Origin of the sequence: Pseudobutyrivibrio sp. LB2011 (assembly GCF_000701765.1) — a bacterium.
Classification (GTDB): domain Bacteria; phylum Bacillota; class Clostridia; order Lachnospirales; family Lachnospiraceae; genus Pseudobutyrivibrio; species Pseudobutyrivibrio ruminis.
In genome coordinates, this window is the sequence record NZ_JNJS01000001.1 from 692,057 (window position 1) to 749,727 (window position 57,671).

The window sequence follows — 57,671 nt, forward strand, 5'->3', positions numbered from 1 at the left end:
CAAGCAGGATGAAAACAGTTCAAATTTCTCTTAACTCAATCGACAAGGTTAAGTCATTCGTTAATACTATTTCACAGTTTGACTATGATTTTGATCTTGTTAGCGGACGTTATGTAATCGACGCCAAGTCTATCATGGGTATTTTCTCCCTTGATTTATCTAAGCCAATCGATCTTACTGTACACGCTGAGGGTGATGCAGAAGACGTAATGTCTACATTAAAGGATTACATCGTTTAATTCTTTAAATCAATGTGTTAAATATTATGAGCTTTGCTATATTAGCAAAGCTCATATTTTTTATCTAACTTTAATAACCTCAACTGTATCTATAGCCTGCTTCATAAGCTCATCTATCTTCTCATCGAGATTGTGCTCATGTTTTTCAATAGCCTCAAGCTTTGGCTTTGTAACAGGATGCTTTGCAACGAAAATTGTACAGCAATCCTCGTAAGGCAATATTGAAGTCTCATATGTATCGATTTTCTCTGAAATATCTACAATATCCTGCTTATCAAATGCAATAAGTGGTCTGTAAACTGGAAGTGTACATACAGCATTTGTGCAGTTTAATGACTGCATAGTCTGGCTGGCAACCTGTCCGATAGACTCGCCTGTAACAAGACCAAGGCAATCATTTTCCTTAGCAAAATGTTCAGCTATTCTCATCATGTAACGACGCATAATGATTGTAAGTTCTTCATGAGCACACTGCTGATAAATGTAAAGCTGGATATCTGTAAAGTTTACAATATGTAAATCAATTGGGCCTGAATACTTAGCAACAAGCTTTGCTAAATCTACTACCTTTTGCTTTGCCTGCTCTGAAGTGTAAGGTGGCGCATGGAAATATGTGGCTGAAAGTGTAACACCACGCTTTGCAATCATATATCCGGCAACTGGTGAATCAATACCGCCTGATAAGAGAAGCATTGCTTTACCTGCTGTACCAACTGGCATACCGCAAGGTCCAGGAATCTCTGTAGAATAGATAGCAATATTCTCTCTTACCTCTACGTAAATGATTCTGTCTGGATGATGAACATCAACATGCATCTCAGGAAAAGCATCAAGAAGTCTTGCCCCAATTTCAGCAGCAACTTCCATAGAAGTCATAGGATACTGCTTGTTTGCTCTTCTACCCATTACCTTGAATGAGAAATTCTTATCTGCAAATTCCTCATCAACATACTTTATAACAGCTTCCGCCATTTTATCGAAGCCTTCATCAGGTACTACAACTGTAGGACAAATAGCACTGATACCAAATACATGCTGTAAAGCAGCAACTGCATCATCATAATCGTATTCACCTTCTACAGAAACTAAAATACGACCGCTCTGCTTCTTAACCACAAAGTGCCCATCAACACCATAAAGTGCTCTTTTAATCTGATGAACTAAGGCATCCTCGAATACATAACGATTCTTGCCTTTGACACCAATCTCTGAATATTTAATCAAAAATGCTTGATATGTCATTAATAATCTCCTTTAGATTATATTTATAAAACCATCATAGGAACCAATTCAGTCATAGCCTTAATTGCTTCCTCAATTTCTTCCATTGTGTTTTCAGGACAGAAACTAAAACGAATAGTACGCTCCAGTAAATCCTTTTCCAAGCCAATAGATTTTAATGTCTCACTGATTGCAGGCTTATTAGATGAACATGCTGAACCAGCAGAAACATAAATGCCATAAGTATCCTGAAGAGCATTAAGCATAACCTGCGCTCTTGTACGATTTCCCTTTATAGAGACGCTAACAATCTGAGGCGCACTGTTTTCATCGTGATGTCCATTAACTGTAACACCGTCTATTGCAGTAAGACCTTCTATCAGTCTGAACTTCATTTCATACATGTGCTTTCTAGAAGCTTCGAGATTGTCATATGCTTCCTTCGTAGCAACACCAAGTGCAGCAATAGCTGGAACATTTTCTGTACCAGATCGCATGCCGTTTTCATGTCCTCCCCCAAGAATCTGAGGAACAACTCGTACTTTATCTTTGATATATATAAATCCAGAACCCTTTGGTCCATGAATCTTATGACCGCTAACTGTAAGAATATCCATTCCCATCTTCTTTGGAATAATATTCATTTTGCCGAATGCCTGAATAGCATCCACGTGAAAAATAATTTCTGGATTGGCAGCCTTGATAATTTTAGCAGCTTCTTCTATTGGCTGAAGACTACCAATTTCATTATTCACCATCATGATAGATACAAAAATTGTATCTGGTCTGATTGCAGCCTTGAGCTCCTCTAAATCGATAACACCATATTCGTCAGTACCAAGATAAGTAACATCAAAGCCTTGCTTTTCAAGGGCTTTAACAGGATTCAAAACACTTGCGTGCTCAATCTTTGTAGTAATGATATGATTACCAAGACGCTTTCTTGCCTCTACGCCACCTTTAATAGCAAGATTATTTCCTTCTGTACCACCTGAGGTAAAATAGATTTCCTTAGGCTGGCACTTTAAAATACCGGCAATAATCTCTCTGGATGTTTTGAGGTAATCCTTTCCTTTGTAACCCATGTTGTGCAAAGATGAAGGATTTCCAAAGTTTACCTGCAATGCTTCCTGCATTATTTTAAGCGCACCATCAGAACATCTAGTGGTGGCTGAATTATCAAAGTATATCATTGTAGTTCTAATTCCTCGCTTTTTAGCATTAACATACTGAGTGAACAAATCGCTGCAGTTTCAGTTCTAAGTATTCTTCTACCTAAAGATATAAGCTTGCATTTGTCTTTTACAAGCTCAATTTCGGATTCATCAAATCCACCTTCAGGCCCAATAAATATACCAACACTCTGCCCCTTTTGCAATCCATTTATAACGTCATAAGTATCTTTCATGCCATTTTTGCTTTCGTAAGGAAGCAAAAGCAAATCAAGATTTGCTGCGTATTCCATAGCTTCCTTGAAAGAAAGGACATCATGAATAGCAGGCACAATTGAACGTTTTGATTGTTTGGCTGCTGTAAGGGCAACAGTCTGATATCGTGAAAGCTTATTCTTTTTCTTTTTATCATCAAGCTTTACTATACAGTTTTTCATCTGAACAGGAATGATTTCGTATACTCCAAGCTCTACTGTCTTTTCAATGATAGTTTCCATTTTATCCCCTTTAGGAATGGCCTGGAAAAGATAAATCTTGTTTGAAAGTTCAGTAGAGTTGACCTGCTCATTGACATCGACTAAAAGCTCTTTATCCAAAATGTCGCTAACTGCACAAAGGTAATTATTGCCAGCTGCAGTAGAAACTCGGATGATTTCGCCCTTTTTAATGCGTACAACACGCACCAGATGATGCATATCAGCACCTGTGACAGTAAATCTTCCTTCTATTGGCTCTTCATTAACAAATATTTGCTGCATATTTTTATTTACGAGCGGTAATATTTACCCACTCACCCTGATAATTAATCTCTACTATAGTAAGTCCAACTGCCTCAAGAGCCTCTTTTACTTCATTTTCCTTGAAATTGATAATTCCAGAAGAAATAAAGTAAGCTCCCTTCTTTAATGTTGGATAAATGGCTGGAGCCATACCAATAATGATGTCTGCCAAAATATTAGCAACAACTACATCATATTTTTCATAGCCCACTTTATCCTGTAAATCCTTGTCCTCAGTAAGATTTCCAACAAAGAAATCTCCTGCGTCCTTGGAAATATGATTTACTTCGAAATTCTCATAGGTAGACTCGATACAATCCTCATCGATATCTGTACCAACGATATGGCACTTACCATCTAAAAGCTTATTAGCAATGATAGAAAGAATACCGCTACCGCATCCTATATCAAGAATCTCGTCACCCTCCTTAAGGTATTTCTTAAGCTGTCTGATGCAAAGCTGAGTAGTCTCGTGCTTTCCTGTTCCAAAAGAAACGCCAGGATCAATTTCAACAACCAGATTGTCCTTTGCATCTGCTGGAATTTCCTCCCATGTAGGCTTAATAAGAATATCTTCGATATAGAAGGCCTTGAAGAATTCCTTCCAATTGTTAACCCAATCTTCCTGCTTTGTAATAGATGTATCGATTGTTCCTTCACCGATATCCATCATATCCTTAAGCTCTGCTAAGCCAGCCTTTACCTCGGAAAGCTTTGACTCATGATCCTCATCCTCTCCTAAATAAAAGCATACTCGAGATGTACCATCATCATCTGGTAAATCAGGCTGAAGCTCTTTGAATTCTCCGCCCTGCTTTTCTCCAGAAACTGGTACATTATTTTCTATTTCAATAGAGACAATATCTAGTTCCATCAGCATTGCGCTAACAAAATCCTCTGCCTCTGTTGTTGTATTTATAGAATATTTAATCCAATTCATAATTACCTCAAAAAAACACATATCAGAATAATCTGATATGTGTCAATTCTACTTTGCTCCTTGTTTTGCAACAATATCTTCCTTAAGCTCTAAGCACTTATCCTTAAGCTTTCTGGAAGTACTAGGTGACTGAATAAGTCTTGCGATAAGCTTCATAGCTGCATCGTATTTTTTATAGTGAACTGACATATTAGCAAGCATATATTCAACTGCCTCTGATGCCATTCCGCAATATGGAGGAGTTTCTGATGAAACAGCCTTCATAAAGCCTTCATATGCCTGTGAGTAGAAACCTTCGTATTCTTTTTGAATCATATCTACAATCTTTGGATCAGCATCCTTGTTTCCCTCAAGCTCTTTAAGCTGTGCTCTACGAAGCCATGCTATCTTAAGGCAAACGTAAGCTTTTTCAGACATCTTTGCACGCTTTTTCATTGTACAAATCAATGCAAGCTTAAACTTTTCGATTGAATATTCATATGAATATGTCTCAGGAAGTGCTGTCTCCTTCTGTGGCTTAAAGCTTGGGCAGAATTCAGCTCTGATAAGCTTAACACGGGCTGTGTCAATCTTAGCAAATGTAGTATCAAGAGCAGAATAACCACAGTTTGGACATGACATAAAGTCGTATTTGCATTTGTCAACATGCTCGTAATTAGGTCTTAAATCGAAATCAGGCTCTAATCTCTTAAGCTTTGTAGCAAGTACAGCCTTGATAGGAAAATCCTTATCGCAAACTGGACATCTAACCTTTTTATCAATGATAAAATCCTTCTCAGTTTTAACGACAGGCGCTGCTGCTGTCTTTTGCGCAGCATCCTTCTTTGGCTTGTCATCCGCCAAAATATCAAGCTCTCCGTCCATAGAGAAGCCAAATTTTTCCATTCCAGATAATAAATTCATTTTGCAATCCTTTTCTAAATAGATTACTAAATCTATAACTTAGTTATTTGTAGGCAATTTAAATGAGCTCTTTAAAGAAACAATTCTATTAAACACTAATGCATCTGGCTTTGAGTCCTTAGAATCAACGCAGAAGAAGCCTTGTCTAACAAATTGGAAACTATCATAAGCCTTGGCATCCTTAAGGGATGGCTCAACAAGACAATCTTTAAGAACTGTAAGTGAGTTTGGATTAAGATTTAAACTACCATCCTCATTATACACTCCTTTTTCTTCATCTACAATGTTTTCATAGAGACGAACCTCTGCCTTAAGTGCTGTCTTAGCAGCTACCCAGTGAATTGTTCCCTTAACCTTACGTCCATCAGGTGCATCTCCACCCTTTGTAGCTGGGTCGTATGTACAGTGAATGCAAGTAACCTTGCCGTTTTCATCTGTTTCATAGCTTGTGCATGTAACAAAGTATGCATTCATTAAACGTACTTCGTTGCCTGGGTAAAGTCTAAAATACTTCTTAGGAGGCTCAATCATGAAGTCCTCTCTATCGATGTATAATTCCTTACCAAATGGAACCTGTCTGCTTCCAAGCTCAGGATTCTCTAAGTTATTTGGAGCATCAAGCCATTCAACATCATCGCTCTCGTAATTATCAATAACAAGCTTAACTGGATCAAGAACAGCCATAACACGGCCACGGCTAGTCTTTAAGTCTTCTCTGATGCAGTACTCAAGCATTGCATAATCAGATGAAGAATTAGCCTTTGAAACACCAGAAAGCTCAACAAATTTTCTGATTGATGAAGGTGTAAAACCACGACGTCTAAGAGCTGCAATTGATACAAGACGTGGATCATCCCAACCGTCTACAATTCCATCCTCAACAAGCTTTTTGATATATCTCTTTCCTGTAACAACGTTTGTAAGATACATCTTTGCAAACTCAATCTGACGTGGTGGATTTGGGAAGCCTGCTGATTTAACAACCCAATCATAAAGAGGTCTGTGGTCCTCAAACTCTAATGTACAGATTGAATGTGTGATACCTTCAAATGCATCCTCAAGTGGATGAGCAAAATCGTACATTGGGTAGATGCACCACTTATCACCTGTGTTGTGATGTGTCATGTGAGCAACTCTGTAGAGAATTGGATCTCTCATATTGATGTTAGGTGAAGCCATATCGATTTTAGCTCTAAGTGTATGGCTACCATCCTCATACTTGCCAGCCTTCATGTCTTCGAACATAGCAAGGTTTTCCTCGATAGAACGGTTTCTATTTGGATCTTCCTTACCTGGATGCTCGAAGTCACCACGGTACTCTCTCATCTCATCAGCTGTAAGATCAGAAACATAAGCAAGACCTTTTTTGATAAGGTCAACTGCTACTTCATACATTCTATCAAAGTAGTTTGAAGCGAAATAGAGATGCTCTCCCCAATCAGCTCCTAACCACTGAATATCCGCCTTAATTGAATCAACGAACTCAACCTTTTCCTTTGTAGGGTTTGTGTCGTCGAATCTCATGTGGAACTCACCGTTGTACTTCTCAGCGAGACCATAGTTTAAAATGATTGACTTTGCATGGCCAATGTGTAAGTAACCATTTGGCTCAGGTGGGAAACGTGTACAAACATGGTCGTAAACGCCCTCCTTTAAATCCTTGTCAATTTCAAGCTCGATAAAATTTTTGCTAACTACTTCTTCACTCATTATCTATTTATTGTCCCTTCAATAATTATATTTTAGATTTATCTAATGTGATTGTGTGTAAACAAATGATCACTGCAATATTCATAATTACCATTACATTTACTGCAGAATCTGAACTCCAAACCTGGGTTTGTAAGCTCTGTGCGCCCGCACACAGCACATTTATGTCTCGCGATAGGTGTGCCATCACGGTACTGAGTACGTGGTGGTGTCGCCTGTCGTTTAAACTCGTTTCGTCTATGAATATCCTTTGGATTGAATCTAGCCATATTTCTAGTCATCAGGAAGAAGATGAAGAAATTAAGGAGTGATGCAATCACTGGTACGGCAGCAAAAAATGCACCGGCCATACAGTATCTAAATACTTCATATCCAATAATAACAAGGTAGAATATGGACATCCATTTCATCTTGATTGGAATGATAAAATACAAAAGTACCTGCATATCTGGGAAACATGTAGAAAATGCAAGGAAAATTGAAAGATTAATGTAGTAAGTGCTGGTAATCTGTCCAATATATCCTACAGGTAATGCTCCGCCATAAATAAAGTATGTAATGAACGCTCCAAGAAGGGTGAAAATCATACCGCCAAAAATATATACATTAAAACGAAAAGCACCCCAAGTGCGCTCAAGTGTCTGTCCCAATTGATAATAAAGCATAAACATGATAATTGCCCATATAATGCTAGTATCAGGTGGAATAATAACCCATGAAATAATTCTCCAGATTTGTCCATGGAGAATGTAATATGGCTCCAAGGTAAGATAATTCAGATAAGGTACCCCGGTAAATCTCTGGCCAAAGGATAATAAGTATCCGATGGCATATCCGCCAAGCAAATATACTATTAAATTATTAATGGCATATCGGCCAAATTTCTTCTCTAATTTGTCTAACAAAGTAAAACCTCCAAGTAAAAAACGACATAAATATAGACTTTAAAGATTATACCTCTTTAAAGCCTATGTTATCAACTAGATTTTTCGAATTAATAGTAATATCACTGGGAATCAGTATACTCCGAAACATTAGTATTATCTATACGTTCATATGAAACATAATAATATTTTCCATCCACCATTTGAATATCTTCCGGAGGTCTTCCATCCATTGCAATCCCTACAGCTAATTCAGCTATAATTCTTCCTTTTTCCTGGGCGTTATTCAAAGCGGTACCTTCAATTTTGCCCTCAGCAATGTCTGCGAGAACCTCTTCCTGACCATTAACCCCAACAATCAAAGGATCATTTTGCACTCCAAATTCAGTCAATGCATCTAAAGCTCCAAGAGCCATATTGTCATCATTTGCAAGGACCAGCTCAATTTGCCGAGGATATCCCGCAAGCAAAGATGTCATTTTTGTCTGTGCCTGTTTCCTATCCCAGTTTGCTATTTCGTCTCCCAGCATTTCCATCTCGTATCCCGCATCTTTTATCGTTTCCACAGAAACGCGGCTTCTAAGAATAGCATCCTGATGTCCAGCCTCTCCCTCTAATAATACATACTGAATAATGCCATCATCATTAACATCAATCTCATCGAAGCGCTCATCCAATGCATCAATAACAATCTGCCCCTGGATCTGGCCACTGTCCTCTGGTCTGGCGCCAACATAATAAAGCTTGTTAAATCGTTTCAAATCGTCTTCTACAAGCTCACGGTTAAAGAAAATAATTGGAACATCGGCTGATTTAGCAGCCTCAATAATTACAGAAGGGTCTGTTCTATCAACCAGGTTCACACATATGACGTCATAGTTTTTGTCAATAAAATCAATAACCTGGTCATTCTGCACCAATTGATTCTTGCCGGAATATACAACGGTACTTTCAACTTCAATATCATTTTCCGTACCATATAGTGCTAGATAATCCTCGATATTATGCCTGATTTCTTCTGTAAAAGGATCATACTGATTGTACATAGTAATCCCAACCCTGATCACCCGAGGTTCAGTACTTTCCTTGGATTGAACCATATGGTAGCCGCCAAATAAACATGCGGCCACAGCAATTGCTATTCCAAATACAAACAACCTTCTCTTATTCATTACATCCTCTTATTTAACAAATGGAAATAGAATTTTTTCATACTCCTCTGAATAAATCTGCTCTTTATTAATTATGTAATAAAGAGGAACGCCTTCATCTGAAACCTTATCTCCATTATCAAGTACAGCCTTCACTGCCAAATATCCCATTGTATAATCGTCCTTACAAGCAAGTGCCTGAATAGAACCGCTATCAAGGTAATAAACTGCAGCCTGTCTGTCATCAACTCCATAAATTGCAAAGCCAGATTTTTGATCAATCCCCAATGACATTGCACAATCAAGCACATTGGCGTCCAGCAAAATCATTCCGCTATACAATCCAGATCTGTAAATGTTGTAAATATGGTTTATCAGAGAACTGTCATCCATAGTAACAAGTTCCCTTTTCAAATAGACATCTGAGCCCTCTAATGATTCCTCCAGTCCTTTGATAAAATTAATGTTATTTACAGAATCAGAGCTATACATAACATACAAGGAACCTGAAAAACCATCGTCGATTATATATTTACCGTAATCTTTTCCCATAGAATAGTCATCAGCAATGATTGAATATTTATCTTCACCACAGCTACCATTCTTTACAAATCTGACTTTGCTTTTCAGACCTTGTTCTTTTATATAGTCGCAGAGCTCATCATAGTAGCCAGATGCCACATAAACATATTCAGCCCCCTCGTATATCTGTCTATTGATTAGCTCAATTTCGCCTTCCACTCCAGCAGATACGGGGCTATTCAAAAAAGTAACCTGACACTTGTTGTCCAGTGCAGCAGTTTCAGCACCAGATTTTAATGTTTCCCAGTCGTCCAGATTGTCTCCTGTAACAACAAATGAAATACGCTCATCCTCCCCCTCAAATACGCTAGAGTTGGCGTAAACATAAAACTCAACAATAATCAATAGGATAAGCACAAGGAACATGCCAATAAAGAATCTATTTCTTCTCATTTCCTTCACCTCCCATATATTCCTGGTAAGAAATCTTTGGCAAATGAATTATGGCAGTGGTTCCTACATCCAATTCGCTTTCAATTTTCAGTCCATAGTCCTCCTTAAAATACAGGTTGATGCGCTGATTGATATTCCACAATCCGATACCAGAGCCTTTGCCTTGAGATTTGCCCTTTTCCTTAAGCAAATCCTTCAGTTTCTCCGGAGGAATTCCCATTCCATTATCCTTAACCTCGATATAAATATCTCCGTCTTTTTCATAGCCCTTTATATCGATTACGCCTTCATCATACAAATCCCCCACAGCATGATAAATGGCATTTTCGATAAGAGGCTGAATAATAAGCTTGATAGTAATGCAATCCTCTATCCCAGGATCAACGTCGATATTGGCTTCAAATTTATTTTTATAGCGCACCTTCTGGATGGCTAAATAATTCTTTGCATGGGTAATCTCATCTCTGATTGTAATGATGTTGTTGCCCTTGCTAAGACTGATTCTAAACAGTGATGCCAGGCTTGTAATCATAGAAATAGCCTCTGGATATTTCTCCGATTCAATCATCCAAACAACGGAATCCAAGGTATTATAAAGGAAATGTGGATTTATCTGAGCCTGCAGGGCATTCAATTCGGATTTACGTTTTTCTTTTTGCTCCGCAACGCTTTCTTCCATCATTGTCCTCATCTGTACTACCAAAGATTTTATGGTGCGGCCCAAATGCCTGATTTCGTGAGTACCACCAATAAAAATCACATCTTCATCAAGCATACCTGCATCAATAACGCCAATAGAATCCTCAAGCTTCTTTATTGGATCAGTAACCACTCTTGCAATAAAAAGGTTTCCAAAAAGAATCATAAAAATAGTTATTGTAAGAATAATAAGCATGAATACACGCAGCTGGAAGCTTTCACCTATCAGCTCCTTAACAGGTGTTACTGATACTATTTTCCAACCTGTATAGCCTACCGTTTTTACGATAACCGCTCTTTCATTTCCTTCAAATGTCTCGATATAATTTCCATCATCATAGCCAGCTGCCACAATATTGTTTTCCTTAGCAAGACCTGAGTATAATGCCTTTTGAGCAGGATGATAGATAATCTCTCCATTTGAATCTATCAGATAGACATAGCCCTCACCAGACTCATTGGCCATCATAAACATCTGCTCTATTGCAGAATAGTTCATGTCTACCAAAAGGATTCCTCGCCTGATGTAACCCATGTAATTTAAATCGATGCTACGGGTAAGAGAAACTACCCAATAATATCGATAATTATCGCTTTCAAACATGTTTTGTACATGTGGCGCAGAAAAATGAAAATTCTCCACTTTCTCTTCTTCAGTATCGCTAAACCAGGACTGCTCCGTAAAATCCACCCCAGTTTTTCTGGTGGCGATTGGCGCTGCAGAAATCAATGCTCCATCCTGAGAAATGCAGGCGATGCTGATAAGATCATCCTTATTCGCCTCGTACAGGATATCCATTTCTTTAGTCATACTATCGCTAGTCAAATCCAGATTTTTGATTACGCTGTAGTACATACTATTTGAAACGCCCATCATATTACGTAAATACGAATTAAGATTCCAGCTTATCTGCTCTACTATCTTCTCATCGTTATCAATAGCATTCTGTCTGGATGTATTGATATAGTTTGTATAAAAGGCCATGGCCATAAAGCTCATACTGATTATGGCAACCAGCGTGAAAGAAATAGAAATAACAAGCTGAATGCTTCTTCGCTTGGAAGCACGACGCAATCTATGAAATTGATTTTGAAAATCAAAAAGTTTCATTAGCTTTCCCTTTGCTGTCTATACTTTGATGGTGATATGCCATAAGCCTTTTTAAATACATAGCTGAAATAATTTGGCTCATCGTAGCCTACAAGACCAGCAATTACATAGGCCTTTTCATCTGTAGTTTCAAGCAGCTCCACTGCCTTTTTCAACCTAATATCAGTTAGATATGATACAAAGCTTTCTCCTGTGTTTTTCTTAAATACAGCAGAAAAATAATTAGCGCTTACATTAAGATTTGAGCAAACTTTATCTACCGACAAATCTGAATCCTTAAAATGCTCCTTAATATATTCCTTAGCTTTATCTACAAGCACTTCCGTAGAGTCCATTCGACTCTTTTTGATTTCCTTTTGGATGAAGAAGCACTTATCTAAAAACCACTTTTCTACTTCCTGTATTGAATCGATGTTGTCCAAAAACTCAAAAATATCTCCATCATTACCATCAATTGATGAGCCTGAAATATCATAATTCTTTGCAAGCTTAAGGACCTCAAAATAAGCCTCCAAAATAGAAATCTTCATCTGGTACAAGCCAATTCCTTTTTCACTAAAGTTAGAAAAGAATTCATGAATAGCTCCATTCAATTCATCAGTAGAGCCAATCTTGATAAGCTTAAGTATCGTATTTACGTTATCATTTTCAAACAGATTGATTTCTGTCTTATCCGGTTCCACATCCATAATTGAAAATGCCTGGTTTTCATCGAAAAGCTTTCTATAGGCAGTAGCCTCCCTGGCTGATTTGAATGAACTAAACAAATCCTTTAAATCGTTAACCATTGTTCCTACACCTGCAGTAGTAGGCACCTCTATAAGCTTGGCTGATAGCTTACAAATCATATCCAGATTAGATACAAACTCCTCGTACTCATCTTCTTTCTCAAAGCAGCCCAGCACAATAACATTGCCCAGGTAATTTAAGCAATGATAATTTCCATAATCCTTTAATGTTTCCTTTGCAAGCTGATTCAAAGAAACAGAAAAAAGTTTTCTATCGGTTGTATTAAATTGTTCACTGTTTTCAAAGGATAATTTGATTATGCCGACGGCATAGAAATTCCCCTTAATATCTTCTCCGTAATCAGACGCTATCTCAGCTATCCTATCGACCTCAATATGCCCCTCAATAAGGCCAATAAAAAACTGCTCCCTAAAAAATGGGAAGCTCTCCTGATAGTATTTTTCAAGATTTTGAAGATTGCGCCTCTTGTCAAACTCCTCGTCCAAGGTGTGTTTAAGACGAGTAAAAATAGAATGCAACTCATCTGCATCAATCGGCTTTAAAATGTATTCCTCTGCTGATAGCTCGATTGCTTCCTTGGCATACTCAAACTCATCATAGCCAGAGAAAATAACGAATTTCGTTGCAGGAAGCTCCGCCTTTAACTGCTTTGAAAACTCCAGTCCATTCATGAAAGGCATGTTAATGTCAGTCATAACCACATCCGGCTGAGCCTCAAGTGCTCTCTCCAAAGCATCCTGACCATTTTCAGCTGTGGCAACCACATTAAACCCCAAATCCTGCCAATTAATCTTTTTTTCGATGGCGATGCGGACTTCCTCCTCATCATCAACTAACATAACATTATACATAAAAACCTCTCCCTATAAATAACGACCCCCATCGTTATCTATGATTATAACAAAAAAGGATGCCCTAGGGCATCCCTTTTGTAGCTTATCTTTAATGTTTAGTTCTTTTTACGCTTAGAAAGAACATCTACAGTAACAGCGCCAAGAAGTACAGCACCCTTTACGATTTTCTGGATATCTGTTGACCATCCAAAAAGTGACATACCGTTGTTAAGAACACCCATAACGAAGGCACCGACAACTGCACCAAGGATAGAACCAGAACCACCAGCTACGGCAGCACCACCGATGTAGCAAGATGCAATAGCATCCATCTCGAAACCATCACCAGCCTTTGGAGTTGATGATCCGTTTCTAGCTGAAAGAACGATACCTGCGATAGCTGCAAGAACGCCCATGTTTGTGTATACCCAGAAGAATACCTTATTTGTATCGATACCTGAAAGGTTTGCTGCTTTTCTATTGCCACCTAATGCATAAATCTGGCGACCTGCAACAGTCTTTGTTGTAACAAATGCGTAAATTCCGATAAGCACAACCATGATAAGAAGTACAAATGGAAGTCCGTTGTAACGTGCAAGCTTATAGAAGAAGAACCAAATGATAAACAGTTCGATTACAAGCTTTGTAACTGTCTGCCATGTAGGAGTAAGAACAAAGTTATATTTCTTCTTTGTCTTGATTCCTCTGATTTCGTTCCAAATAAGAGCTACAGATGCAATAAGTGCAACAGCAATTGAAACCAAATCAAGAATACCATCACCAAAGAATATCTTATATGTAGGAAGGAAGCCTGCACCGATGAAGTTGTAATTTGAAGGAAGAGGACCTTTTGTCTGAGCCTGTAAAAGTGTGTATGTTAATCCTCTACCCATAAGCATTGTAGCAAGGGTAACTACGAATGGTGGGATGCTTAAATATGCAATGAAGAATCCAGCAAACATACCAACTAAAAGACCGATAGCAAGTGCTGCAATAATTGCGACCCACATATTCATTTTGTAGTCCATCATCATGATACCGGCTGTGGCGCCACACAATGCAACTACAGAACCAACACCAAGGTCAACGTTACCAGTTAATACGCAAAGCAACATACCGATTGCAAGGATAACAACGTAACCATTTTGCATAACAAGGTTGTTGATGTTCATTGGTGTAAGGTTTTTGCCACCAGTAAGAATGGCAAATATCAAATAAATAACAATAAGGGCAATGAACATGCCGTATTGTTTCATATCAAGACTAGCTTTTTTATTTTTCATTTCCATCATCCTTTCTATTATGTGCCATTACACACTGCATGATTTTTTCTTGAGATACTTCTGCACTAGAAAGCTCTCCCGCAATCTCGCCCTCATTGATAACGTAAATACGGTCACAGGTACCAATGATTTCAGGCATTTCAGAAGAAATAACAATGACTGCTTTTCCAGCCTTTGCTAAATCGTTGATAATACAGTAAATTTCGTATTTAGCACCAACATCGATACCACGAGTTGGCTCATCCAAAATCAATACATCCGGTTGTGTAAGCATCCATTTAGCAAGGACAACCTTCTGCTGGTTACCACCTGAAAGTGATCCAACAACCTGATTGATGGAATTCGATTTTACGTTAATTTTCTTTTTATATTCTTCAGCCGCAAGGATTTCCTCGTTCCCATTAATAACACCATGCTTTGAGAAGAACTTAGGACGAGCAGCAAGTGTCATATTCTCCTTGATATCGCCAATAAGAATAAGACCATTTGTCTTTCTATCCTCAGTTACATACGCAAGCTTGTTATCAATAGCATCCTTGACTGTATTTAAATGGACTTCCTTTCCATTTATTTTTACAGTACCTGAGATTTTCTGACCATAGCTATGACCGAATACACTCATGGCAAATTCGGTACGGCCTGCTCCCATCAGACCGGCCAGGCCAACAACCTCACCAGCTTTAACTTCGATATTAATGTCCTTAAGTACCTGACGATCTGGATCATCAGGATGATATACGTTCCAATTCTTAACCTCAAAGATTGTATCACCAATAGTGACACCTTCTCTTTCAGGATAACGATTAGTCATTTCACGACCAACCATAGCCTTAATAACTCTATCCTCAGAGAAATCATCTACACCCTTAACAAGTGTTTCGATTGTCTTACCATCTCTGATAATTGTAACGGCATCAGCAACATAGCTAATCTCGTTCAATTTATGAGAAATAATAATACATGTAATACCCTGCTTCTTTAATTCAAACATGATATCAAGAAGCTTCTTTGACTCCTCATCATTCAAAGCCGCTGTAGGCTCATCCAAAATAAGAAGCTCAACCTTTTTTGCCATTGCCTTTGCAATTTCAATAAGCTGCTGTTTACCAACACCAAGTGAATTTACTGGGGCATTGACATTTTCATTTTCAAGACCAACTCTAGCTAACATTTCCTGGGCTTTTTGTCTTGTCTTTGTCCAATCAATAACACCCTTCATTTTAAGTTGTTCGTTACCTAGAAAAACATTTTCAGCAATTGAAAGAAGTGGGCTAAGAGCAAGCTCCTGATGGATAATAACGATTCCTTTCGCCTCTGAATCTCTTAAGTTATGGAATTTGCAGATTTCGCCGTGATATTCAACATCTCCCTCATATGAGCCGTATGGATAAACTCCTGATAAAACATTCATCAGAGTAGATTTTCCAGCACCATTTTCCCCACAAAGAGCATGAATCTCTCCCTTTTTAACCTGCAGATTAACATCATCAAGGGCTTTAACTCCAGAAAACTCTTTTACAATATGCTTCATTTCCAAGATGTAATCTGACATATTCTTCTCCTTCTTAAAAGTAATGGCGACTTAAGACTAAGCCGCCACTACAATTAATACATTAATTACTATTCAGCTAACTGCTCCTCTGTGTAGTAGCCACCGTCAACAATGATTTCTTTGTAGTTGTCCTTATCTACTGCAACTGGTGTGCAAAGGTATGAAGGAACTGTAATCTTTCCATTGTTGTACTGCTCTGTGTCGTTGATTTCTGGCTCTGAGCCTTCAAGAACTGCCTGAACCATTGTTACGCACTTGTCAGCAAGAAGACGTGTGTCTTTGTAGATTGACATTGTCTGTGATCCAGCGATGATGTTCTTTGTAGCCATAAGCTCAGCATCCTGACCTGTGATAAGTGGCCAATCTTCGCCAACTGTGTAGCCTGCTCCTTCAAGAGCTGCCTTACATCCATATGCAAAACCATCAAAAGCTGTTGCACAGATATCAAGCTTTTCATCAGCATAGAAACCTGTTAAGTAGTTTTCACAGTTCTGCTGTGCTGTTTCCTGAGACCATCTGAGGATACATGTATCTTCAAATGATGTTCTACCTGACTTACATACTAATGTACCGTCATCAAGGTATGGCTGAAGAACTTCCATAAGTCCGTTGTAAAGCATTACAGCATTGTTATCATCTGGAGATCCCATGAAGAACTCGATTGTGTAAGTCTCATCTGTGTTAGCCAAATCCTTTGACTCTTCGATGTACTTACCAATTGCTGTACCAACACCCTTGTTATCGAATGTTGCATAGTAGCTTACAGCGTCTGTGTCCATAAGAAGTCGGTCATAAGCGATGATAGGAATACCTGCTTCCTTAGCCTGCTCTTCTACGTTTACAAGAGCTGATGAATCAACTGCAGCGATTACTAAGCAATCAGCGCCAGCAGCAATCATGTTCTCAATCTGAGATACCTGAGCCTGAACGTCATCCTCAGCATACTGAAGATCAACTTCATATCCGAGAGCCTCAAGCTTCTCTTTCATGTTGCTACCATCGTTAATCCATCTCTCTGAAGACTGAGTAGGCATTGCAACTGCAACTCTCTTTCCGTTTGAAGCTGCAGGTGTTGAAGAATCAGAAGATTCTGTTGCTGTGTCAGTTGTAGCAGCTGGATCAGCGCCTGTGTCTGCAGGGCCACATCCTGCAAATAACCCCATTGCAAGAGCGGCTGTCATCATTAAACCTAGAACACGTTTTTTCATTTTACCTTCTCCTCCTGTGTTTTCTTGACAACTTTGTTGTCGTTTTTAACTATAAATAGATATTAACAGTAACTTTTTTTGTTTAAAATAGAAAATTCTATTTATAATCTTTGAAATTCTACACTACAAATTGTACAAAATAAGAAAAACAAGCACTAAGGCTTGTTTTCTTATAATACAAATTCTTTATTTTAAGCTAATACCAATTCACATACGAATACAACCGCGCAACAAAGTGCTGCTACTTTAAATAGGCTTTGATTAAACCAAGCTGCTACAACTCCCACAATCAATGCAATTATTCCAGCAAGCTTCACCTGTGTTGCATCGATTATAGCAGGAAATGTCATAACTGCAAGAGTTACATATGGAACGTAATATAAAAACGAACGAATAAATCGATTCTTAATCTGCTTTCTAAAAACTGTCACTGGCAAAATACGTATAAACGTACTAACCAAGGCAGCCACCAATATATAAATATAAGTTCTAGTCATCATCTTCCTCCATTGGATGTGGAAATAGTATTGCAGCTATAGCAGCAATTACAACAGTAAGAATAATAGTTTTCGTTCCAGCTGATATGGATGCAAAAACATCTAATCTAGATGCTAAATAGCTAAGAACAAAGCTTATTATAATTAACACTGCCACTATTCTGTGCTTTCTGGCTTCCGGCATAATGCAAGCTAAAAACATTCCATACAAAGCAACAGAAAATGCACTCACAACTCTAAGAGGCATCAGCTCTCCTGCCACAATCCCACATGACGTACCAAGAGCCCAACAAGGAACAGCTATAGCACAAGCTCCATAATTATAAATTGGATTGATGAAGCCAGGTCTGTTAATGGTTATGGCAAATATTTCATCAGTAACACTAAATCCCACAAGCATTCTATGAATCAAAGGGGTTTTAGGGTCAAACTTTTGGCTTAAGGCCGTAGACATCAGCAAATATCTAGCATTTACAACCAAAGTCATAATTGCCATTTCTACAAAACCGGCTCCAGCAGCCACTACCGTATATACGGCATATTCACCTGCGCTAGCTCGATTTAAAAAGGAATTAATAAACCCCTGCAATGGAGTAAAATGTGCTGTTCTAGCCAAAATTCCAAGAGAAAATGCAACAGCAAAATATCCTAATCCAATAGGAACCCCATCTCTTACTCCTTCTCTAAAAACTGTTAAATTAGAATTAGTTTTTTTCAAATTCATTTTATCCCTTTATTTCACCAATTTTTTAAACATTTTTCTTCTCAAAAGTGTAAAATAATATGCATAGGAGGATTCTATATGAAACCTGGCGTATATCAGGCCACTAAAAAAGACGGAACAGTCTATTATCGTGGCAATATCACTTACAACGGAAAACACATCAGCATCGGCAGCTTTTCTACAGAAGCTAAATGCAACAAAGCTTACAATGAGGCTTGGAGCATTATCAAAAATGAAGATATCACTATCTTAAATTTGCAAAACAAAATCAAAGAGCTTCCCTTTGATAAGTGCATCACTCTAATAAATTTTAGAGACAACCATATTTATATTAAAACTCCAATATATCTTCAGAGAAATTATTTTCTATATTATTTAGATAAAACAACTATCTTGAAATTCGACAATGATGACCTCTTCTACTATTCAAGTCATAAGATTCAGTATCGCGGAGGCCACATGTTTGTCAGTGATTACGGAATGCAGTACAACATTCTTGGCCGTTATGGCATCAAACCTTACAGCGTAAAAGGTAAGGACTTTCTCTTCGCCAATGGCGACGAAACTGATTTCAGATATTCAAACATTATAGTTGTAAATAAATATCACGGCGTATACCGTGAGGAAAAGGCTGGAAAGGTAATCTACGCAGCTAAGATTCATCTTAATGGTGATTTTATAGTCGGCCGTTATAATAGCGAAGCAAAAGCTGCTATAGCTTACAACAAGGCTGTAGATTTATGCAAAGCCCGCGGTATGAAAAAAGCTTTTCCTACCAACTTTATATCTGAATATTCCCCTCGTGAATATGCCGACATCTACACTGAAATCAAGATATCATCTCATCTGTATAAATTCTTTCATAATAAAAACTTCCGCGAGGCTTAGGCCTCGCGGTTTATTTTTTATATTAGTTGTTGATGAACTTGTCTTCCTCATTGTTCCATGAGTAAAGGCTACGAATCTGCTCACCAACTTTTTCTGCTGGATGCTCAGCAGCAAGCTTTCTCATTGCCTGGAAGTGAACCTGGCGACCAGCTGGTGACATATCAAGAAGGAATTCCTTAGCAAATGTACCATCCTGAATATCAGAAAGGATCTGCTTCATTGCCTTCTTTGTATCTTCTGTAACAATCTTTGGTCCAGTGATGTAATCACCGTACTCAGCTGTATTTGAAATAGAATATCTCATTCCAGCAAAGCCTGACTGGTAGATAAGATCAACGATAAGCTTCATTTCGTGTACACACTCGAAGTATGCATTTCTTGGATCGTATCCAGCCTCAACAAGAGTCTCGAAACCAGCCTGCATAAGAGCACAAACACCACCACAAAGCACTGCCTGCTCACCAAAGAGGTCTGTCTCTGTCTCTGTTCTGAATGTTGTCTCAAGAATACCAGCACGAGCTCCACCGATACCAGCACCATAAGCAAGTGCAAGATCAAGAGCCTTTCCTGTAGCATCCTGATATACAGCAACAAGACAAGGTGTACCCTTACCTGCCTGGTACTCAGAACGTACTGTGTGACCTGGAGCCTTAGGTGCAATCATAGTAACATCAACATCTGCTGGTGGCTTGATGCAACCAAAGTGAATGTTGAAACCATGAGCAAACATAAGCATGTTGCCAGCCTCAAGGTTTGGCTCAATGTCAGCCTTGTACATATCAGCCTGCTTCTCATCGTTGATAAGAATCATAATGATATCAGCTTTCTTTGCAGCCTCTGCTGCTGTATATACTGTAAGGCCCTGCTTCTCAGCCTTTGCCCAAGACTTTGAACCTTCGTAAAGACCAATAATGACGTCGCATCCGCTTTCCTTAAGGTTAAGAGCGTGTGCGTGACCCTGGCTACCATAACCAATAATAGCTATTGTCTTACCCTTCAATAATGAGAGATTACAATCTTCTTGGTAATAAATCTTTGCTTCCTGTGACATTCTTTTATCCTCCTTATAATATAACTACATCCTCTGAGCCACGGCTAAGACCAGTAAGACCGGTACGAGCAAGCTCTAAGATGTCGTAGTCTCCAAGCATATCTAAAAATGCTTCCAATTTGTCCTGGTTGCCTGTAAGCTCAAGAATCATAGAATCATGAGTAACATCTACAACCTTTCCCTTGAAAATCTCAACGATTGTGAGAACATCCTGTCTCTCGTCATTTCTAACAGAAATCTTTACAAGCATAAGCTCTCTTTTTACTGAGCTACCATGCTCCAAAACCTTGAGATCAACAACCTCTGTAAGTTTTGACACCTGCTTTTCAATCTGTTCCAATATCATTTCATCGCCATGTGTAACAATAGTCACTCGAGTGTATCTAGGATCTGCAGTAACGCCCGCTGAGAAACTGTCGATATTGTATCCTCTTCTTGAAAATAAGCCTGAAATGCGGCTTGTAAGACCTGGTGTGTTTTCTACTAAAATAGAAAGAACTTTTTTAGACTCCATAATGCTCTCCTAAAAATATAATCTTGTTTGCACTTTAATGCTTTGAAGTACGAAACTATTACAAATTCTATCACAAACAATTTATATGTCAACCAAAAAGATTTCAGAATTTAGTAAATTTAGTAATACTTTCCATCATATGGGTTATAGAGTCCCATTTGAATTGGCTGTCTCTTATCTTCGTAACATAAAGTAATATAAAAATCTCTGAACTCAAATCCCTGTTTTGTCCAGTAAGTGTTTCCTTTTTCAAAATCACAGTACTCACTGAAATCAATCCACTGAAGCACCTGCATAAGTGGTCGGTCCATCATCTTGCAGGTAGCCTCTTTAAATGTCCAAACCTCAGTAAATTTTTTGTTTACCTCGGTTTTCTTTAATGATTCCAGGTACTCTAAATCAGCCTTTGTAAAAAAGCGTTCAACTAAATCTCTATCGTATGGACGGATTCGCTCAACATCAATTCCAACAGGCTTATCTGAAATTGCCGCTACTGCAAAAAAATTAGAATGCGAAATACTAAAATCAACGTTTTTCGGCTGTATAAAAATGGGTTTTCCTTGAGAAGTTGATGAATAGACATATGGTCTTTCAATGTGATTTTCCCATAGAAGTTTTTCTAAAAGATGGGCAGCGCCTAATCTCTCACATTTGCCCTTTAAGGTCTTAGCCTCGTCAACATGTTCTCGTCTTTGGGGACTGATCATGCTGTACACTTCATCAAATATGAACGGATTTTGTAATGGCTCACAATTATATGCTGCTGCTTTAATCATATTCTCCCCCTTTAACGTTTACATAAAGTATAACATAGTGGAAATTAAATATGATAAAATATTTGTGAACTATTCTTATAGGGGGCTATATGAAATTCTTAATTTTTGAGATGAAAACTGTATGCTATAATTCCTATCTTTACTTCGGGGACGCTTTAGGCAAAGCTCTCACCGATATGGGACATACGGTAGAATATTTTAAAGTTGACGAAGACGCCTTAGACGATTTAGAAAACTATGTAGGAGCCAAATATGATGCACTTATCGATTTCAATTCCGATTTACCTCGTGCACTTATGGATGACGATTCATATTTTCTAGATCATGTAGATGCGCCTTTTTTTGATGTTATTTTAGACCACCCTCTATATCATCATGATTCATTAAAACATAAGCTTAGCAATTTCAATGTAGTCTGCCTAGATGCAAAGCACCGAGACTACATTCTAAAATACTATCCTCATATCAAATCAGTTACTGTCACACCAATGACTGGCGAATTAGCCTTCGGAAATGAAGTAATCAACTGGGATGGTTATAATGAGCGCCCATACGATATTCTTTTATCCGGTACTTATACGGACCCTACCAGGCTCGAAGCTGCCATTCATAAGATTCCAGATTTCCTTGCACAAAACGTATACGAATTGATTGATATGATGCTTGCAGACAGTACCCTTACAATAGAGGACGCTGTTGAAACTCTGGCAAAAAACGAAATCTACGACTACATTAATTCCGACCTTCCTTTACACACTCAGTCTTTCTATCTGGCAGATGCTTATGTGCGCTGCATAAACAGAAAGAATCTTGTATTAGAGCTGGATAAATGCAGTCATAACTTCCATATTTTTGGTGCTCTTTGGGAAGAATTAGATTTAAAGCATGCCACTCTCCATCGCGAGATTCCATTCAATCTTACATTTACAGTATTTTCTAAGGCTAAAATATCTGTAAATATCATGCCTAATTTCAAAGCAGGTAGCCACGACCGAGTATTCTCAGGCCAGCTAAACGGTGCTGTTTCTCTCACCGACCCTACTACTTTGCTGCTTTCAGAATATCAGCATGACAAAAATATACTATTCTATGATTTGAATCATATGGATGAAATTTCCTCTATGGTAGATAGTCATTTGGATAAGCCTGATGAGCTAAAAAAAATAGCCCAAGGCGGATTTAATATCGCAAATGCGAATCACACCTGGGCTAATATTGCAAAATTAATTTTAAATAATCTTTAATCTAAATTAAGCATTTCCTGGTAGAAAGCGAAGTAATCCTTTCTACCTTCTTTTGTAAATTGGATAGCTGTTCTAGGATGCTGATTTAATAGGCCTGTTGTAAGATACTGCATATCGTATCCCCAAACAACCCCCTGCTCCTTTAATGGCAGCATATAGTCCTCTACAAACTTGATAGCATATCTCTCCTTGTATTTTGGGTTCTTCAGGAATCCAAGAAGGAGCTCCATAGCGCAATTTCCTGCGCCACGTCCCATGCTGCAGTATGTGGCATCCAAGAAATCTACATTGTCGCCGACAGCTTCTATCGTATTTGCGAATGCAAGCTTCTGGTTGTCGTGAGCATGCATTCCCACCTTTTTGCCATACTTAGACGCAATTTCATAATACATATCAGCAATACGCTCTGTCTGCTCTGGATATAATGAACCATAGCTATCAACAATATAAATACATGAAATAGGTGTCTGACATACAATATCAAGTGCAGACTTAATATCCTCCATAGACGCTGTTGAAATAGCCATAATATTACATGTAGTCTCATAGCCTTTCTTATATGCGTCCTCAATCATCTGAACCGCACCTGGGAGCTGATGAAGATATGTCGCAACACGAATAAGATCCACAGGGCTTTCTGCCTTTGGATGAATATCCTCCTTGTAATTGCAACGGCCAACATCCGCCATGATTGCAAGCTTCAAATCAGTATTATTATCGCCAACAATCTTTCTAATATAATCATCAGATGAAAACTTCCATGGGCCAAAAGAATTCTCATCGAACTGCTCTTTATCAGCACGATAACCCATTTCCATATAGTCAACTCCAGCCTTTACGTTTGTAAGATAAAGAGCTTTAGCAAATTCATCTGTAAAATAAAAATCATTTACCAAACCTCCATCGCGAAGTGTAGCATCCACTACTCTAACGCTTTCCCTTACTTCTAAAAGCTTTGAAATTTCCTTTTTCATCTGTCCATCCTCCAGTTACTTTAGTGATTAAAAGTGGTAAAGTAAATTATAAACGTATCTGACTAAAAAAACAAGCCTATTGCAGATTATCTCCGCAATAGGCAAAAAATTATACTACTTCGAATTTCATAGCGCTTTCATTAAGCTGCTTAGTAACAATACTGTTTTTATCCATATCGTCATTAATGCCCTGGATTTCACTAACAATATCAGTAGCTGCTGTAGCAGACATATTTATCGCCATTGAGCTTTCCTGAATAGAATCTCCAATTGTAAGAATCTTTGCAGACATTTCATCCATAACTTCGTTAAGATTATTTGTCTTATCCGAAAATGCAGCAAGCATTTCTTCAATCATAGCGGCTGTGTTTTCAAACTTATCACCAGTCTCTACAAATGCATCGTAATCACGTAAAACATTTTCATTAATAAACTGAATAACCTGAACTGCATTGTCTGACAATGCTTGAACTGCTGTAGTAACTTTCTCAGAGATTTCTTGGATATTTCCAGCTGTGTCTCTAGAGTTTGCAGCCAGCTTACTGATTTCGTCTGCTACTACCGCAAAACCTCTACCAGCTTCACCAGCACGAGCAGCTTCAATAGAAGCATTAAGTGCAAGTAAGTTTGTCTGACTAGCAATATCAAGAATATCATTAGTCAAATCGCTAATCTGATTAACCTGCTCTGATTCTTTAACAGATTCTTCAAGGACACATGAAAGCTCTTCTATTTTACTGCCAGTATTAGCTTTCTTGCTATTAGCTTCTTTTTTGATTTCATCAGCCTGAAGCTTAATCTCATTAGCTTTTTCTGAGCCTGTTTGTGATTCCTCACTGATAGCTGCAGTAGCTTTCTTAGCAATCTTAAGTTTGTCCTCTAAATCTACAGTTGAGAATGTAATTGTTTCCATAGAAGCAACCAATTCTTCCATGGCTGCAGAAGTATTTGTAACATTGTTGCTAGCACTCTGGAGCTTTCCAACCATGCTATCTGCAGAAGTCTTCAAAACATTTGCGCCAAATTTTACATCTTTAATTACATTCTGTAATGTCTCCATAAACTGGTTAATATTGTCAGAAATAAGACTAAGCTCAGTCTTTGTATTTGTATTAAGACGAGCTGTCAAATCACCTCTTCCATTATCAATATTGCTGATAATCTCCTGGAGCTCACTTGACATCTTCATAATTGTTTTATTCACTCTTACATATGTAAGAACAAACGAAACAACAATTAATACAATTACAAGAGCCATTATAATATAGAATCCAACAGATACTTCTCTTACATAACTATCTAAGTAAGTACCGAATCCTGATTGTAATTGAACAATACCATCATTTACTGCATTTAATGATTCGTTAATTTCGTCCAATTCAGTACCATAATCTCCAAATACAAATTTAACAGCACCTGGAATATCCTGTTTTATAATACAATTTCTAATTTTATCTACTGCTGCTAAATAAGACTCGACATTCTCTCTGTTTGTCGATATAAGCTGTGCACCACCATCTAATTGACTAACTAATAAGCAATCATCCAAATAATTCAAATGAGAATCTATATCAGAAATATAATTGTCCATAACCTCAAAATCTGATTCAGTTATTCTCGTCCCCGACTCTGCCTGTCCTAAATATCTATTAATCTCCGCTGAAATATGAATTACATCTGCTTTCAACTCGTATGCTTCTGTTGCGCATTGAACCTGACTTTCACATGCCAGTGTTGCCTGTGATTTTAATTTGTATAGTGCAAAGATTGCGGAAAATGCACATATAATAAATGCGACAAAAATCAATAGATTTACTAGAATTGTTTGAAATTTGATTGAGTAAACTAGATTGCTGCCCCCTTTCTTTTCCTCTTTAAAGGAAATATTCTCACCCATTAGTTCTTTTTTCTTTTTCATATTGCCTTCATCCTTTTAGTAATTATATTTTTGCACAGCAATCGTATTCTACACCATTATTCAGAATTATGGAACTAGCAGCACAATAAATATATTGGGTTTTATAGTATTTTTTTAAGATATAAAAAGAGCCCTATAGATTACATCTATAGAGCTCTAATATTAAATTCTAAAAGCCTAAACTATCTCAAATTTTTGAGTACTTGAATTTAATTGCTTTGTAACATCATTATTTTGATCCATAGCTTCATTGATGCCCTGGATTTCACCAACGATTTCCGTAGCAGCCTGAGCGCTCATACCAATAGCATTAGAGCTTTCATTTACAGAATTAGAAATTGTCTCAATTCTATCAGCCATCTCATTCATTACATTGTTTAGATTATCTGCCTTGTCTGAGAATGTAGCCAACATTTCATCAATCATTGTAGCTGTATCTTCAAATTTCGATCCAGTTTCTACGAAGGCATCATAATCAGCCAAAACATTTTCATTGATGAATTCAATAACTTGAACCGCATTATCTGAAAGTGTTTTAACAGCCGCTGTAACCTTAGCAGAAATTTCCTGAATATTTCCAGCTGTATCTCTTGAGTTTGCTGCAAGTTTACTAATCTCATCAGCTACAACAGCGAATCCCTTTCCAGCCTCACCAGCTCTGGCAGCTTCGATAGATGCATTAAGAGCAAGCAAGTTTGTCTGGCTGGCAATGTCCAGAATCTCGTTTGTCAAATCACCAATTTGGTTGACCTGCTCAGATTCTTTTACAGAAACCTCGAGAACTCTAGATAACTCTTCCATCTTAGCTCCAGTGTTATCCTTCTTCTCAGTTGCTTCTTTCTTGATTTCATCAGCTGCCATTTTGATCTCATTTGCTTTAGAAGCGCCTTCTTTTGCCTCGGCATCTATAGCATTCGTAGCCTCTCTAACTTCAAATACCTTGTCATTTAAATCAATTGCTGTAGTAGAAACATTCTCCATTGACGCTGCCAACTCTTCCATTGCTGCTGATGTATTTGTTACATTATCACTGGCACTTTGAATTCTTAAAACCATGTTATCAGATGAAGAGGTCAAAACCATCGCACCACTCTTCACATCTTTTATTACAACCTGTAATGTCGAAATAAATTGGTTAATACAATCCGAAATCATTGCAAGCTCTGTCTTTGTTTTAGTATTAATTCTAGCAGTCAGATCTCCTTGTCCCTTGTTAATATTATTAATAATTTCCTGTAGTTCATAAGATATTGAAAGAACCACTCTATTAATTCTAAAGAAACTAAGCAAAAATGAAACAATAACTATTACTATAACTACTCCAAGAACCAAATATCCTTTTTTAGCAGTTGATGCTTTAACTGACTCTAAATAAGTTCCAAGATTATCAGAAAGCTCCTCAATAGCAACATCCACTTCATCTAAATCGGATTCCATGGCAGTTTTGGCATCATTATAATCTGTTTGCAGAAGAACAATTGCACCTATGCCATCCCCTGATTCACATAAAGCACGTACTGCATCAGCCTGTTCCAAATAATTATTTACATCAGTCTCAAGCTGCGCAACAAGCTCAGTGCCGTTGGAAGTCTGTGTAGCCAATATACTGCTAGAAATATAAGACATTCGAGTTTCAATGTCCTCTTTAGCTGCATCATAATCATCGAACTGTCCCTCGTTCATAGCCTGTCCAACAGCAGCCATGCCAGAAGTAGTATTCAAATCAGCTCCCATTAAAAGATAATCGCGTTGCAATTCCGAAATCTGCGCTTGCAATTCAGACTCGCTCGCACTGGCATTTATTGCTGTAATTACAATATCTGACATTGAAACATTTTGAACTATAGCATATACAATGAAAGCTAGTAGTATTAAAACATAAATCAATATATTTTGAAACGAAATAGATTGAAAAAAATTAGCTTTTTGACCATCTGATTGTTTTTGTGACCTTTTACTCACTTCAATGACACCTCCAATACAGTTAATTTTCCTAATATCTTTAGTGTGATTATATACCCTAAAAGAATTGATGTAATAGGGTTCACAAACAATCCATTAAATGTTTAGAATTGCGACAAAAAAGAGCCCTTGGATGAACCAAGAGCTCTGAAAATCTCACGGGAAAGCGTCGCCCATCCAGGATTGCCTGCGGCAATGAGGGCGCGCTGTGAGAAACAGGTTCTTCCCACTAAAGTGGGTCCCTCCTATTTCTTCCTTAGAATTTACCAGCAGTAGCAGCTTCCTCAACAGAAACAGCAACAGCAACTGTTGCACCTACCATTGGGTTGTTACCCATACCGATAAGACCCATCATCTCAACGTGTGCAGGAACTGAAGATGAACCAGCGAACTGAGCATCTGAGTGCATACGTCCAAGAGTATCTGTCATACCGTATGAAGCAGGACCTGCTGCCATGTTATCTGGGTGAAGTGTACGTCCTGTACCACCGCCTGAAGCAACTGAGAAGTACTTCTTGCCGAGTTCAACGCACTCCTTCTTGTATGTACCAGCTACTGGATGCTGGAAACGTGTTGGGTTTGTAGAGTTACCTGTGATAGATACACCTACGTTCTCATGATGCATGATAGCAACACCTTCCTGAACATCATCAGCGCCGTAGCACTTAACTGTAGCACGAAGACCATTTGAGTATGCCTTCTCTGATACAATGTTAAGCTTAGCTTCCTTGTAATCGTACTTTGTCTCAACATATGTGAAACCATTGATACGAGAAATAATCTGAGCAGCATCCTTTCCAAGACCGTTAAGGATTACTCTAAGAGGCTTCTTACGAACCTTGTTAGCCTTCTCAGCGATACCGATAGCACCTTCAGCAGCAGCGAATGACTCGTGACCTGCTAAGAAACAGAAGCACTCTGTCTCCTCCTCAAGGAGCATCTTTCCAAGGTTACCATGTCCAAGACCAACCTTACGGTGATCAGCAACAGAACCTGGAATACAGAAAGACTGAAGTCCCTCTCCGATTGCTGCAGCTGCATCAGCAGCCTTGCGGCAATTCTTCTTAATAGCGATTGCAGCACCTACAGTGTAAGCCCAGCAAGCGTTCTCGAAGCAGATAGGCTGAATCTTCTTTACCTGCTCGTATACATCAAGACCTGCGTCCTTAGTAATCTTCTCAGCTTCTTCGATTGAGCTGATACCATACTTATTAAGAACTGCGTTAATCTGATCAATTCTTCTCTCATATGATTCAAATAAAGCCATTTTTGTTTCTCCTTTCCTATATTATTCCTGACGTGGATCGATAATCTTAGCAGCATCGTCAACACGACCGTACTGGCCCTTTGCCTTTTCCCATGCTGTGTTAGGATCATCACCCTTCTTAATGAAGTCTGTCATCTTTCCAAGAGAAACAAACTGATATCCGATAACTTCGTTATCATCATCAAGTGCGATACCTGTTACATAGCCTTCAGCCATTTCAAGGTAACGAACACCCTTTTCCTTTGTTGCGTACATTGTACCAACCTGTGAACGAAGACCCTTTCCAAGATCCTCAAGACCAGCACCGATTGCAAGTCCGTCATCAGAGAATGCAGACTGTGTACGTCCGTAAACGATCTGAAGGAAAAGCTCTCTCATAGCTGTGTTGATAGCGTCGCAAACAAGGTCTGTATTAAGAGCCTCAAGGATTGTCTTTCCCTGAAGAATCTCTGCAGCCATAGCTGCTGAATGTGTCATACCTGAGCAACCAATTGTCTCAACAAGTGCTTCCTCAATAACACCATTCTTAACATTTAAAGATAATTTGCAGGCACCCTGCTGTGGAGCACACCAGCCAACACCGTGTGTGAAACCGCTAATATCAGAAATCTGCTTAGCGTGTACCCATTTTCCCTCTTCAGGGATAGGAGCTGGTTCATGCTTTGCGCCCTTTGCTACAGGACACATGTTTTCTACTTCTTTTGTGTAAATCATTGTAGAACTCCTTTCTATAATTCCATTAATATACTGCTACCTACATTAATGACCTAATTATATAAACGCATAGAAACGCGTTATTGATTACATTTTCTCACTTTCTGTGGCTTTAGTAAAGTATTCTTTTGTATTTTCGTTAAAATATTATCTAAATAATTTAGAAGCTGTGACCTCCACCTGAATGGCCACCGCCACCGCCGCCGGAAAATCCGCCGCCACCAGAGAATCCACCACCGCCACCGTGGTATGTGCTTCCTGCTGATGCGATTTTTCTACGAGTTGTATTTAGTACTGTAGATGTTCCTGCAATGGAAGCTCCAATTAGAAGCAATTCTGCAGGAGTAAATGTCTGAACCCTTGCTCTCTCTCTTACTGCTTTTAAGAATACAAGTAAGAATCCAAGAATTATAGAAACTAGAGCTGTAACTATAAGTCTCATTGGTCTAAGGATCATTCCATCATTAATCAATGTATTGCACTGCTCAAAAACAGCATAAATACATTCGTAGTACTCTCCATTTGACGCATATCTATAAACATTATCTGTAATATCATATGCATCTGCATTTTTTATCTCGTATTGGGCCTTTCCATATCCTGATAAGTACAACTCTCGGTTGTGCATATCAATCAAAAATGCAACACCGTCTTCTCTAGAATTATAATTCTGTGTATAGAAGTCAAATAAAATTGAATCCTCACTCTGACGATAGTTATACTCATCAGTAGTTGCTACAACATAATTGTAGCTGCTATCCAAAGAATCCAGATATTCTTCAAGCTCATCATATTCATCATCGCTAAGCAAATAAGCATCATCGATAATAGTTACATTTGATTTAGCCTCAGCACGAATAGGAAGTAGCAAGCATACTAAAAATAAGAAAATGAAATATTTAGCCTTTCGCATTTTCAAGCTTACCTCCCTTCTTCAAAAACTGTGGTGATGGACGTGTCGCAAGTCTGTTGTACTCTCTAACAGTACAGTCAATAGTAAAGACAATAATTGCAAACACGATAGCTAAAGCTATGTAATAGATTATGTCGTTTGGAAGGTTGATTATTCTTATAAGAATTGCAGCAATCCATCCAAAAGTTCCAAGCATAAGAACTGTCTTCTGTCCCTTTTTAACTGCATTAAAGCCTTTAATAATAAACACAAAACTAGAAATATACATAGCTAGCATCAGAATAACATTAAGAACATTTGAAACAGCTCTACCATTCTCAATAACATAAAGTATACCTGCTATGATAAATGCATATCCGCCCTTTAAAAGCAAAAATAAAACAACGGCACCAGCACCGGAAAGTGCAGCCTTTGTTGATTTTTTATTAATCTTCTTCTTAGCTTTCTTTTTGATTGGCTTTATATTATTGCTAGTAACAACATCCTTGCTGCCAAAATACCCCTTATCATCAAGATGATTGTCACGTCTATAGACACCATCTGCAATCTTTGCACCATAGTAAGCAATAAATGAAGAAACAAGTGCAGCAAAACCACAAAGATTCTTTATGCGATAAGTAAAGCTAAAGGTTAAACTAAGCACAAAAAGAACAGCAAAAATAGCAAATGATGCGCCTATAGCTGCAGCATACATCTTTCGCTTATCAATCGGCATATCAGAATAAACAGCACCTGAAGCGCCATTGATTACAGAATATGAAACTCTATCGTAATTACGTGTAGTCATGAAATAGACAGGAAGATATGCTCCTTCACATCCCTTATACTGTAGCTTCGAAGCAACATCATTATGAATTCGTTCATCTTCTCTGCTAGTCAAATCATATCCATCCGCTTTAGCTTTAACTTTGTTACAAAGTGAGTTCTTAGCTTCCTCTAATGCGTCCTCAACATAGATTTCCTTATCAACAGTAGAATTTTCAACGAAAAATCCTGCCAAAAAGTTTGGATTAAACTTTTCCAATTCATTAAGTGGAAATGGATTGATTGAGCCAGATACATTGTCGTCGAATGTCTGTGACGCATCAAATGGAACCTTCATATCATCCACGTCAACCCTAACATTAAACTGGGTTTCTTTTGTAACCTCATAATCTCCACTAGTAGATGTCTGTTTACCAACAAATGAAACATCACCATCTGACGAATAATCATAGAGATAATATGGAGTATAAAGTCCAACAAGCTTATCAATATTGTCATCGATATTTAATCCATCAGGGACAAAATGAATATGTTTAACTTCCTCTAGATATTTTTCACGAGCTTCCTTTTTTGTGAGATTAAAAGGAAGAATATATTTAGGAACACCACTTTTAGAAAAGTGTTCCTGCATGGTAGTCTGAGTACCGCAGTATGGACAAAACTCCATACCATCGTTATCTATTACCTGAATTTCCCCAGCACAATTAGGACAGGTATAAATTGTAGTATTTATACCTGCCTCATTTTCAATATCATTCCCTTTGTATGCTCTTGGATCTGTATACTGACCGCAAGAGCTACAAAGCATTTGCATACGTTCTGGCGAAAACTTCAGTTGCCCTCCACAACTTGGGCAAGGGAACATTGTAGCCATTTTTCAACTTCCTTCCTATGGTCTCTTAGTTCCGCAATTTACGCAGAAATTGCCGTAGTTTTCATTGCCACAATTTGGACAGAACCATCTACCTGGCTGTGCTGCAGCTGCGTCCTGAACTGGAGCAGCCTGAGGCTGACCTGCAGCACCTGCATTTAATAAATCAGCTGCATTTGCACCACCTGCCTGCATAGCCATGTTCATACCAAAGAATCCCATAGCTGCACCGTTTGCATTGCCAGCTGCTGTCTTCATTGCCTCTGCCTGAGCCTGTACAAGTGTAGCACCTGCCATAGCCTGTGAGCGAAGTGCACCAGACTTCTGAAGTTCTCTAAGTAAATCAGCGTCCTTGTCAGGAATAACTGTTGTAAGAATCTGAACAGATGTAATTGCAAGACCGTACTTATCTGTCCATTCCTGATCAAGCTCATCACTCATAGCCTCAGATATTTCCTTTGTATAGGCTGGAATACCTGAAGGTCTAACGCCAAGTGCTGTAAGCTTGCCAAGTGCTGGCTGAAGAGCCTGGATAAATGTAGCACGAAGCTGATCCTGAATATCATCAACTGTGTATTCGTTCTTTACGTTACCTGCAAGGTTAACATAAAGCTGAGTAGGATCAGATACTCTCATGCTGTAGTTACCGTTAAGCTTAAGTGTTGTATCTAAATCTAATCCAATGTTGTTATCAAGAATTCTGAAAGGAATAGGTGATGGTGTGCCGAACTTCAATCCAACAATATCCTTTGTATTAACAAAATACACTCTCTGCTGAACTGGCTTCTCGCCGGCGAATGTAAATCTACGTCCGAATTCCTTAAATACATCGATAAAGTCACCTGCAAAAATAGAAGCAGAACCATTATCTTCCCATTCATATGCACCTGCCTCTGCAGCAACATCGATAATTCTTCCGCTATCAACTAAAAGAGCACACTGACCTTCGTTTACAATGATTGCAGAGCCGTGTGAAATAACATCAACATCTCCCTGAGTATTTGTACCGCGGCCTGTCATCTTGTGAACAGCTCTTTTAACAAGTACATCTGATGACATTGAATCAGATACGAATAACTCTTTCCACTGATTTGCAAGCTCACCAGACACTGAGCCTTTTACTGCTTGAATAAGTCCCATTTTTTATAAATCCTCCCTAAAAAAAATAATCTTTAATTAGTTTAACAAAAAAGACCCATTCTTTAAAGAACGGGTCTTAAAAAATTTCAATTTTTTAGTTTTTCTTAACGATGTTGTCCTGGCTCTTGAAAATGCTGTCTGCCTCAACAACTCCTCTTACAGAAGAAAGTGGGTAAACATTTGAACGAGGGCAAACTACTGTACCAGGGTTAAGAACTGAGTTGCATCCAACCTCTACATTGTCTCCAAGCATGGCTCCGAATTTCTTTAATCCTGTTTCAATTTTCTCTCCATCGCGTGATTTTACAACAACAAGAGTCTTGTCCTGCTTTACATTTGATGTGATTGAACCAGCGCCCATATGAGACTTGTAACCAAGGACTGAATCACCAACATAGTTGTAATGAGGTACCTGTACGTTGTTAAAAAGAACAACGTTTTTAAGCTCTGTAGAGTTACCTACTACGCAGTTCTTTCCAACGATAGCTGAACCTCTAATAAAAGCGCACTGACGAACCTCAGCATCCTCATCAATGATAAGAGGTCCGTTTAGATATGCAGAATCAAAAACCTTAGCTGACTTAGCTACCCAAACATCCTCTCCTCTTTTCTCGAACTTCTCTGGATCAAGAGTTGGGCCAAGCTTCTTGATGAACTCAGAAATCTCAGGAAGAACCTCCCATGGATATTCCTTTCCATCAAACAAGTCTTTAGCGATAGTTTCATCTAAATTATACATAGATTTAATTTTTGTCTGTTCCATAATGTTCCCTTTCTTGTATGTAAATTACTTTGCATCTGAATAATTATCAAACTCAAACTCTGTTCTACATTCGTCATTGAGCTTAAGTCTCGCATCAAAGAATAAACCTTTTTTACTCAAAAAGCCAGATATAACATCAGTTTTCTTTTCCAGGATAAGCTTTTTGAATTGGTCTTCTGGAATATCTACGCCGGCGACCTTGCCTACATAGAACTGACAGCTGTCTACGTTGTCCCTGATGTTGTTCTTACATCTGTAGCCAAAGTGATTCTTTAAAATAGGCTCGCCACATTTAGGACATTTCAAACCTTCCATTACCTTTTCTTCGTCTTCGAATACAAACTTGATGCCTGATACTTTACCAGTTTCATCTTTATTTAAAGCAAGCTTCGCATCAAACTTTGTTCCCTTCTTAGACTTGAATCCAGATATTGTAGATGTGATGCCATCCTTTAAAAGCTCCTTTACCTGAGCTTCTTTAAGCTTAACGCCAGCAATCTGTCCAATATTAAAGCCACATGAATTCTCAGGATCATCCTTTTTGTAATTGCTACATCCGTAACCAAACGGAGTGACAACCACTTTGCCTCCACATACAGGACAAACTACATCCTTAATATCCTTCGCTTCTACATTATCAAAATCGAAGGTTACCTCTGATTTGCCTTCTTCATTTTTCTTAAGGACAAGGCATGCATCAAACTTCTTACCTGATTTGCCTTTGAAGCCACGAATAGTTTTGGTGTGTCCTTCTGTAAGAAGCTCTTTCACATCACCATCGCCAATCTTTTTAGAAGCAATCTCTCCTATGACAAAATTACATTTATTCTCTTTATCAAAGTACTTTTCACACGCAAAACCGAAGTTTGTCTTTATGATTTTATTGCCGCAATCAGGACAAACCACATCTGCCAAATAGTTAGGAGCCACATCATCGAAATCAAATACAAGCTCTGTACGACCTGTCTCCTCATTCTTTTTAAGAACAAGCCTTGCGTCAAACTTCTTTCCAGTCTTGCCCTTAAAGCCTCTAAGTGTATCTGACTTTCCTTCTTTAAGAATCTCGGTAACAACCTGCGAGCTGATATTCTTTCCTGCAATTGTCTTTCCTATATAGAACTTACATGAGTTTTCATCCTGGGCATTAAAATTTGCACAGCCATATCCGCTAGGACGAACAAGAATATCTCCTCCACAATCAGGACATTTAACATCTGGAAGCTTTTCAGCCTCAATTCCATCAAAGTTAAAGCTAAGTACCTTCTTGCCCTCTTCGTTTTCTTTTAATTGAATCTTAGCGCTGAACTTCTGATTAGTCTTTGACTTGAAACCAGTAAGCACATCAGTGATTCCATTATTAAGAAGTGTAGTAAGCTCTTCTAATGAGATTTTTCTGCCAGCGATTTCACCAACAGAGAAATAACACTGATTCTCCTCCTGGAAACGATGCTCGCATGCAAATCCATATCCAGTCTTTGCAATTCTTCCACCACAAACAGGACATTTCAAATCCTCAACATACTCAGTAGGTGTTTCAGAGAAATCAAAGCTAACGTTGAATTCACCATCTTCGTTTTTGCCTAGCTTAAGCACAGATTTAAATGGCTTGTTTGACTTACTCTTAAATCCTTCTATTAAATCTGTCTTACCCTCAAGGATGAGCTTTCTAAATTGCTCCTCAGGCAAGTCAACTCCAGCAATCTGGCCGATACTAAATCTACATTTAATTTCATCGTTAGTGTAGTTACTGCAGCCATATCCAAAGGATGTAGTGGTAAGCTCGCCACCACATGCTGGACAATTAATTCCAAGAGGCTTTCTTGTAGCAAGACCCTTAGAATCCTTACCAGTGAACTGATTAATATTAAGAGCAATAGTCTGAGTCAGGTCGGAATCTATCATGCTCTTTGTTTCAGTACGAATGTAGTCCTCTAGTTCTTTACGATAATCATCGAACTCTACAGAACCATTAATAATTCCTTCCAATCCCTTTTCCCAGTTGGCAGTCTGCTCTGGCTTTAAAAGAGATGGTGTAGTCAAAAGAACTACCTCGTAAATCATCTCGCCCAAGCGTTCAGGTGTGATGACCTGAGTCTTATTGTTTTGATTGAGATATCCGATTCGAACAAGCTTTTCAAGTATTTCGCCTCGTGTAGCAGATGTTCCAATACCAGTCGTTTTAATCTGCTCTCGAAGCTCCTCATCCTCGATTAGCTTTCCTGCGTTTTCCATTGCAAGAATCAATGAACCAGATGTATATCTCTTAGGTGGAGAAGTCTTTCCTTCCTTTAACTCGAAGCCATTTACATTGATGGAATCTCCAATATTAACCTGTTCTACAAAGGCAGCAAACTTCTCTTTAGAGAAATCATCCTCTGCCTCTTCGTTCTCATCGTCAGAATCGCCTGCATCATCCTTTTTATTCTTAGGGATGCCGGCAATTTCAAGGTATCCTGGCTTTACTAACAGCTTTGCTCCTGCAAAGAAGTATTCAGAATCTATCTTAACTGTGATTTTTACATTTTTGTATTCTGCAGGTGGATAGAAAATAGAAAGGAAACGACGAACAATAAGCTCGTAAACCTTTTGACTAAGAGGGGAAAGGTTTTCTATTCCATTGCACTGACCTGTAGGAATAATCGCATAGTGATCAGTAACCTTGCTATCGTCTGTATAGCTTGTCTTTTCAATGCCGATGTATTTTCTATCTGCAAGAATCTCATGAACATACTTTGCAGTAGGTCCGTAAGACTGAAGCTTGTTAAGGTTTTTATTGATTTCCTTTGCAACTGCTGTTGTAAGAACTCTGGCGTCTGTACGAGGATATGTAGTGTACTTTTTCTCGTAAAGCTCCTGAATAATATCAAGGGTTTGAGCCGGAGAAATCTTGAAGCGCTTAGAGCACTCCGACTGAAGCTCAGCCAGGTTGAAAAGCAAAGGTGCTTTTTTCTTTGAAATACCTGTTTCCTTATCTGAGACCTGGGCTTCTGCATTTGTTAAATCGTCTATTAACTTTTGAGCACTATCCTTTATTTTAAAGCCGTTACCCTTGTCGCCATACAACAAAGGAGATTCAAAATACTTGGATCCGTCAACAGCTTTCCACTCAGCCGGGAAATTAACATCTGAGAACTTACCAACTACTTTGAAGAAAGGATCCTCGTTGAAATTACGAATCTCTCTTTCTCTCTCAACTACCATACCAAGCACACAAGTCATAACTCGACCAATAGCAATTGCTGCATAGCTTGTGGTAGCTGCCGCATCGTTTATCAAACGGCCGTATTTAACAGATAAAGCACGGGAAAAATTAATACCAAGACTGTAATCCTCGATGGTACGCATAATACCAGAAGCTCCAAGCTTTGCGTAATCGCTCATTGGCTTTGCTTCATTAATACCGCGCAGGATTTCATCATCAGTCTGTGAATCAATCCAAACACGAAGCTCTGTCATGCCATCACGAACTCCACCATAATTACGGATGTTTTCCTCAATTGTCTGTCCTTCTTTTCCCGAGTCACCTGCCCAATATACAGTATCAATATCCTCTCTGTGCAAAAGGCCATTAACTACTTTGTATTGGTCCTTTGCAGATTCAACAACACCATACTTGTACTCAGTAGGCAAAAATGGCAAATCCTCAAGATTCCAGTTTTTATATTTAATGTCATACTCCTCTGGATAAACCATCTGAACCAAATGGCCATAGCACCAGCTAATGACATATTCATTATTCTCAATAAATCCGTTTTGATTTCCGGAAACCTTCAGCACTCTTGCAAAGTCTCTTGCAACAGATGGTTTCTCAGTGATAATCAATTTTTTGCCCAAACTTATTACTCCCTTGTAAAAATTAATTTTAGTTTTAATAATATTTAGAGCCCCTAGCCAAAGGCAAGGGGCTCTAAATATTATAACTTTATAGCTCCGTCATGTCCACCAACACAACAGATTTATTTTCTTTTGAAAGCTCAACTAATTTGTTGTCAAACTTAGTAGCTGAGAAAAGGAATATGGTGTTTGCAGTGATACGAGCTTGCTTCATAGAATCGAGAAGCTTTTCGTATGTTTCGTATCCCATAGTCTTCTCTGTCCAGTTGCAAATACCAACCACATTTTCTCTGTTAGTACTCTGACCGATTACATCAATTGTTCCTTCTTTACCAAGCCATGTACCAATTTTTACTAGCTTGATTGGTAGCTGCCCTACCATATTTAATAGATGTAAATATTCTCTACATACATCCACGAAGTAATTCTGTAAGTATTCATCCAAGCTTGGAGCAATAAACTTGTCATAGAAAGCTTCTGGTGTGTGTGAAATCAACTCTGATAAATGAGGATATACAAATGTGAACCAGAAATTTGTGTAAGGCTCAACAATTCTGTAAATACCTTTTTTTGTATTGTCCCATCCGCCTGTCTCAAAGGAAACAACCTTATCTATAACATCAAATGCTGCCAAGTTTTTCATATATACAGAAATCTTTGCTCTTGAATATCCTGTATCCTCAAACAAATCATTAAGCTTTTCATTGCCAGCTGCAATAGAACCTAAAATTGTGTTGTAGCAAGATAATTCTCTAAGCTCTGAAGAAATATATCCCTCAGCCTCCGAGTAAAGAAATCCTGTTGGAGATAATATATTTTCACAGACATTTGCTTTAATGCTCTTTTTACCATTCCATCTGTCAAGGTAATCAGAAACACCACCGATGATACCGTATGTGCTAACGCACTGAGCAACAGTGTAATTTGGAAAAGCTCTGACAATATCAAGGAATGAATGATTCTCAAGCTTGATAGTCTCATCAATTTCATTAATGGCATTTCCTGCAAATTCTGTAAAAGTGTTTTCAGACCATACTATCGAAGAACTAGCAATAATGATCATGATCTTGCCAGGATAAAGCTTTCTATTCTTTAAAGAAACAAGGCTTGAAAGCAAATCGTTATTCTTCTTGATAGCAAACTGAGCTTCATCAATAATAAACACAAGCTTAGAGCCATCTTTAGATTTGAAATTCTTGAAACACTCGTCAAAAGATTCAGATTCCATCTTTTTATCGTACGCAGATGCCATCTGATCATTAAGATACTTTAGCTGCTTGTTATCTGAGCATTGACGGCTACGGTAATATAAATAATCTTTGCCAGTTGTGAATTCATCTAAAACGGACTCACAGCCGCAGCCACGTCTGCCATATAAAAGCACAAGGTTGCTTTTATTCTCTTGGTAAATAGTTTCTAGCTTCTTAAGTTCGTTGCTTCGTGTCATGTTATTCTCCCAATAAAACGTCAATTCACTAAGTACGAGTACTATAATAACACAATTCACTTTAGCAGACTACACTAAAAAAGTATTTTATTTGAATTTAATTTATAAAATATATTTATATCCAATAAAAAAGGCAAGCACTAACAACTGTGCCTGCCTTAAAATCAGATTTTATACTATTTAGCTGTGATATAACCCTGTGCCTTAAGAAGCTCTGCACAAAGAACTGCACCACCTGCAGCACCACGTACTGTATTGTGTGACAATCCAACGAACTTCCAATCATAGATGCTATCCTCACGAAGACGACCAACATTGATGCCCATACCATTTTCGTAATCTACATCAAGTGCTACCTGAGGTCTGTTGTCCTCTTCCATGTAACGGATGAACTGCTTTGGTGCTGATGGAAGCTTAAGCTCCTGTGGTACACCAGAGAAGTTGTTGATTGCATCGATAAGCTGCTGCTTTGTAGGCTGTTTCTTGAACTTAACAAATACAGCTGCTGTATGTCCGTTAAGAACTGGAACACGGATACACTGGCTAGTAATCTTTACATCATCAGCTGGAACGATAACACCGTCCTTGATTTCGCCCCAAATTCTAAGTGGCTCCTTCTCAGACTTCTCTTCCTCTCCTGAGATAAATGGGATGATGTTGTGCTCCATCTCTGGCCAATCCTTGAAAGTCTTACCTGCACCAGAAATAGCCTGATATGTTGTAACAACAACCTCATATGGCTCGAATTCCTTCCAAGCTGTAAGAACTGGAGCATATGACTGAATTGAGCAGTTAGGCTTAACTGCAACGAATCCTCTAGTTGTACCAAGTCTTTCCTTCTGATACTTGATAACATCCATGTGCTGAGGATTGATTTCTGGAACAACCATAGGTACATCTGGAGTCCATCTATGTGCTGAGTTGTTTGAAACTACTGGAGTCTCAGTTTTAGCGTAAGCTTCTTCGATTGCCTTGATTTCATCCTTAGACATATCAACTGCAGAGAATACGAAGTCTACTTCTTTAGCTACTTCTTCAACCTCATTAACGTTCTTTACAATGATGTCCTTTACAGCTGCAGGCATTGGAGTATCCATCTTCCATCTGCCACCTACTGCATCCTCATAACGCTGTCCCGCAGAACGTGGTGAAGCTGCAATAGTTGTAACCTCGAACCATGGATGGTTCTCAAGTAGAGAAATAAATCTCTGACCAACCATACCAGTACCACCAAGAATTCCGACTCTTAATTTCTCGCTCATTTCAAACTTCTCCTTACTTTTGTATTTGTGTCGCGGACAAATGTCCGTCATTAGACTAGATTATAATCAAACTATATAATAAATGCAAGGAGAAATTAAACAAATTTAACAACTCCTTGCATAATTATTACTCAAAACTAAAATGTTCTGGAATATTCTTCATAAAATCCTTACATAACTGGATTTCATCTAGCATAACATCATGACCTGGAGCACCAACTGTAAGGCGCTTGTTTACGCAAGTCTCCATAGAAATCGCATCGAAAATATCTTCATCGAAAGCTTCAGAATAGCTTCTAAGCTCCTCTAAAGACATATCATCAATGGCAATCCCTTTGTCGATGCAAGCCAAAACGATTTGACCGATTATGCCGTGGGCATCTCTGAAAGGTACGCCCTTATTTACAAGGTAATCTGCCGCATCTGTGGCATTTGTAAAGCCGTTTCTAGCGCTCTTCGCCATCACGTCCTTATTGAACTTGATTGTAGAAAGCATACCATCGAAAAGTATTATGCAATCCTGAACTGTCTTCATAGCGTCGAAAGACATTTCCTTGTCCTCCTGCATGTCCTTGTTGTAAGCAAGAGGTATGCCCTTCATTGTAGTAAGAAGGGACATCAAAGCGCCATAAACACGGCCTGTCTTTCCACGTACAAGCTCAGCAATATCAGGGTTCTTCTTCTGAGGCATGATAGAGCTTCCTGTAGAGAAGGCATCATCAATCTCGATAAATCGATATTCATTACTATTCCAGATAATGATTTCCTCTGAAAAACGAGAAAGATGCATCTGGATAGTACAAAGTGCTGATAAGAACTCGATAAGATAATCTCTGTCAGAAACACCGTCCATCGAATTAAGTGTAGGTATTTCAAAACCAAGGAGCTTTGCAGTCATATCTCTATCAAGAGGATATGTGGTGCCTGCCAAGGCGCCAGAGCCCAATGGACAAGTGTACATTGATGAGTTGATGAAAGCTAAGCGCATAACATCTCTTTTAAACATCTCGAAGTAGGCTCCCATATGATGGGCAACTGTAATTGGCTGAGCCTTTTGAAGATGTGTAAAGCCTGGCATGATAGTGTCGATGTTTTCTTCCATGATGCCAAGAATTGTATTTAAAAGGTGTTCCAAGGCTTTGGCTGTAGAGTTGACCTGCTCTCTTGTGTAGAGCTTCATATCAAGTGCAACCTGGTCATTTCTGGAACGTCCAGTATGGAGCTTCTTTCCAGCATCTCCGATTCTATCAATCAGATTTGCCTCTACAAAACTGTGTACGTCCTCGTACTCAGATGTTATCTGAAGTGCACCAGACTTAACATCAGCTTCGATTCCATCAAGACCAGCAAGAATCTGATTTTTCTCATCATCTGTGATAACACCAACAGATGCCAACATAGTAACATGTGCTCTGCTACCTCTTACATCCTGCTCGAAAAGCTTTTTATCAAAATTGATAGAAGCATTGAAATCGTAAACAATTTGATCTGTAGCCTTGGTGAATCTTCCACCCCATAACTGCGCCATAACTAATCCTCCATACTTGCCTGTTGTTTCTGTAACTGTCTGTCTCTATAGGAATAGACGCATCCGCAGTAATCCTGCCTATACATGTCGTATTCCTTTGAAAGCTCAGTGCTTCGCTTATACCCTTCCCTCTTTTTAAAATCACTTGGAAGCCAAGGTATCTCAAGCTCTTCGGCAATTTTCATGCCGATTTCATTAAGCACCTGGGAATCTTTCATTGGTGATATTGTAAGCGTTGTTGTGAAAAAGTCAAAGCCTTTTTCTTTTGCAACCATTGCAGTACGTCTCAAACGAAGATCATAACACTTGTGGCATCTAGCACCTTTTTCCGGCTCATTTTCAAGGCCTTTGGCAATTTCATAGAAGCTGTCCTTGTCGTAATCACCCTCGATAAAAGCAACTGGATGCTTAGTAGGAAATTCGTTGATAAAACGCTGTTGCTCCTTTACACGATGATAATACTCTTCATCTGGATAAATGTTTGGGTTGTAATAAAAGACAGTAACATTGAAATACTGTGAAAGATACTCAATGCAGTAGCTACTACAAGGCCCACAACAGCTATGTAACAATAAAGAAGGCACTTGGCCTTCTTTTTCTAAGTTCTCTATTAATTTATCTAGCTTATTTTGATAATTTTGACGAATCATAACTTGACCAAATATATAAAAAAACAATTGCAAATATATAAACACATGCCATAAGGATCATGAAAGGTACCTGAGATGCCATGATACCGCAGACAATCTGAGCAATGATGACAAGTCCATGAATCCAAATAGGAATTTTATTGAGGCAAGCAGCAAGAGCAGCCTCCAAAATAACCATCACGCAAGCTACTACCACGTTGATTTTGAAAGCAACGATTGAAACTACAATAGCAAAAATTGCGAAAATTCCAAGGGCTATAAGTGTAATTAAAGGAAGATTTTCTTTTGAAAAGAACTCCTTAATGTTAAATGCAGGTAAATTTTTCTTTTTAGTTTCCATTTTAAATCCCCACTAATAATAAATTTTGGTACATGTGTCATTATAATAAAACATATTGATTTTCTCAACATTTTAATTGAGTTTTTAATTGATTTTTTCCAACCGTTATATTACACTTAATCTCGCATGGATTAAGGCTATATAGGCTTTTTTCATAAGCTCCGATAGCTCAGTTGGTAGAGCACCTCACTCGTAATGAGGGGGTCGTCAGTTCGAGTCTGATTCGGAGCTTTTATTTTACCTACACTACTATGGGTAAAGTAAATGTTATGAATGTATAAGGAGGATGATTAATTGGAATTTATTCAATTCGATCACGTATCAAAAAGCTACGGTAAGCAGCTGGTTCTTGATGAGCTTGAACTCTCTGTAAAAGAGAACTCTTTCGTGACTCTTTTAGGTCCATCTGGCTGCGGTAAAACAACCACTCTTCGTCTTTTAGGTGGTTTTGAAAAGCCTGATTCAGGCAAAATCTATTTAAATGGTAATGATATCACTGCACTTCCAGCAAACCTTCGTCCAATCAACACGGTTTTCCAGAAGTACGCACTCTTCCCTCATATGACTATTGAGGAAAACATTGCCTTCGGATTGAAAATCCAAAAGAAATCAAAAGAATATATCGACGACAAAATCAAGTATGCATTAAAGCTTGTTAACCTTGATGGATTTGAAAATCGTTCAATTGATTCTCTTTCTGGTGGTCAGCAACAACGTATTGCCATTGCACGAGCTATCGTTAACGAACCAAAGGTTCTTCTATTAGATGAGCCACTTGGTGCTCTCGATTTAAAACTCCGTCAAAGCATGCAGTACGAGCTTATGAAGATTAAGCAGGAGCTTGGTATCACATTCATATATGTAACACACGACCAGGAAGAAGCCCTTACAATGTCAGACACAATTGTTGTTATGAACCAGGGCTACATCCAGCAGATTGGTACTCCAGAAGATATCTACAACGAGCCAGAAAACGCATTCGTTGCCGACTTCATCGGAGAAAGTAATATTATAGAAGGAATCATGATCAAGGATGAGCTTGTTTCATTCCTTGGAGTTCAGGTTCCTTGCGTTGATAAGGGATTCGGAACAATGAAGCCTGTCGATGTTGTAATCCGTCCAGAGGATGTTGAGCTTGGCAAGCCAGGCGAAGGATTCATGGATGGCGTCATCACAGATTGTCTCTTCAAGGGCGTTCACTACGAATTAGATGTACAGTGTGGCCAGTACGAATGGTTAGTTCACACTACAAAATACTTTGAAGTTGGCCAGCATGTTTCATTAAATGTTATTCCATTCAACATTCAAATCATGAACAAGCCTGAGTCTGAGGATGAGGAGGTACTTAAGGAGGATGATTAATAAGCTACGCACTAGCTTTCTCGCCATGCCTTATGCAATATGGGTGTTGATTTGCACCATCCTTCCTTTGTTTTACATCCTTGGCTATGCCATCACAAATGGCGATGGAGGCTTAACTATTCATAACCTTACAGCTATAGCAGATCCAGTCCACTTAAAGTCACTTGGTCTGTCTATTCAGGTTGCGTTTATCACTACCGTGATTTGTCTAATTATGGCATATCCAGTAGCTTTGATACTTCACAACCTGAAAATCACAAATAAAGGATTTATCGTATTTTTGTTTATACTTCCAATGTGGATGAATTTCATGCTTCGTATTCTTGCATGGCAAAACATCCTTTCAAACAACGGAATTCTAAACAGCATACTTACAGCACTTGGGCTTCCAACAGTCCACATCCTTTATACAAAGGCCGCAGTTATCCTTGGTATGGTATATGATTTCTTGCCATACATGATTTTGCCAATTTACAACTCACTTTCAAAAATAAGTGACGATGTAATCGAAGCAGCTGCCGACCTTGGTTCAAACTGGTTAAACACATTTATCAAAATCACAGTCCCTCTCTCACGAGACGGAATTATATCAGGAATTATTATGGTATTCGTACCAGCCCTCTCATCTTTCGTTGTTTCCAACTTACTTGGTGGAGGAAAGGTATTATTAATCGGAAATGTTATTGAGCAGGAATTTACTCTAGCTAGAAACTGGAACTTAGGATCAGGATTATCAATCATCCTTATGCTTTTCGTTCTTGCATCAATGAGCATCATGAACAAGCTTGATGATTCCGAGAATGGAGGTATGCTTCTATGAAAAAAATCAAAAAAGGCGCCTCTACTCTATACTTAGCATTAATATTTTTATTCTTATATGCACCAATACTTGTTCTCATAGTTTTATCATTTAATAATTCTATGTCGCGAACAGTATGGGGAGGATTTACCATTCAATGGTACCTTAATCTTCCTTCCAACGACACTATCATGGATGCTTTGTTTACTACACTTAGAATCACACTTTCTTCCAGCATCCTTGCTACTGTCCTTGGTACATCAGCAGCCATCGGTATCAACCGAATGAAAAAGCGTCATGCAGCTATTATGCTAGGAGCTACAAACATACCTCTTTTAAATGCAGATATCGTTACAGGTATTTCACTTATGCTTCTGTTTACACGATTCTCATCACTTGGAGAGTTTTCAGTTGTACTTGCTCATATAGCATTTTCAGTTCCATACGTTATTTTCAACGTTTTGCCAAAGCTTCAATCTATGTCTGATGCCTGCTACGAAGCAGCTATGGACTTAGGAGCCACACCTTGGTATGCATTTTGTAAAGTAATTTGGCCAGAAATCTTTCCTGGAGTGCTTTCAGGATTTTTGATGGCATTTACAATGTCACTTGATGATTTCACAATCACATACTTCACAAAGGGAGCCGGAGTCAACACCCTTTCAACTATGCTTTACACAGAGCTTAGAAAAGGTATTCAGCCAGAGCTTTACGCCCTTTCAACTCTCCTCTTCCTTTTGGCATTCATTATGCTTATAGCAACAAACTTTAAAGGTTCTAAAAAGGAGGTATCAGCTAAACGATGAAGAAAAAGCTTATTATTATCTGTAGCCTCCTGTGTCTCACTTTTACAAGTTGCTTTTCATTTACAGCTTGTGGCAATGATGCAGCCAGCGATGACACATTAGTTGTTTTAAATTACGGTAAATACATTGAGGCAGATGTTTTGAAGCGTTTCCAGAAGGAAACAGGAATCACTGTTAAATACGAAGAGTACGAATCAGTTGAGGATATGTACGCTAAATACAAGGCCGGCTCAATCAATTACGATGTAATCTGTACTTCAGACTACATGATTGAGACACTTCGTGAAGAAGGCGAGCTTATCCCTATCGATTACAACTCTCTTCAATACTACGAAAACATTGACCCAACTATCATCGAAGCGTCAGAAGCCTTCGACCCAACTCACAAATACACTGTCCCTTACTTCTACGGTACGGTAGGTATTCTTTACAACACTGAAAAGGTTGATGAAGAAACAGTTAGCAGTTGGAATTGTCTTTGGGACCCAGAATACAAAAATCAAATCGTTATGATTAACTCACAGCGTGATGCATTTATGGTTCCACTTAAGCTTCTTCAGTACAATATCAACACCACTAGCAAGGCTGAGCTTGATGAAGCATTCGATATGCTTTGCAACGAAAAGCAGTATGTTTACGCTTATCTAATGGATGAGACATACGAATGTATGGTTTCAGAAGATGCTGCAATGGCTGTATGCTACTCCGGTGAAGCTGCTATGGGTATGGAATACAATGACAAGCTTGCTTACACAGTTCCAAAAGAAGGTGGCAACCTTTGGATTGATTCATGGTTCGTTCCACGTACCTGCAAGCACTACGATGCAGCAATGAAATGGATTGATTTCATGTGTGAGGAAGAAGCAGCCACTGAAAACTTTGAATATGTTTGGTATGCTACCCCTAATCTCACAGTAGCCGCCAACGAAGACGCTGAAACACTTGCAGATGAAACAGTATTCCCTACTAAGGAAACTCTCGCTCGCTGTGATTTATACAACGCCTACGATGACGAAACATTAGACTACACTACTACTCTTTGGAAAAAGCTTAAGGCATATTAGATTATGCAAATAGCGTTGTTCTCTAAAGAATAATAATACAAACTGTCAGATAGAATATCTCCTTCAGGAACTTCATTTTGATTAACCATCGAAATCATTTCCTTTAGGTCATCGATTCCTATCTGGCAGTTTTTCATTTCTCTATAAATCAAAACCTCATGGACTGAACAAGGTATGATGAATATATTTGAATTCATCTTTTCAGCAATATCCTTAATCACATCCTTATATAAAATTGCAGATGCACCATATGTCCCCAAACGATTAGATAACACCTGGAGTGGAATAAATCCATCTTCTATTGCGGCAGCATCATACATATCTTCTGCTCCCGTAATCTCTGCAATTGTAGAGAAAATCCCCTGATATTTAAGTCCTAAAATACGCTGAGTATTTACACTGGCTGCATTCATCAAATCAGTAACACTAAGACCAAGCATAAGCATATGCTCATTATTTAGCATGAACCCCTTAAACTGCTCCTCATTGTCACTTGGAAATAAATAATAAAACACAATAGCCAAGTCCAAATATTCCACATGCGGTACAGTTTCTAAAAGCTCCTGATTCTTCTCCTTGTTCATGAGCTTATATATAATACGAGTTTTAGCCTCCTCAATGTCCTTAAACATAAGGGCAAAATCAATTCGATCAATATTAATTTTTTCAGCAATCATAATTAAATGATATAAAAAGTATTGGGATTTATATAAAGAAAAAATGATCCGCATGTTTCCATGCGGATACTAATATATCAAGATTCATTTTTAAAATCAAGCTTTATTTTTATAGCTGTTTGCCAACTCTTTCATTTCCCTGGCGTTTGTAAGCACAGCCTCTGTAATAGCGCTACCACCAAGCATTCTAGCAAGCTCTTCGATAGTGTCGTTGTCATAGAGCTTTTTAATACCTGAAATGGTATGGCCCTGCTCGACGTTCTTTTCAATGAGGAAATGCGTATCTGCCATTGCCGCAATCTGTGGCAAATGAGTGATACAAATTACCTGGTGATTGTCTGCTACAGTAGAAAGCTTCTCAGAAACAGCCTGGGCTGTTCTACCAGAAATACCAGCATCAATCTCATCGAAAATAAGAGTATCAATTCCGCCACCTGACGCAAGAACAGTCTTGATTGCAAGCATGATACGGCTCATTTCACCGCCTGAAGCAATATCCTTAAGTGGACGAAGTGGCTCACCTGGGTTTGTACAAATCATAAACTCACCACTATCAAAACCATCTGCTGTGTAGTGATCAAGCTTTGTAAGATGCATTTCGAATTCGGAATTGAGGAAGTTCAAATCGCTCATGGCTTCCTGCATCTTTTTAGAAAGATCTGCTGCGCACTTTCTACGGATATCGGAAAGCTTCTGACAAAGCTCATCAAGCTCCTTTGTAGCAACATCAACCTTGTGCTTCAATTCTTCCAGGTATTCATCAAAGGATTCAAACTTTGCCTTCTTTTCCTGACGAGCAGCAAGCTCCTCTAATACAGCCTCGATTGTGGTACCGTATTTGTCCTTGAGTCTGTTGATTTCATTGAGACGAAGCTCCACCTCGTTGAATCTGCCAGCATCAAAGGATGCATCAGACATGTAGCTTGAAAGCTCTCTGTTGAAATCCGAAATAATGCTATCTGCATCATTGAGCATTGAAAGAAATTCTGATGCTCTATCATCAATTCCTTCTATATATCGTATATCCGATATTGCAGAACTAATGGCATCTGACACACCGCCATCTCCTGCCATTGCTTCATGGGCTCTACCAAAATATTCCATAGTGCGGCTAAAGTTTGAAAGACGCTTATACTCATCCTCAAGCTCTTCATCCTCACCAATTTTTAAATTTGCAGATTCGATTTCATTTATCTCATGTTCCAAAAGAACAATTTCTCTTTCCTTTGAAACATCACTTTGCTTTGCTTCCTCAAGCTCCGCAGTAAGTGCTTTATAATTCTTGTAAGATTCAGCGATTTTATCTTTTAAATCGCCAATTTCATTTTTAGCAAACTCATCCAAAAGCTCCATATGGCGCTTTGTGTTAAGAAGTGACTGATGTTCCTTCTGTCCGTAGATATCAAGTAACAACGCCCCAACTTCTTTCATCTTTGCAGCTGGAACCTGTTCACCATTAATCTTTCCAACGGCGCGAGATTCAGTGATTCTTCTAGACATAATCACCTCATCATCGTATGGCTCCACGCCCATTTCTCTCAGAGCTTCCTTTGTGCTTTCATCATTGATAAGGTACACAGCTTCCACAAATGCCTCAGAATCAGCATCACGAAGGAAATCCTTTGATGCCTTGTCTCCAAGACTTAAATGAAGTGCTCCCAAAATGATAGATTTACCTGCTCCGGTTTCTCCCGATAAGATATTAAGCCCCTTAGAAAAAATAATCTCCTCTTCATCAATAAGGGCTAAGTTTTTAACGTGCAAACTAGCTAGCATTTAATTCTCCTTTTCTATGCCCGCGTTTCTGTGTAAAAGGATCCTTGCACCAACCTTTTATTTCTCGATGATTCGTTTTAGTTTCCCCATTAAAACGACAGTATCATCAATGCTTCTGACAGCGCACATAATAGTATCATCACCAGCAATTGAGCCAACTATTTCTGCAAAATCCATATGGTCTAAGGCAGCCGCAACAGCCATAGCCATACCTGAAACAGTCTTGACAACTAAAATATTCTGGGCGTTGTCCATTGAAACAAAACCATCCAAGAAAATACGAATGTACTTCTCATTCATATCGTCCTCGGTAGTTTTGTATGCTACGTAACGAAGCTTGCCAGCTGCATCAGCAACCTTTGTCAGCTTCATTTCGCGTATATCTCTGGAAACTGTAGCCTGTGTGGCGTTAAATCCAGCTTCCTCAAGGCGAGCTGTAAGCTCCTCCTGAGTTCCTATTTCATTTTTTACTATTAACTCTAGTATCTTTGCCTGTCTTTCAATCTTCATTTAAATCTCCTGCATCCTAGCTCGAATACGTTCCAAGAAATTGACGTTTTCTAACATAACCATGTTGGATGTAATCTTTGAACGATGGATTTTTAAAACTTCACCCTTTTTGAGGATTTGTCTAAGTGTTCCATCGTAAATAATGTTTGCTTTTGGCTCGTCCTCTTCGTGACGAGCCTCTATACTAACTTCAACCTCATCATTTGAGGCCAAAATAATGCTACGGGAATTAAGTGTATGAGGGTTGATAGGTGTCAAAACAATGCAATCTGCATGAGGGCTCACAATTGGTCCGTTAGCAGAAAGATTGTAAGCAGTTGAACCTGTAGGTGTGGAAACAATCAGTCCATCACAATTGTGGGAATACAGCTGAATTCCGTTGACCTTGACTGTCAGGTTTAAAACAAAAAGCCCAGCAGCATCAGATGCAACTACAATATCATTAAGAGCTCTAAAACGATTGTCAGCATCACTCGAACAATCGCCCTCAAGCATCATTCTCTCATCTATCTTATAATTGTCGCTAAGTAATTGATCTAAGCAGTGCTCAACATTATCAACTGTCATATCGCAAAGATAGCCCAGGTGACCGCAATTAAGACCAACGATAGGCACCTTGCGATTTGTAACATTCTGAGCAACCCTAACAACAGTTCCATCACCACCAACAGTAATGATGCACTCAATATTGTCATCAACTGTTACCTGTGTTTCGGAGCTATCCGGGCAAGTATCTAAATCGAGAATGCACATTCCGCCATGTGCCGAAATATAATCTCGAATAAGGTTGATATATTTTTCATGTAAATCACTAAAAGATCTTGCAACAATTAAGAAATTCTTCATTATTTGTCTAAGCTACCATGTGCAGCTGCTACCGTTGCAGCAACATCAATAGCATCCCCCTGTTTTTCCTGTGTTGATATATGAATGAGGTATTCTATGTTTCCTTCTGGTCCCTTGATTGGGGAATATTCCAGATGAAGTACATAAAATCCAATTTCTTTTACAAAATCAATAATTGTATTAATAACTTCTTCATGAACTGCTGGATCACGGACAACGCCCTTCTTTCCAACCTTTTCACGTCCAGCTTCAAACTGTGGCTTGATAAGGCAAACCATTTCAGCATCATCCTTAAGAAGTGCCTTTGCTGGACCAAGTACCTTTGTAAGACTGATAAATGATACATCAACTGAAGCAAAATCAAGCTGCTCGCCGATATCTTCTACAGTGACATATCTGATGTTTGTCTTTTCCATGCAGACTACCCTAGGATCTTGACGAAGCTTCCAAGCAAACTGTCCATATCCAACGTCTACAGAGAATACCTTTGTAGCTCCATTCTGAAGCATACAATCAGTAAAACCACCAGTAGATGCGCCGATATCCATGCATACCTTTCCATCTAAGGAAATATCAAAGTGAGTCATAGCCTTTTCAAGCTTAAGACCACCACGGCTAACGTATTTCAGCTGCTGTCCGTGGATTTCGATATCTGCATCTACATCTATTTTAGTGCCTGCTTTATCCTCTCTGTTTCCTTTAACGAAAACATTGCCTTCCATAATCATGGTCTTGGCTTTTTCACGAGAAGGAGCAAACCCTCTATCTACTAATACTATATCAAGTCTTTCTTTCATATTACTTTCCTAATTTTTCTAATATACGCTGTGTAATGGACTCTGCATCCATGCCAAGCTCTTTAAACAGAAGTGTAACACTTCCATGTCTAACAAACTCATCTGGAACTGCTATTTTAAGGACCTGACCATTATAGCCATTGTCATCAAGATAAGCCTGAACCTGCTGGCCAAAACCTCCGGTAATAACATTTTCCTCTAATGTAACGATTAAATCGTATTCATTTTTGATTTTATCCAGATACGCCTGATCAAGTGGCTTTGCAAATCTAGCGTTGCAGATACCTGCATCGATTCCCTGAGCCTTAAGAAGCTCTTCCACTTCCTCAGCCTTCTTTACCATGGAACCAAGAGCAAATAGCATTACCTTTGAACCAGCCTTTATCTCCTCGGATTTGCCAAGGACGATTTCAGCTCTATGCTCCTTTAATCCGCAGTATGCCTCGCCTCTAGGGTATCTGATAGCGATTGGGCCATCATAAGCCACTGCAAATTTCATCATATCTGAAAGCTCCCATTTATTCTTTGGAGCCATTACTGTCATGTTTGGCATAGATGTAAGGAATGAAACATCGAATATACCCTGATGTGTGCTTCCATCTGCGCCAACAAGACCTGCTCTATCAATTGCAAAAATCACATGAAGATTTTGTAAGCAAACATCCTCAAGGATTTGGTCGTATGCACGCTGTAAGAATGATGAATATACGGCAAAAACAGGAATACGACCGCCCAGTGCCAATCCGGCAGCAAAGGTAACTGCGTGCTCCTCGGCGATTCCAACATCAAAGAATCTGTCTGGGAACATATTTCTGAAACGCTTTAAGCCAGCGCCCTCTGCCATAGCTGCAGTAATAGCAACAACCTCTGGGTTACGATCTCCCATCTTACGCATTACAGTTGAGAAAACATCTGTGTATCCAGGATTTGGATTGCGCATTGGAAGTCCTGTCTCGATTTCAAATATATCTGTACCGTGGAATCTGGATGGATGACGCTCTGCTGGCTCGTAACCATTACCCTTTTTAGTAATGACGTGAACAAGCACAGGTCCATTGATACCCATGGCCATATTGAATGTCTCCATCATGGCTTTGATATCGTGGCCATCAACCGGGCCAAGATACATAATTCCTAAATCCTCAAAAACCATATTAGGAACCATAAGAGACTTAATACCATTTTTTGTGCTACGAATCTTTCTAATAATGCGCTCACCATTTGGCCAGCTTTCCAAAGATGATAACACGTTGTTTTTCAAGCCAACGTATTTTGAGCTGGTACGAAGACGCTCAAGATTGGTAGACATACCACCTACGTTTTTAGAGATGGACATTTCGTTATCATTAAGTACGATAAGGAAATTAGACTTCTTTAAACGAGAAGCATTATTCAAAGCCTCGTAAGCAAGTCCGCCAGTAAGTGCTCCATCACCAATAACTGCGCAAACCTTATAGTCATCACCTGCTAAATCCCTTGCCATGCAATAGCCTAAAGCTGCAGACAAAGATGTAGAGCTGTGACCTGTATCAAAACTGTCGCAAGGACTCTCCACTCTTTTAGGGAAGCCACTGATTCCATCGTACTGACGAAGATGGTCGAATTCATTTGCTCTACCAGTAAGAATCTTGTGAGTGTATGCCTGATGACCTACATCCCAAACAAGCTTATCCTTTGGGAAATCAAGAAGCATGTGAAGAGCAATTGTAAGCTCAACAGTTCCAAGATTGGAAGCCAAATGACCACCAGTCTTTGATAGATGCTCAATAAGAAAGCTTCGTATTTCTGCAGGAAGAGCTAAAACTTCTTCCTCTGTTAAATTCTTTATATCATTAGGTTGCTTTATTTTTTCAAGAACCATAATCGATTTTAATTGTCTCTGTAGACAAGGTATTTAAGTAGCTCATTTAAAAACTCGTTGTGATTATCTAAGCTATTAAGTTCTTCAACTGCCTCGTCTGTAAGACGCTTTACCTCTTCCTTGGATTTTTCTATACCTGCAAATGTAACGTAGGTACATTTTTCGTTTTTCTCGTCTGAGCCAATTGGCTTGCCAAGCTTTGCTTCATCTCCTTCGATATCAAGGATATCATCCTGAATCTGGAAGGCCATGCCGATTTTGCCTGCCACGCTCTCAACGAGAGAAACCTGTTCTTCACTGGCGCCAGCTAAAACTGCACCAATCATCATAGATGCCTCAATCAACGCACCAGTCTTTAGCTCGTAGATGAAATGAAGCCTGTCCTCTGTCATGTCTAGCTGCTTCTTTTCAGCCTCCACATCTACAACCTGGCCACCAATCATGCCGAATACACCGGCTTTTCTGGCCAGAATTCGCATTGCCTCTGTGACGCGAACCACATCTACATCTGCATCGTATGCATTTAATGCAGTCTCGAAAGCATAGTTTAAAAGAGCATCTCCTGCAAGTACGCCCATTGCCTCACCGTATGCTACATGCACAGTAGGCTTGCCACGGCGAAGTGCGTCATTGTCCATTGCTGGTAAATCGTCGTGAATCAACGAATATGTGTGAATCATTTCGATGGCAGCCATAAATGGCTCGATCACATCGCCAGTGCCACCGAAAAGCTGAAACGTCTCATTCATAAGGATTGGACGAAGGCGTTTACCGCCTGCTGTAACCCCGTATTCCATTGCATCAAATATGATGCCCTGTAATCCCTCTACATCCGGCAAAAATCTGCAAACAACATCCTGTGCAGACTCTGCTCTTACGCTAAGTTCGTTTTTAATGTCCATTTTACTCAACCCCTTCAAACACCTCAAAGCCGCCATCTTTACTGATTGCCATGACAGCCTTTTTAGTCTGTTCTATTTTTGAATTAGCTTTTTGAAGCTCTTCCATTCCGCTTTTATACAAAGCAAAGGATTCATCCAAAGTGACATCTGATGATTCCATCTTTGTGATTATCTCATCGAGAGCCTGAAAGCTTTCTTCGATTGTTGTCTCTTTTGTTTCTTTTTCTGCCATACGTGCTCCTATTTATCCTTTGAAATGCTGGTGATTTGGCTCTCCAGCATACCATCCTTTACTCTGATACTAAGACTATCGCCAACGGAAAGATTTGATACGCTATCAACCTTTTTTCCATCAGGACCAGTAACATAACCGAAACCGGAAGCCAATCGTTTGGCTGGTGAAAGACCATCCAAACGACCGGAAGCCGCAATCAAACGACTTTCGTAGCGCTCTATTTTGGCGTTCATAAGGCTGTTGAGCCTTTCGTAGAGATGATTCAGCTTGTCCTGATTTGCTTTTATTTTGTTCTCTGGTCTGAGAGATTGTAATCGTAGTTTGTAGTTCTCAAGCTGAGAAGTGATTGATGAAAGCTTGTAATCCAATGTGCTGTTGAGCCTATCGGAATATCGCTCTACCGTTCTGGCAAAATCTTCGTAAACAAAATTAGCCAGCTCTGCTGCTTGAGAAGGTGTAGCTGCTCTTTTATCTGCAACAAAATCCGCAATTGTGAAATCTGTTTCGTGGCCAACGGCAGATATGATTGGTGTGCTGGCTTTGAAAATAGCTCGTGCTACCGGCTCCTCATTGAAAGCCCAAAGGTCTTCGATTGAACCACCACCACGACCTAGGATGATAACATCCAGATTCAACTCATCCAGGCAATTGATTCCGGAAATGATGGAAGGCACTGCCCCCTCACCCTGAACCTGAGCTGGATAAAGAATCAATTCTACAAAAGGATTTCGTGTCTTAGATACTCGGATGATATCGTGAACAGCCGCTCCTGTAGGAGCTGTGATGATACCGATTCTCATAGCGTGGCTTGGAAGTGGCTTTTTGTACATGGCATCAAACATACCGCTTTCTTCAAGCTCCTGCTTTAATGCTTCGAAACGCTGATATAAATCGCCCACACCAGCCAGCTCTATCTCGTTTGCATACACTTGATATCTGCCGGCAGCCGCATAGATTCCAACATATCCGGTAACCACAATCTGGTCTCCGTCCTTCATGTTGAACTTTAGCCCTTTTGCTCGCTTGCCAGCAAACATTACACAAGAAATAGATGATTTATCATCCTTCAAAGTAAAATATATGTGTCCTGTATGATTGTACTTGCAATTAGAAACCTCCCCTGATAAGGAAAGGTTTCCAAGCATAAAATCATCAGAAAACATACGCTCAATATATGTATTTATCTGAGATACACTATATACATTTTTATTCATTATACTAATTTAGCAAGTGCTCCATTAACGAATCCAGCAGAAGAATCTGTACCGAATTCATCAGCAAGTGAAACTGCCTCATTGATAGCAACACCAACAGGAAGATTCTCGAATTTGATTTCGTATAAAGCAAGTCTGATAAGTGTTAAATCAACCTTTGCCATACGTGTAGTCTTCCAACCATCAACAGACTTGTTAATAAGCTCGTCGATTTCTGGAAGCTTAGCAATGATATCCTCAGACTTTGTCTTGATATACTCTTCATCCTCAGCTGTCTTGTTGTTTTTAGCAAGATCCTCTGCTTCTGCATTATCACGGCCGCCAAGGAATGTGCTGATTACGCTATCCATATCCTCTGCATCATGAAACTCGTTCATAAATACAGCCTTAAATACTTCTTTTCTAATTTCATGTCTATTCATAAATAAAAACTCCTGAAAATCTAATAGTTTAGACTAATATAGGGTGCTACTTAAAATAGCACCCCATAATTATACATTAATATGCATAAAAAATAAATAAATCCTGATTAATTGTTTCCTGCTACGCTAACAGTTGCGATACGGATATCAACAGCTGTAACCTCAAGACCTGTCATTGTCTCAACTGCTGATTTAACCTTTTCCTGAACCATGCCTGAAACCTTTGGGATTTCGTAGCCATACTTCATATTGATAGCCATGTGTACTGAGATCTTGCCTGGCTCGCTATCTACTACTCTGATAGCCTTTGCAAGCTTTCCCTGACCAGCCTTTGAAATAGTTTCAGATGTAAGGTTGCCTGCAAGTGACTCAACACCATCAACCTCAACTGCACCAAGGCCAGCGATAATTCCAACAACCTCTTCAGAGATGTTTACACCGCCATCGCCATTAATATTTATAACAAAATTCTTGTTCTCTGCCATATCTGCCTCCTAAAAATCATAGAAAAACTATCGTAATTATATCAATAACCTACATTATTTACAACCCCGACAGACACATAGTTATTAAGGATTGCATCAAAGTCTGTGCCCTCCTCTGCAACCGGTGTATAGCAGCCATTTACCATGTATCTGACGCCGCCATCATCAAGGTTTTCCACCACATCATAGCTATCTTTATAAAACATTCCTCGGGAAACTTTTCTGTCGTATAAAATACCCCCACAATCCGATAATTCGCATCCTGGGAAGTTGACATTATGAATCATACCAGGTGCAAGTGGTTCCGCCAAAAGCTTCTTTAAAACCTGCTTTATATATTTGTCAGTTACCTGATGGCAATCACAAGCCCCTTCCGAAAGGGCTATTGCATGATACCCTTGGAACGCTCCCTCAAAGGCTGCTCCGCAGGTAGCTGAATACTGAATATCCGAAGCGCAATTGT

The 57,671-nt window shown here is 38.9% G+C and carries 53 protein-coding genes and 1 tRNA gene (1 of these 54 cut by a window edge); 8 read left to right on the plus strand and 46 right to left on the minus strand.

What is annotated here, in order from left to right:
• Positions 1-8: 8 nt before the first annotated feature.
• Positions 9-239 (plus strand): HPr family phosphocarrier protein, encoded by a 231-nt coding sequence (locus tag T375_RS03220; RefSeq protein WP_028243612.1) that lies wholly within the window; start codon positions 9-11, stop codon positions 237-239.
• Positions 240-299: 60 nt separating this feature from the next.
• On the opposite strand, the gene thiI is transcribed toward T375_RS03220, so the two are convergent.
• From thiI to T375_RS03300, 16 genes are all read right to left on the minus strand, one after another.
• Positions 300-1,481, minus strand: coding sequence for a tRNA uracil 4-sulfurtransferase ThiI (gene thiI, locus T375_RS03225; RefSeq protein WP_044934718.1), 1,182 nt, complete (start codon positions 1,479-1,481; stop codon positions 300-302).
• A gap of 23 nt (positions 1,482-1,504) precedes the next feature.
• The gene (locus tag T375_RS03230) at positions 1,505-2,653 is read right to left on the minus strand and encodes a cysteine desulfurase family protein (protein WP_044934720.1); all 1,149 of its coding nucleotides are present in this window, start codon (positions 2,651-2,653) and stop codon (positions 1,505-1,507) included.
• Positions 2,650-3,390, minus strand: a complete 741-nt coding sequence (locus tag T375_RS03235; protein WP_044934722.1) for an RsmE family RNA methyltransferase — start codon at positions 3,388-3,390, stop codon at positions 2,650-2,652. Before T375_RS03235 ends, T375_RS03230 begins: the two co-directional genes overlap by 4 nt.
• A 4-nt stretch (positions 3,391-3,394) precedes the next feature.
• Complete coding sequence (gene prmA / locus T375_RS03240; protein ID WP_044935046.1) at positions 3,395-4,351, minus strand: 50S ribosomal protein L11 methyltransferase; 957 nt, start codon at positions 4,349-4,351, stop codon at positions 3,395-3,397.
• Positions 4,352-4,399: 48 nt separating this feature from the next.
• Positions 4,400-5,254: a DUF2225 domain-containing protein gene (locus T375_RS03245; RefSeq protein ID WP_044934725.1), complete on the minus strand. Its 855-nt coding sequence runs from the start codon at positions 5,252-5,254 to the stop codon at positions 4,400-4,402.
• A 39-nt stretch (positions 5,255-5,293) separates the two neighbouring features.
• Positions 5,294-6,964, minus strand: a complete 1,671-nt coding sequence (locus T375_RS03250; RefSeq protein ID WP_044934728.1) for a glutamine--tRNA ligase/YqeY domain fusion protein — start codon at positions 6,962-6,964, stop codon at positions 5,294-5,296.
• Positions 6,965-7,002: 38 nt separating this feature from the next.
• Complete coding sequence (locus T375_RS03255) at positions 7,003-7,869, minus strand: hypothetical protein (RefSeq protein ID WP_044934730.1); 867 nt, start codon at positions 7,867-7,869, stop codon at positions 7,003-7,005.
• Positions 7,870-7,970: 101 nt separating this feature from the next.
• Positions 7,971-9,020: a galactose ABC transporter substrate-binding protein gene (locus tag T375_RS03260; RefSeq protein ID WP_044934731.1), complete on the minus strand. Its 1,050-nt coding sequence runs from the start codon at positions 9,018-9,020 to the stop codon at positions 7,971-7,973.
• Positions 9,021-9,029: 9 nt separating this feature from the next.
• Positions 9,030-9,974, minus strand: coding sequence for a substrate-binding domain-containing protein (locus T375_RS03265; RefSeq protein ID WP_044934733.1), 945 nt, complete (start codon positions 9,972-9,974; stop codon positions 9,030-9,032).
• Positions 9,961-11,784 carry a sensor histidine kinase gene (locus T375_RS03270; protein ID WP_044934734.1) on the minus strand — a complete coding sequence of 608 codons (1,824 nt, stop codon included), beginning with the start codon at positions 11,782-11,784 and terminating at the stop codon, positions 9,961-9,963. The genes T375_RS03265 and T375_RS03270 overlap by 14 nt, the downstream gene beginning before the upstream one ends.
• Entirely contained in the window at positions 11,784-13,385 is a 1,602-nt protein-coding gene (locus tag T375_RS03275) for a response regulator (protein ID WP_044934736.1), read from the minus strand. Before T375_RS03275 ends, T375_RS03270 begins: the two co-directional genes overlap by 1 nt.
• Positions 13,386-13,483: 98 nt before the next feature.
• On the minus strand, positions 13,484-14,650 hold the full coding sequence (gene mmsB, locus T375_RS03280; RefSeq protein ID WP_081821942.1) for a multiple monosaccharide ABC transporter permease: 1,167 nt from the start codon (positions 14,648-14,650) through the stop codon (positions 13,484-13,486).
• Positions 14,640-16,202: a multiple monosaccharide ABC transporter ATP-binding protein gene (mmsA, locus tag T375_RS03285; RefSeq protein ID WP_044934739.1), complete on the minus strand. Its 1,563-nt coding sequence runs from the start codon at positions 16,200-16,202 to the stop codon at positions 14,640-14,642. The genes mmsB and mmsA overlap by 11 nt, the downstream gene beginning before the upstream one ends.
• 68 nt (positions 16,203-16,270) lie before the next feature.
• Positions 16,271-17,410, minus strand: a complete 1,140-nt coding sequence (gene chvE, locus T375_RS03290) for a multiple monosaccharide ABC transporter substrate-binding protein (protein WP_044934744.1) — start codon at positions 17,408-17,410, stop codon at positions 16,271-16,273.
• A 191-nt stretch (positions 17,411-17,601) separates the two neighbouring features.
• Complete coding sequence (locus T375_RS03295; RefSeq protein ID WP_044934746.1) at positions 17,602-17,907, minus strand: AzlD domain-containing protein; 306 nt, start codon at positions 17,905-17,907, stop codon at positions 17,602-17,604.
• Complete coding sequence (locus tag T375_RS03300; RefSeq protein WP_044934749.1) at positions 17,900-18,631, minus strand: AzlC family ABC transporter permease; 732 nt, start codon at positions 18,629-18,631, stop codon at positions 17,900-17,902. The genes T375_RS03295 and T375_RS03300 overlap by 8 nt, the downstream gene beginning before the upstream one ends.
• Before the next feature lie 78 nt (positions 18,632-18,709).
• Here T375_RS03300 and T375_RS03305 point away from each other — a divergent pair, with 78 nt between their 5' ends.
• A complete protein-coding gene (locus tag T375_RS03305) occupies positions 18,710-19,519 on the plus strand; it encodes a hypothetical protein (RefSeq protein ID WP_044934752.1) in 810 nt (269 codons plus the stop codon).
• Between the two features lie 22 nt (positions 19,520-19,541).
• On the opposite strand, the gene ilvC is transcribed toward T375_RS03305, so the two are convergent.
• The 3 genes from ilvC to T375_RS13100 all read right to left on the minus strand — a co-directional run bounded on the left by ilvC (position 19,542) and on the right by T375_RS13100 (position 21,860).
• Positions 19,542-20,570 (minus strand): ketol-acid reductoisomerase, encoded by a 1,029-nt coding sequence (gene ilvC, locus T375_RS03310; protein ID WP_028236037.1) that lies wholly within the window; start codon positions 20,568-20,570, stop codon positions 19,542-19,544.
• Between the two features lie 13 nt (positions 20,571-20,583).
• On the minus strand, positions 20,584-21,084 hold the full coding sequence (ilvN, locus tag T375_RS03315) for an acetolactate synthase small subunit (RefSeq protein WP_044934754.1): 501 nt from the start codon (positions 21,082-21,084) through the stop codon (positions 20,584-20,586).
• 119 nt (positions 21,085-21,203) lie between these two features.
• The gene (locus T375_RS13100) at positions 21,204-21,860 is read right to left on the minus strand and encodes a 4'-phosphopantetheinyl transferase family protein (RefSeq protein WP_049960269.1); all 657 of its coding nucleotides are present in this window, start codon (positions 21,858-21,860) and stop codon (positions 21,204-21,206) included.
• 89 nt (positions 21,861-21,949) lie between these two features.
• Here T375_RS13100 and T375_RS03325 point away from each other — a divergent pair, with 89 nt between their 5' ends.
• The gene (locus T375_RS03325) at positions 21,950-23,104 is read left to right on the plus strand and encodes a glycosyltransferase (RefSeq protein WP_044934757.1); all 1,155 of its coding nucleotides are present in this window, start codon (positions 21,950-21,952) and stop codon (positions 23,102-23,104) included.
• Here T375_RS03325 and T375_RS03330 read toward each other — a convergent pair.
• The 15 genes from T375_RS03330 to T375_RS03400 form a co-directional block, all read right to left on the minus strand.
• Positions 23,101-24,078 (minus strand): aldolase catalytic domain-containing protein, encoded by a 978-nt coding sequence (locus T375_RS03330; protein ID WP_044934759.1) that lies wholly within the window; start codon positions 24,076-24,078, stop codon positions 23,101-23,103. The genes T375_RS03325 and T375_RS03330 overlap by 4 nt on opposite strands.
• Before the next feature lie 109 nt (positions 24,079-24,187).
• Complete coding sequence (locus tag T375_RS03335) at positions 24,188-25,996, minus strand: methyl-accepting chemotaxis protein (RefSeq protein ID WP_044934761.1); 1,809 nt, start codon at positions 25,994-25,996, stop codon at positions 24,188-24,190.
• Positions 25,997-26,173: 177 nt separating this feature from the next.
• Positions 26,174-27,958, minus strand: a complete 1,785-nt coding sequence (locus T375_RS03340; protein ID WP_197019833.1) for a methyl-accepting chemotaxis protein — start codon at positions 27,956-27,958, stop codon at positions 26,174-26,176.
• A gap of 256 nt (positions 27,959-28,214) precedes the next feature.
• Entirely contained in the window at positions 28,215-29,225 is a 1,011-nt protein-coding gene (locus tag T375_RS03345; protein ID WP_033154249.1) for a GGGtGRT protein, read from the minus strand.
• 21 nt (positions 29,226-29,246) lie between these two features.
• Positions 29,247-29,939, minus strand: a complete 693-nt coding sequence (locus T375_RS03350; RefSeq protein WP_033154250.1) for an iron-sulfur cluster assembly scaffold protein — start codon at positions 29,937-29,939, stop codon at positions 29,247-29,249.
• A gap of 160 nt (positions 29,940-30,099) precedes the next feature.
• Entirely contained in the window at positions 30,100-30,852 is a 753-nt protein-coding gene (locus T375_RS13510) for a TPM domain-containing protein (RefSeq protein ID WP_044934766.1), read from the minus strand.
• Complete coding sequence (locus T375_RS03360; protein WP_155952409.1) at positions 30,839-32,491, minus strand: MFS transporter; 1,653 nt, start codon at positions 32,489-32,491, stop codon at positions 30,839-30,841. Before T375_RS03360 ends, T375_RS13510 begins: the two co-directional genes overlap by 14 nt.
• A 15-nt stretch (positions 32,492-32,506) precedes the next feature.
• Positions 32,507-33,628: an SPFH domain-containing protein gene (locus T375_RS03365; RefSeq protein WP_044934771.1), complete on the minus strand. Its 1,122-nt coding sequence runs from the start codon at positions 33,626-33,628 to the stop codon at positions 32,507-32,509.
• A gap of 94 nt (positions 33,629-33,722) precedes the next feature.
• A complete protein-coding gene (locus tag T375_RS03370; protein WP_033154253.1) occupies positions 33,723-34,391 on the minus strand; it encodes an acyltransferase in 669 nt (222 codons plus the stop codon).
• Between the two features lie 24 nt (positions 34,392-34,415).
• A complete protein-coding gene (locus T375_RS03375) occupies positions 34,416-38,225 on the minus strand; it encodes a DNA topoisomerase III (RefSeq protein WP_081821944.1) in 3,810 nt (1,269 codons plus the stop codon).
• A gap of 88 nt (positions 38,226-38,313) precedes the next feature.
• On the minus strand, positions 38,314-39,672 hold the full coding sequence (locus T375_RS03380) for an ATP-binding protein (protein WP_044934774.1): 1,359 nt from the start codon (positions 39,670-39,672) through the stop codon (positions 38,314-38,316).
• 176 nt (positions 39,673-39,848) lie between these two features.
• The gene (gene asd, locus T375_RS03385) at positions 39,849-40,934 is read right to left on the minus strand and encodes an aspartate-semialdehyde dehydrogenase (RefSeq protein ID WP_044934777.1); all 1,086 of its coding nucleotides are present in this window, start codon (positions 40,932-40,934) and stop codon (positions 39,849-39,851) included.
• A 127-nt stretch (positions 40,935-41,061) separates the two neighbouring features.
• Positions 41,062-42,462 (minus strand): argininosuccinate lyase, encoded by a 1,401-nt coding sequence (argH, locus tag T375_RS03390; RefSeq protein WP_044934780.1) that lies wholly within the window; start codon positions 42,460-42,462, stop codon positions 41,062-41,064.
• A gap of 2 nt (positions 42,463-42,464) precedes the next feature.
• Complete coding sequence (locus T375_RS03395; protein ID WP_044934782.1) at positions 42,465-43,112, minus strand: epoxyqueuosine reductase QueH; 648 nt, start codon at positions 43,110-43,112, stop codon at positions 42,465-42,467.
• A complete protein-coding gene (locus T375_RS03400; RefSeq protein WP_049960270.1) occupies positions 43,087-43,452 on the minus strand; it encodes a hypothetical protein in 366 nt (121 codons plus the stop codon). Before T375_RS03400 ends, T375_RS03395 begins: the two co-directional genes overlap by 26 nt.
• A 158-nt stretch (positions 43,453-43,610) precedes the next feature.
• Between T375_RS03400 and T375_RS03405 the strand changes: the two genes are divergently transcribed.
• From T375_RS03405 to T375_RS03425, 5 genes are all read left to right on the plus strand, one after another.
• Positions 43,611-43,683 (plus strand) — tRNA-Thr (locus tag T375_RS03405).
• Between the two features lie 63 nt (positions 43,684-43,746).
• Positions 43,747-44,814 (plus strand): ABC transporter ATP-binding protein, encoded by a 1,068-nt coding sequence (locus tag T375_RS03410; protein WP_044934785.1) that lies wholly within the window; start codon positions 43,747-43,749, stop codon positions 44,812-44,814.
• Positions 44,807-45,634 carry an ABC transporter permease gene (locus T375_RS03415; RefSeq protein ID WP_044934788.1) on the plus strand — a complete coding sequence of 276 codons (828 nt, stop codon included), beginning with the start codon at positions 44,807-44,809 and terminating at the stop codon, positions 45,632-45,634. The genes T375_RS03410 and T375_RS03415 overlap by 8 nt, the downstream gene beginning before the upstream one ends.
• On the plus strand, positions 45,631-46,419 hold the full coding sequence (locus T375_RS03420) for an ABC transporter permease (protein WP_044934793.1): 789 nt from the start codon (positions 45,631-45,633) through the stop codon (positions 46,417-46,419). The genes T375_RS03415 and T375_RS03420 overlap by 4 nt, the downstream gene beginning before the upstream one ends.
• Positions 46,416-47,483, plus strand: a complete 1,068-nt coding sequence (locus T375_RS03425) for an ABC transporter substrate-binding protein (RefSeq protein WP_044934796.1) — start codon at positions 46,416-46,418, stop codon at positions 47,481-47,483. Before T375_RS03420 ends, T375_RS03425 begins: the two co-directional genes overlap by 4 nt.
• Here T375_RS03425 and T375_RS03430 read toward each other — a convergent pair.
• From T375_RS03430 to surE, 12 genes are all read right to left on the minus strand, one after another.
• Entirely contained in the window at positions 47,480-48,115 is a 636-nt protein-coding gene (locus T375_RS03430) for a DUF5688 family protein (RefSeq protein WP_155952411.1), read from the minus strand. The genes T375_RS03425 and T375_RS03430 overlap by 4 nt on opposite strands.
• Before the next feature lie 141 nt (positions 48,116-48,256).
• Entirely contained in the window at positions 48,257-49,936 is a 1,680-nt protein-coding gene (recN, locus tag T375_RS03435; RefSeq protein ID WP_044934801.1) for a DNA repair protein RecN, read from the minus strand.
• A 57-nt stretch (positions 49,937-49,993) separates the two neighbouring features.
• Positions 49,994-50,446, minus strand: a complete 453-nt coding sequence (gene argR / locus T375_RS03440; RefSeq protein WP_044934804.1) for an arginine repressor — start codon at positions 50,444-50,446, stop codon at positions 49,994-49,996.
• Positions 50,447-51,292, minus strand: a complete 846-nt coding sequence (locus tag T375_RS03445; RefSeq protein WP_044934807.1) for an NAD(+)/NADH kinase — start codon at positions 51,290-51,292, stop codon at positions 50,447-50,449. It abuts the gene before it with no gap.
• Positions 51,292-52,089 (minus strand): TlyA family RNA methyltransferase, encoded by a 798-nt coding sequence (locus T375_RS03450; protein ID WP_033154266.1) that lies wholly within the window; start codon positions 52,087-52,089, stop codon positions 51,292-51,294. The genes T375_RS03445 and T375_RS03450 overlap by 1 nt, the downstream gene beginning before the upstream one ends.
• 1 nt (position 52,090) lies before the next feature.
• A complete protein-coding gene (dxs, locus tag T375_RS03455; protein WP_044934812.1) occupies positions 52,091-53,950 on the minus strand; it encodes a 1-deoxy-D-xylulose-5-phosphate synthase in 1,860 nt (619 codons plus the stop codon).
• 8 nt (positions 53,951-53,958) lie between these two features.
• Positions 53,959-54,852, minus strand: a complete 894-nt coding sequence (locus T375_RS03460; protein WP_044934816.1) for a polyprenyl synthetase family protein — start codon at positions 54,850-54,852, stop codon at positions 53,959-53,961.
• Position 54,853: 1 nt separating this feature from the next.
• The gene (xseB, locus tag T375_RS03465; protein WP_044934819.1) at positions 54,854-55,084 is read right to left on the minus strand and encodes an exodeoxyribonuclease VII small subunit; all 231 of its coding nucleotides are present in this window, start codon (positions 55,082-55,084) and stop codon (positions 54,854-54,856) included.
• 8 nt (positions 55,085-55,092) lie between these two features.
• The gene (xseA, locus tag T375_RS03470) at positions 55,093-56,301 is read right to left on the minus strand and encodes an exodeoxyribonuclease VII large subunit (protein WP_044934822.1); all 1,209 of its coding nucleotides are present in this window, start codon (positions 56,299-56,301) and stop codon (positions 55,093-55,095) included.
• Positions 56,301-56,723 (minus strand): transcription antitermination factor NusB, encoded by a 423-nt coding sequence (gene nusB, locus T375_RS03475; protein ID WP_044934825.1) that lies wholly within the window; start codon positions 56,721-56,723, stop codon positions 56,301-56,303. The genes xseA and nusB overlap by 1 nt, the downstream gene beginning before the upstream one ends.
• A gap of 107 nt (positions 56,724-56,830) precedes the next feature.
• Positions 56,831-57,208: an Asp23/Gls24 family envelope stress response protein gene (locus tag T375_RS03480; RefSeq protein WP_044934828.1), complete on the minus strand. Its 378-nt coding sequence runs from the start codon at positions 57,206-57,208 to the stop codon at positions 56,831-56,833.
• A 41-nt stretch (positions 57,209-57,249) separates the two neighbouring features.
• On the minus strand, positions 57,250-57,671 hold the 3' portion of the coding sequence (gene surE, locus T375_RS03485) for a 5'/3'-nucleotidase SurE (protein ID WP_044934831.1). Its footprint extends 298 nt past the window's final position; only the last 422 of its 720 coding nucleotides appear in the window; its start codon lies off the right edge, out of view — the gene reads right to left on this strand; the stop codon is at positions 57,250-57,252.

What these genes read in the sequence shown, in the direction of transcription:
- nusB (WP_044934825.1), bottom strand. Translation starts at nt 56,723, where the DNA reads ATGAATAGACATGAAATTAGAAAAGAAGTATTTAAGGCTGTATTTATG.
- T375_RS03220 (WP_028243612.1), top strand. Translation starts at nt 9, where the DNA reads ATGAAAACAGTTCAAATTTCTCTTAACTCAATCGACAAGGTTAAGTCA.
- T375_RS03335 (WP_044934761.1), bottom strand. Translation starts at nt 25,996, where the DNA reads ATGAAAAAGAAAAAAGAACTAATGGGTGAGAATATTTCCTTTAAAGAG.
- T375_RS03460 (WP_044934816.1), bottom strand. Translation starts at nt 54,852, where the DNA reads ATGGACATTAAAAACGAACTTAGCGTAAGAGCAGAGTCTGCACAGGAT.
- T375_RS03395 (WP_044934782.1), bottom strand. Translation starts at nt 43,112, where the DNA reads ATGATTCGTCAAAATTATCAAAATAAGCTAGATAAATTAATAGAGAAC.
- recN (WP_044934801.1), bottom strand. Translation starts at nt 49,936, where the DNA reads ATGCTAGCTAGTTTGCACGTTAAAAACTTAGCCCTTATTGATGAAGAG.
- T375_RS03450 (WP_033154266.1), bottom strand. Translation starts at nt 52,089, where the DNA reads ATGAAAGAAAGACTTGATATAGTATTAGTAGATAGAGGGTTTGCTCCT.
- T375_RS03270 (WP_044934734.1), bottom strand. Translation starts at nt 11,784, where the DNA reads ATGAAACTTTTTGATTTTCAAAATCAATTTCATAGATTGCGTCGTGCT.
- asd (WP_044934777.1), bottom strand. Translation starts at nt 40,934, where the DNA reads ATGAGCGAGAAATTAAGAGTCGGAATTCTTGGTGGTACTGGTATGGTT.
- thiI (WP_044934718.1), bottom strand. Translation starts at nt 1,481, where the DNA reads ATGACATATCAAGCATTTTTGATTAAATATTCAGAGATTGGTGTCAAA.
- T375_RS03235 (WP_044934722.1), bottom strand. Translation starts at nt 3,390, where the DNA reads ATGCAGCAAATATTTGTTAATGAAGAGCCAATAGAAGGAAGATTTACT.
- T375_RS03420 (WP_044934793.1), top strand. Translation starts at nt 45,631, where the DNA reads ATGAAAAAAATCAAAAAAGGCGCCTCTACTCTATACTTAGCATTAATA.
- T375_RS03305 (WP_044934752.1), top strand. Translation starts at nt 18,710, where the DNA reads ATGAAACCTGGCGTATATCAGGCCACTAAAAAAGACGGAACAGTCTAT.
- T375_RS03260 (WP_044934731.1), bottom strand. Translation starts at nt 9,020, where the DNA reads ATGAATAAGAGAAGGTTGTTTGTATTTGGAATAGCAATTGCTGTGGCC.
- T375_RS03425 (WP_044934796.1), top strand. Translation starts at nt 46,416, where the DNA reads ATGAAGAAAAAGCTTATTATTATCTGTAGCCTCCTGTGTCTCACTTTT.
- mmsB (WP_081821942.1), bottom strand. Translation starts at nt 14,650, where the DNA reads ATGAAAAATAAAAAAGCTAGTCTTGATATGAAACAATACGGCATGTTC.
- T375_RS03250 (WP_044934728.1), bottom strand. Translation starts at nt 6,964, where the DNA reads ATGAGTGAAGAAGTAGTTAGCAAAAATTTTATCGAGCTTGAAATTGAC.
- T375_RS13100 (WP_049960269.1), bottom strand. Translation starts at nt 21,860, where the DNA reads ATGATTAAAGCAGCAGCATATAATTGTGAGCCATTACAAAATCCGTTC.
- T375_RS03480 (WP_044934828.1), bottom strand. Translation starts at nt 57,208, where the DNA reads ATGGCAGAGAACAAGAATTTTGTTATAAATATTAATGGCGATGGCGGT.
- xseA (WP_044934822.1), bottom strand. Translation starts at nt 56,301, where the DNA reads ATGAATAAAAATGTATATAGTGTATCTCAGATAAATACATATATTGAG.
- mmsA (WP_044934739.1), bottom strand. Translation starts at nt 16,202, where the DNA reads ATGTCAGATTACATCTTGGAAATGAAGCATATTGTAAAAGAGTTTTCT.
- T375_RS03295 (WP_044934746.1), bottom strand. Translation starts at nt 17,907, where the DNA reads ATGACTAGAACTTATATTTATATATTGGTGGCTGCCTTGGTTAGTACG.
- argR (WP_044934804.1), bottom strand. Translation starts at nt 50,446, where the DNA reads ATGAAGATTGAAAGACAGGCAAAGATACTAGAGTTAATAGTAAAAAAT.
- T375_RS03400 (WP_049960270.1), bottom strand. Translation starts at nt 43,452, where the DNA reads ATGGAAACTAAAAAGAAAAATTTACCTGCATTTAACATTAAGGAGTTC.
- prmA (WP_044935046.1), bottom strand. Translation starts at nt 4,351, where the DNA reads ATGAATTGGATTAAATATTCTATAAATACAACAACAGAGGCAGAGGAT.
- chvE (WP_044934744.1), bottom strand. Translation starts at nt 17,410, where the DNA reads ATGAAAAAACGTGTTCTAGGTTTAATGATGACAGCCGCTCTTGCAATG.
- T375_RS03330 (WP_044934759.1), bottom strand. Translation starts at nt 24,078, where the DNA reads ATGAAAAAGGAAATTTCAAAGCTTTTAGAAGTAAGGGAAAGCGTTAGA.
- T375_RS13510 (WP_044934766.1), bottom strand. Translation starts at nt 30,852, where the DNA reads ATGCGAAAGGCTAAATATTTCATTTTCTTATTTTTAGTATGCTTGCTA.
- T375_RS03325 (WP_044934757.1), top strand. Translation starts at nt 21,950, where the DNA reads ATGAAATTCTTAATTTTTGAGATGAAAACTGTATGCTATAATTCCTAT.
- T375_RS03360 (WP_155952409.1), bottom strand. Translation starts at nt 32,491, where the DNA reads ATGGCTACAATGTTCCCTTGCCCAAGTTGTGGAGGGCAACTGAAGTTT.
- T375_RS03380 (WP_044934774.1), bottom strand. Translation starts at nt 39,672, where the DNA reads ATGACACGAAGCAACGAACTTAAGAAGCTAGAAACTATTTACCAAGAG.
- ilvC (WP_028236037.1), bottom strand. Translation starts at nt 20,570, where the DNA reads ATGTCACAGGAAGCAAAGATTTATTACCAAGAAGATTGTAATCTCTCA.
- argH (WP_044934780.1), bottom strand. Translation starts at nt 42,462, where the DNA reads ATGGCGCAGTTATGGGGTGGAAGATTCACCAAGGCTACAGATCAAATT.
- T375_RS03370 (WP_033154253.1), bottom strand. Translation starts at nt 34,391, where the DNA reads ATGGAACAGACAAAAATTAAATCTATGTATAATTTAGATGAAACTATC.
- T375_RS03275 (WP_044934736.1), bottom strand. Translation starts at nt 13,385, where the DNA reads ATGTATAATGTTATGTTAGTTGATGATGAGGAGGAAGTCCGCATCGCC.
- T375_RS03300 (WP_044934749.1), bottom strand. Translation starts at nt 18,631, where the DNA reads ATGAATTTGAAAAAAACTAATTCTAATTTAACAGTTTTTAGAGAAGGA.
- T375_RS03245 (WP_044934725.1), bottom strand. Translation starts at nt 5,254, where the DNA reads ATGAATTTATTATCTGGAATGGAAAAATTTGGCTTCTCTATGGACGGA.
- T375_RS03265 (WP_044934733.1), bottom strand. Translation starts at nt 9,974, where the DNA reads ATGAGAAGAAATAGATTCTTTATTGGCATGTTCCTTGTGCTTATCCTA.
- xseB (WP_044934819.1), bottom strand. Translation starts at nt 55,084, where the DNA reads ATGGCAGAAAAAGAAACAAAAGAGACAACAATCGAAGAAAGCTTTCAG.
- T375_RS03445 (WP_044934807.1), bottom strand. Translation starts at nt 51,292, where the DNA reads ATGAAGAATTTCTTAATTGTTGCAAGATCTTTTAGTGATTTACATGAA.
- T375_RS03345 (WP_033154249.1), bottom strand. Translation starts at nt 29,225, where the DNA reads ATGGCTTTATTTGAATCATATGAGAGAAGAATTGATCAGATTAACGCA.
- T375_RS03230 (WP_044934720.1), bottom strand. Translation starts at nt 2,653, where the DNA reads ATGATATACTTTGATAATTCAGCCACCACTAGATGTTCTGATGGTGCG.
- dxs (WP_044934812.1), bottom strand. Translation starts at nt 53,950, where the DNA reads ATGGTTCTTGAAAAAATAAAGCAACCTAATGATATAAAGAATTTAACA.
- T375_RS03365 (WP_044934771.1), bottom strand. Translation starts at nt 33,628, where the DNA reads ATGGGACTTATTCAAGCAGTAAAAGGCTCAGTGTCTGGTGAGCTTGCA.
- T375_RS03415 (WP_044934788.1), top strand. Translation starts at nt 44,807, where the DNA reads ATGATTAATAAGCTACGCACTAGCTTTCTCGCCATGCCTTATGCAATA.
- T375_RS03430 (WP_155952411.1), bottom strand. Translation starts at nt 48,115, where the DNA reads ATGTTTAAGGACATTGAGGAGGCTAAAACTCGTATTATATATAAGCTC.
- T375_RS03350 (WP_033154250.1), bottom strand. Translation starts at nt 29,939, where the DNA reads ATGATTTACACAAAAGAAGTAGAAAACATGTGTCCTGTAGCAAAGGGC.
- ilvN (WP_044934754.1), bottom strand. Translation starts at nt 21,084, where the DNA reads ATGGAGTCTAAAAAAGTTCTTTCTATTTTAGTAGAAAACACACCAGGT.